We start from the raw sequence: 57,671 nt of genomic DNA on the forward strand, positions 1-57,671 counted from the left end.
TTTTTGAGCGGGTTTTGCTAAAAAAGTTAGCTGAAGGACAAACCCCACGGAAAGGGAAGTGGGCAGCCGGAGTGGTGGTCAAGCAAGCAGTAGCTATTATTCCATAATAGCTACTAGAGGAAGCGTAAATCTGAGCATTTAGTGATAAGGACTGAGCGAATTTTGCTCCGTTTTTCTTATGTAAAAAAATCTATTGCTGCGATCGAAGATAATGGTATATAAACTAACTCCGGAAATATACGTTGCTCCTTGAAAGCGCTTTGTAGCTGGATATCTGAATAAAGACGAAGGGAATAAGGAAAATCCCTTTATGTCCTAGTATAATCGCCCAATAGTTTTGCTGGGCAAATGCATATCCTATTTTCATAGACAATATGGAAGTGAGGGAAGTTCTATGAATGGAGATTGGAATATGCCTGCGGCGATGCCTCCTGAGCAACAATTTTATGTACAGGAAGATATTGAACGCAGACCACCATTTGGTCCTGGCCCAGGATTTAAAGGAGGCTATGGCAGACCACCATTTGGAGGTCCAGGATTTGGAGGTCCAGGATTTGGAGGTCCAGGATTTGGAGGCTCCGGATTCGGTGGCCCGTTTTTCGGTGGGTTCGGCGTTCCACTAATTGGTGGGTTAGCTGGCGGGCTTTTAGCAGGAACACTTGTGAATGCGTTCGATGATGGTGGCTACGGCTATTATCCACCCCCTTACCCACCGTATTATGGCGGGTATTAGCTAGATCAATGAAGAATAAAGATGAAATAGATAAATGGAAGATGCTTGATTCAAGGTCAGCTGTACTATACTCGTTGTCTGGTTGAATGAAAACCTCTTTATGATATATAAGCCATCACATGATGTATGTGGTGGCTTAGCTATTATTTGCTCCATTAACCGTTGACGGCTAATGAAGCGTTTGCTATCTTGAACAGGATTCATTGAAGGAAACAATATGCTGTGTATTTTATAAGGGAGGGCTCGGGTGATGAAGGTGCGATTAACAGATTACGATAAAAAATGGGTACAAATGTTTGAGCAGGAAGCGCGATTTCTTCGCGAGTTGCTAGGAAGTGAAATCACTACCTATAAAATGAAAAACCTTCCTACTGTTAGATTCGGAAGGTTTTTTTGTCATACACAATTTTAGTATAGCATGAAGAAATATAGTTTATTAGCCGATTTTGTTGAAGATCATTAAAAGCCTTATTAAACAAAAGCAACTAGTTAGGAAGAACTTTTATATTTAAAATTATTTCTTTACAGGTTCTAATTTCATCATAGCTCCAAAGTACTGTGAAGCAGTAGTAAACGAAATAAAAGCACAAAGTTCACTGATTTCTCCCTCAGTCATGCAATCCTGTAAAACGTTAAAAATTGAATTTGGTATATTCCCCCTTAGCTTTAAAAACACCTCCGTAAAAGCAACCGCAATAGAAGTTTTTTCATCAAACTTATCAGGATCAGGTTTACCTTTCACTTTACAATACTCACAACCATTACTTTGGGCTAACGTTCTCCTTATTTGCTCTTTTAATTCAGAAGAAAGCAATCCTCCTTTTTCTAATACTTTCCCTAAATGTGACCATCCTTTCATTACTTCTACATTGTGTCCTAAAAGTCGTTGAAATGGTGAGTCTCCGAAACTTGATTCCTTAATTCTTGCCATTTAAAATCCTCCTTTGCTATATTTAATTTTAGAAGATTTAATACAAAAATAACATTAAATTTGTAATGAGTAATCGATAAATTAATTAAACAATTAACGATATTAGGAGGATTTATTTAAAAATGAAAATTGATAATGTTGACAGAAAGATTTTAGATGAATTACATAAAAATAGTCGCTTATCTATGAGTGAACTTGGAAGAAGAGTTAACCTATCTTCTCCTTCTGTAACAGAACGGGTTAGACAAATGGAATCATTCGGTATTATTAAAAGCTATACATTAGAAATCGATTATGAGAAATTAGGTCTACCTATCCAATGTATAATTGAAGCAACAGTCAAAAATGGGGACTATACGTCGTTCAAAAACTTTATTCTAAAACTCCCAAACGTACATTTTTGTTATCGTATAGCTGGAAATGCTTGTTACATGCTTAAAATGCACTTTGAAAACTTATCAAAAGCGGAGAAATTCATAGAAGAAGTAAATCCGTACGCACAAACTGTAACACATTTTATTTTCTCACAAGTACCAACAGTTCCGCGTTCTGCGAACTAACATTAATATTCCTTTAGGGACTATTCAACTAACCCCTCTCTATAAAGAAAGAAGTATCTAGTGTGATTCCACAATCTGTCCCTTTTATGCTAATAGGCTCAAATCCTTATTCCGAAAGTACTGCAAATGTACACCTTACAAACTATGGATAGATGATTGGTAAGGAAGGTGTAAAATAGAAATAAAGTTATTTCACGTTAATATGCAAACATTATGTACCACAAATTCACCAAGTAAGTCTTAGTTATAGGGTTCATGTTATAAATCGCAAAGTAAAAGGTGAAAAAGTCGAAGTATCATGAAAGCCGTATACAGTAACCCTGTTCACTTAGCAGATAAGAAGCCAATATGCTAAAGATATGATAATTCTATGTTTCGCGCTCATCCAGAGGAAGTAGAACGGTATGGTAGTAAAAGGAGCGTTTATCAATCCGCTATGATGACACGAGGTTCTACAGCAAAGCAAAGAAGCCCTTTGTAATGAATTGGTATAAAAAGAACCAGCATATGTCAGATACCTAATGGAGCATGAGTGGAAGCACCCTTTCTGTGACAGCCACATTTACGAAAGGAGCCAAATCCGTTGGGGAAGAAGGAAAAGTGTTTGAATCAAAGAAAAAATAACTAGAAATGATGTTCATGAAACGAAGCTACTCGGAAATATCCTTCGCTTGCCGTGGGCGGCTGGTGAGCCCCTAATGCTGCGGGATCTCACCGATACCTCCCGTAAGACAGTGGGATGCTATTTACCACACTTGCTTTTTATTTCTAGCTTATCCGTCTTACCGGATGACCATTTTTGGCCTATTTCCATTCATATGGTGTTTCTTGATAGACGTAGTAATTAAGCCAGTTCGAGAACAGTAAATGTGCATGGGAGCGCCAGCGGTTTAATGGTTTTATTTCCGGATTATCGTTGGGAAAGTAATTTTTAGGAACAGCTGCATCGATGCCTTTATTTCGATCGCGATAATATTCGTCCGCAAGCGTAAGATCATCATATTCCAAATGACCAGTAACCATCACGTGTTTTTCATCCTTAGACAAGATAATAAATGGGTCATTGTCTAACGTCGATGACAGGAGTAGCAGCTTATCATTCTTTTCCACTTCCTCCGCTGATGTACCCGTATAACGGGAATGTGGTGCTAAGTATTCCTCATCAAATCCACGGACAAGCTCTACAGTAGAATTTGCCACTGTATGAGAGAGCACCCCTGTGCATTTAGCGGGTAGCTCAAATTTGCCGATACCATAATGATAATAAAGTGCTGCCTGGGCAGCCCAACAGATATGTAAGACAGAGGTAACATGTGTTTTCGACCATTCCATAATTTCAGAAAGCTCTTCCCAGTAATCAACCTGTTCAAAAGGCATGAGCTCCACAGGTGCACCAGTAATAATCATGCCATCAAATCGCTGGTTCTTGATATTGGCAAATGTATTATAAAATTGATTTAAATGGGACGGACTAACTGTCTTTGATTCATGTGTTGCTGTATGAAGGAATGTAACGGTAACCTGTAATGGCGAATTACCTAATAAACGCAGTAATTGTGTTTCCGTGCGTTCTTTTTCAGGCATTAGATTGACAATAACTATATTTAACGGACGAATATCTTGTGTCGTCGCCCGATCCGTATCCATTAAGAAGATGTTCTCTTCCTCTAACACATGACGTGCAGGTAATTGCTTAGGTACATTAATTGGCATGCTATTATCCCCCTTCCGATGATGCTATTTATTATAAAGTAAGATACGGATAAGTTCTATACCTCCTCTGAAAATCGTACAAAGTTTCAAAAGATATACGCAAATGATCACAATTCTCCACCTAAACATTTAAAATTGTGCCTTGCCAAGGTGGTTCATTTTAGAGGGTGTCTGATACGCGGATATATGTGAGTAATGTTAAGGTAGTTATAAAAGAACATTTGAATATGAATTAATTAAATTTATGGTCGTAAAATTAAAAATGTGTCTGATCAATAAGCTATTTAAATGAAATCAAATAATAGAGAAGATGGATATTATTATAAATCCAGTTGTAGTGGTTAAGTTTTTGGGGTATAGATTGTGCAAGTAAACGTAAAGAATTAATAACTAAAAAAATCTTAGAGATTTAGCAATTAAGATGAGACAAAAAAAGGCTTGCCAGTCCATTCAAAATCTCTACCGTTAATTAATCAAAATCATGTAAATATTGAAATGATCCTGGCAATGCCTGAAAATAATTTTATTTAAAAAATAAGACCTACATGTACATGCTGTAGCAAAAGTTGACTATTTAAGTGGTGTTAACATGCAGCGCCGCCTGCAAAAGCACTACACAATGATACACATACTGGATATCCTCCAGGTACGGCTATTAATGATAAGCAACCTAAGGAACAAGATCCTCCTGTTGACAGATTACAAAGAACTTTCCACCAATAGCTCCCTTTTTTAATTTTCATAGGTTCAATGGTATTATCGTCTTTCACTACTTCATTTTCAACAATTTTATTTTGTAATAATATTTCTCCAGTTTCACCATCATACTCAGTTACAGTCATACCATTTTCAGTTTTAATGTCTTCTATTGTAGATACAGAAAATAATTTATGTGTCTCTCTATCTAATAAAGCTATTATTCCAGTATCTTCAACTTTAGACTCTACTATTACAATATTTTTATTAAAATCTTCGCTTTCTTTTTCATTTAATTCAATACCAATAGCACTTGCTTTGTTTCCATCCTCATCTTCTCTAAGTAATTTCTGTGAAGAAAATAGATCTTTATATACTTCAGTTTCCTCAACTGCATTTAAATAGTTTTCAGCTTCAGTTGGAGATAAAATTTCTTTATTTACATCATTCTTATTAACAACTTCTTTACTTTTTGCACTGACAGAACTCACCGTGAAAGAAAGCGCTACCATACTAATCAACACTAAAACAAATAATCTCTTAAAAAAATCTTTTGATAGATCCATTATACATTCTCCTCCAAATTATATTTTAATTAATACTACTTTCTATTAACCTCCTTCAATTAATTTACAATATTTTCAAATTAATTATATCAAATCCAAAAATGGAAATCTAGCATATTTGTTAATTATTAATAGATTGTTCGCAAAAAAGTAAATACATCTTTACATTTAGTGAGCTATGTGTTAAAAATAATGTAAAGATGTATTTACGTTATGGAGGTGACAGTTATGCCTGTGAAGAATAACATTCGTCAGATCCGGAAAAAAAGGGGGATTAAGCAAATACAAATGGCTGAGGATTTAAAGGTTACCAGGCAAACATTTACAGCAATCGAAAAAAATAAATATAATCCCAGCCTGGAATTAGCATTAAAGATTGTGAAATATTTTGATATGCCAATAGAAGATATTTTCATTCTAGAGGAGGATAAATAATGAAAAGAAAATGGACATTAGTATATGGAGGAGTAGCCCTTTTAATAGGAACTTTGATTGCACAATTAGGAAAGTATGTAAGCGATGACAATTTTAATTTTTCAATTGCTCCATTTATAGGTGTAATTCCAATTGCATTAATTTTAATAGTAATAAATATTGTACAGGTTTATCGAAAGAATGATGAAACTCCTGATTTAGATGAACGAACAGTAAAAAATATATTAAAATTTCAGCTCTTTTCTTCCAATATTTTTCTAGGGCTATTATTTATTTCATTATCAGTAATCACATTTCTAGATATTACAAAAGTTTCTACATTTTATTTATGGTTAATTATACTAATATATATGTGTATAAGTGGTATAGGTACACTAATCGTAAAAAGACAATAAGGTATAATCATAACACTTCTTTTAAATAACTTTGGTAGGGAAATAATTATAAGGGGAAAAATTTAATGATTGAAGAGATTATCGATCCGTTAATATTTTTTCGTTTCTCTATCAAGGAAATGCAGCACCCAGATTATTAAGAAAAGATTTAATTTCTATGAAAAAACACTTAATAACTTAATGGGTATGTAAAAAATTTGGGGTAGGGCTGGTACTTCATGTGCCAGTCTAATACAAAATTATTTATTGCCCTAATAAAGAATAGGGTCTTTAGGAGCAATGAAACAGTTTAGGTAATAGTTATAATTTAGCTGTTAATTAGGAAGGAAGCTTAGAAAGTATTCCTTTCAAAGATGATTAGAGTGAATGTTTATTTTGAAAAACAGGGTATTGCTCATTAAGACAATACCCCTTCATAGATAAGTTTACTTATGCAGCGCTGTCCCAATTGGAGATATCCTCTTCCAACGGAACATTGTTTGCTCGAGCCTTCTTCGCAGCCTTAAAGAATAGGACAAGCAGGATTATCGTTCCAATAACACCACCGTACCAAGCAACGTTCATCGGTAAGCCGAAGCCAATTTGCTGGGATAGAATATAGGCGATTACCATAACAAGCATGAATGTACCTGGTATGAGTGAAACAAAGTAATTTTTCTTTGCGATATAAAGATACATCGCTCCTACAAATAGCGCGATCACAGCTGTGGCTTGGTTCGCCCAGCTAAAGTAACGCCATAAAATATTAAAGTCAATTTGCGTTAAGACAACCGAAATAGCAAACAGTGGTAAGGCAATCCATAAGCGGCTAGATAGCTTTTTCTGAGCGATCTTCAGATAATCTGCAATAATCATTCTTGCACTACGAAATGCAGTATCTCCGGACGTGATTGGCAAAACGATGACACCTAGGACAGCAAATGTCCCGCCGATTGCTCCTAGTAATACCGTTGAGGATTCACTTACAATCGCTCCTGGTCCGCCAGCTGCTAAGATATCACTTAGTCCTTGATAGCCATCAAACATGCTCATCGCTGCCGCTGCCCAAATCATTGCAATAATCCCTTCAGCAATCATCATACCATAGAAAATTTTACGTCCTTCTTTTTCCTTCTTCGTTGTACGCGAAATAATCGGTGTCTGCGTTGCATGAAATCCAGAAAGCGCACCGCAAGTAATGGTAAAAAATAATAAAGGAAAGATAGGTGCATGGTCTGGGTGGAAGTTTTGTAAGGACAGCTCAGGAATCGGTGCACCAGTGACTACTAATCCAACACCAACGCCAAGTGCACTTAGTAATAGCAGTGCGCCAAAATATGGATAGAGTCTGCCAATGATTTTATCTACTGGAAGTAGTGTAGCGACAATATAATAAACAAAAATAGCAGCAATAAAGATCCACACGGCAACACTACCTTCTGTAAGTAAGTGAAGCAGACTGGCTGGTGTTGAAACAAATACCGTACCTACTAATAACAGGAGCAGGACAGCGAATGCATTTACAATATGCTTCATGACCTTTCCTAAAAATTTACTAGCTAATTCCGGTAAATGCGCACCACGATTACGAATGGAAATCATCCCTGTTAAATAATCGTGTACCGCACCTGCAAAAATACAGCCAACAACAATCCAAATGAAGGCTGCTGGTCCATAGAGTGCTCCCATAATTGGTCCAAATACAGGGCCAGTACCAGCAATATTCAACAGCTGGATAAATGAATTTTTTGCGGTACTCATTGGAATATAATCTACCCCATCAGCGTTTACATAAGCAGGTGTTGCTCGCTCCTGTTTTACACCGAATAATTTTTCAATGAATTTACCATATGTGAAATAACCGATAATCAGTAGTGCAATTCCAGCTAAAAAAGTATACAACGCGCTCTCCCCCTATTTCTATAAATGAATGCGATTACATAAAGTATAAAAGAAACCTAAGAAAGAAAGGGGGAATGGAGAATAACACGTAGAAAAATCAGATTAACATGTTAGCTTGTTCTATTAAGATGTGAAATAGCTTACTAGATTTCTAAACGCTGTCTTAATGCTTTGGCATAATTCCTGCTTACGGATAACACTTCGTCATGTCCATCTACATGCAGGTGATAGGCACCATTGAACCATGGGGTTAACCGGCTAACATATTCTAAATTCACTAAGAAGCTTTTATGAATCCGGAAAAATCCGTATGCAAGCAGCCTGCTTTCTAATTCCTTTAATGGGATCTTCGTTTCATATTCGCCGGTCTTCGTAATCAGCTTTGTTAATTTATCCACCCGTGACATATAGAGAATTTCTTTTGGCTCCAGATAAAAGATCTCCCCATCCGCATCAACGGCTAGCTTACCCGTTGGTTTCGTTTTATCGGTCTGCTGGCTAGTAAATAATTTATTTTCAATTCGTTGAATTGTCTCCTGTAATTGCTCCTCATCATAGGGCTTCAGCAAATAATCCACAGCATCATGACGGAATGCCTCCGCTGCAAATTGTGGATAGGCAGTTGCAAACACAATTAACGGTGCATGCTTCAGCTTTCGAATGGCTTCTGCTGCCTTCATCCCATCCATCTTTGGCATTTCTACATCCAAGAAGATAACATCTAGCTGGTGCTGAAGGGCCTTTATCACAGCATCCTCGCCAGACGCAGCTTCATCAACGAGCTGAATAGAAGGAAAGCTGCTTAATAAATGCTTCAATTCATCTCTACTATATAATTCATCATCCACAATAAGTGTTTGAATTAACTGATCCATTGTTGCGACATCTCCTTATAGGGTATGGAAAACTGAATAGCAGTTCCTTGATTAATGCTACTGCTGATTTGCAGCGAAGCATCCTCGCCAAACATAATGCTTAATCTTCTATTTACATTGTACAGGGCCAAGCCACTGCCAGAGGCTGAATCAATAGGCGCTTGAATGACTTGCTCAGCCAGCTCTGTGCTCATTCCCTTGCCATTATCTGCTACATAAATGTAAATTCTATCTTGATTCCGGTTTATTTTTATTTTCAGCATGCAATCTGTTTCTTTATCCTTAAAGCCGTGCTTCATGGCGTTTTCAATTATTGGTTGTAGCGTAAGTGGCGGAATAAGCTGGTTAAGTACACAAGGATCGATTTCATAGCTAACCGTTAATTTATTTTTAAATCGTTCTTCTTTAATGGATAAATAAGCCTTCACATGAGCCAATTCCTGTTGTAAGGTGATCGTGCTTTGGGTCGTAGCTGATAGATTCTGCCTGAGAAAATGAGAGAGAGACATGAGCATTTTCCGGGCTTTACCTGGATCTAAGCGGATTAAGGAGATAGTCGTATTCAGCGTATTAAACAAGAAGTGTGGACGAATCTGTGCTTGAAGCGCTTTTATCTCTGCCTCTTTTGCCAGCTGATAGGCACGATCTACCTCTGCCGTTTCAAGTTGGTGACTAATCATCGAACTAAGTCCTTTAATCAGCTCTTTTGTTACGTTTGTAATCTCCTTTTCCGAGCGAAAATAGAACTTTAAGGTGCCAATTGTCTTTCCGCATTGTCTAAGTGGTGCAATAACTGCTGCGCCTAAGGGGCAATTCGTAACTGCACAATGAATCGACTCCTGATTGGCAATCAAGACCTTCCCCTGTTGGATGGCATCAAGCGTAATCTTTGTTTGGATCGGACTATTGGTACGGTGGTGATCATGTCCAAGCCCAACATGTGCTAATATTTCCGAACGATTCGTAATCGAAACAGCACTCGTTTGAATTTCCTGATGGATAATATGACAAACGGCTTCAGCCGCCGTTGGTGTTAATCCATGCTGTAGGTGAGAAATCGTCTGATCGGCAATACGAAGCGTCTTCTGCGCTTGGAGAGCGCTTACTTTTTCTTCCTCGCTTAATACATTTTTAATGACGAGCAGGAATAGTGCAGATCCAAGCCCATTTGCTAAAATCATGGGAATGCCAATAATGTTCACAAGTGCGCTTGCCTGTTCAAACGGCTGGGCAATCATTAAAATAATTAACATTTGCAGGGACTCCGCAAGCGCACCAATAATAAATACGGTTTGCAGTCTCACCCGTTTATGCTTTTTATAAAATAGACTAGCAAGGATACTAGCGATTATCGTGGCAAGACCACAGGCAATTGCCGTAAATCCGCCTAAGGTAAATCGATGTAATCCGGCAATGATCCCTGCGCCAATTCCAACCGTTGGACCGCCAAGCAGGCTTGCAATTACCACACCGATAACACGCGAGTTGGCAATTGCTTCATCAGCCGATAGGTCCGCTGCCCAACGGTGAAATTCCAAATTTTCTGTGCTGAGACTAACACCTGAATATGTACCGATAATGCCGAAGAAGCCGAAGAATAGAATGGCGGTAAATTGCTGTCTGCGATTCAGTTGATTTTGATAGAACATACTGCGGAAGAATCGGAACCTTGTTAAGATGAATGCGATCGTAACGAGAATCCCAATCCGTTCTATCATGGTTAATAATAATTCCCACACGGAAATACCCCCTCCTTACCGAGCGGATTTGGCTACATCTAGTATAGCAGTTTTCGTAGAATTGAACGAAAATTTAGGTAGAAGGGTCTAGTGAAAGAGGTGTTTTGCCTAACAAATTGCTTTTGAGATTTACAGTAAAGGGAAAATGAAGATAATGTATTTGGCAGGGAAGGTGGGAGAACGCGGCACTTCGTTAAAAGATTTTAGATTTTTTGGGAAATAATGGTTTGAACATCTTTAAATAATTCTAACCAGTATTATGAAGTGATAACAGATGAATAAAACTTGAAGGTCAAAGTCCAAGGCCTTAAGGATTTATTCTTTAATAGGCATATATATTACTTTTAAATCAATAGGTATAATGAAGAGGTGTAAAGGAAAGGTCAAGTGATCTAAAGTATAGAAAGACCTAAAGTCAATAATATAAACACTTGATCGAACAGTCGCAAGTTCTAACGCATTTAGCCTTATAAAAATATTGCTATACTTCATAACATGATTTCTGTTTACTCTCGGATGAAATAAAGGTGCGTTTGTCATATAATTACTCATAAGAAGTGTTATATTTGAATTTTTTGGTTGTTTTAGAGACTACATATTTTTCAAGAAGAATAAACTAGTTCAAAGAATGAGAGGGGTTAAGGTGGATAACAATCTAATACAACAGCTCTCAGACATAAAATCCGAATGTCAACGATTGGAGAAAGAAAATCAAAGACTGAAAGAAATATTGAAAAAACATAATATTCCCTTCGGTTGTGACCAAGAGAGTAGAAATGATAAAAATGAAGAGATTGTACGACGAATCCAATTATTTAAAAACTTGTTCAAGGGCAGAAACGATGTATATGCACATCGTTGGGAAATAAAAAATGGCAAATCTGGTTATTCTCCAGTATATAAAGAAATAGATTCTTCTGTCGTTTTCGAGAGACAAGGAGCTAATGATGATAATGACTATAATAAAACGGCCTATAAACCTTTAACAGATAAATCTATTTATAACCATCTTATTGGTAAAGAAATAGTGGGGATATATCCTCTTTTACATGATAATACATGTTGGTTTTTAGCACTGGATTTTGACAAAGGAAAATGGAAGGAAGAATCAAGAGCACTTGCTTCTACGTGCCATCAATACGATATTCCAGTAGCGATCGAACGTTCAAGGTCTGGAGAGGGCTGTCATATTTGGATTTTTTTCAATGAGAGAATTCCTGCTGCGAAATCCCGGGCACTGGGGAATTTCTTACTTACTGAAACGTTAAAAATCAAGCTTTGGTCTAAGTTATATTCCTTTGATCGAATGTTTCCGACGCAGGATAGTAGAAAAATGAAAGGCTTGGGGAATTTAATTGCGTTACCTTTGCAGAAAAAAGCGAGAGCAGAAAAGAATAGTGTTTTTATTGATAAGGATATGAATGTTATCCCTAATCAGTGGGAGTTTTTGCGAAATATAAAGAAACTTAGCATAACAAAATTGGAAGCTATTTTAATCAATAATGCTGTGGTACATAAAACGGAACAACATATGAACATAGAACCGAACCCGAAACACATTCATGCAGTATTGAAAAATGGAATTTATATACGTAAACAGGCACTTCCAGCTAAACTTTTGGATGAGATTATTCGTTTAGCTGTATTCTATAATCCAAACTATTACAAGGCGAGGGCAAAGCGGTTATCGACGCATGATATACCCATAAGCATTGATTGCTCCTGGCAAGACACGGAACATGTCATTATTCCAAGAGGGTGTATCAATTCTTTAAAAGATTTATTACAAAATAAATCGATTCAATTAACAATTACCAATCAGTGTTATCAGGGAAAAGCTATTTCATGTGAATTTCAAGGGGATTTGAGCTTCCAGCAAGCAGAGGCCGTCGACCAATTAATACATGTAGATAACGGTGTAATAGCAGCTACGACGGGCTTCGGAAAAACTGTTTTAGCAGCTTCCCTAATTGCCCAAAGAGGTATAAACACATTAATTATTGTTCATCGGAAACAATTAATCAATCAATGGAAAGAGAAGTTATTGGCTTTCTTAAAAATCAGCGAAAAAAGTATCGGCCAAATCGGTGGGGGGAAGAATAAGCCTTCGCATTGTGTAGATATTGCTACCATTCAAAGCTTAAATAGAAATGACGGTGTTAAAAATAGTTTGACGGAATATGGCCAAGTAATTGTCGATGAATGCCACCATATTTCTGCATTTAGCTTTGAAAAGGTATTACAGCATGTTATGGCCAATTATGTTTACGGACTAACAGCTACGCCATCAAGGAAAGACGGATTGCACCCGATCATGAACATGCAATGTGGTCCGATTGTGTACAAGGTTAGCGCTAAAAAACAAGCGAAGGTTCGCCCATTCCAACATATTTTAATCCCAAGGCATACGTCATTCAAAAGTGCTTTAGAAGATGATGAGAAGAAAATGGTGGAGCTTGGTACAGAATTAGTAAATCATCAAAAGAGAAATGGATTGATATTTAATGATGTCTTAAAAGAGCTAGATAATCATTCGACACCTATTATTTTAACGGAAAGAATCGAGCATATCCGTACATTGGAGCAAATGTTTAAAGGATTTGTGAAAAACATTATTATCTTGAACGGTAATTTATCCGCTAAGCAAAAGCAGCAGCAATTAAATGCTTTAAACGAAATATCGGATCAAGAAACACTTATTATTGCGACGGGTAAATATATTGGGGAAGGCTTTGATAATGATCGTTTGGATTGTTTATTTCTTGTTTATCCTATTTCCTGGGAAGGAACGTTACAGCAATACGTAGGGCGGCTCCATCGACTACACCAAAATAAAACCGAGGTAAAAGTCTATGACTATGTTGATCATCAAGAGCCATTTTTACAATCAATGTACAAAAAACGGCTTAAAGGATATCATTCGATTGGATACAGAACGAAAGAGAAAAGTGCAAATGATCCAGAGCAAATGGAATTGTTTTAGTTGTTGATTGTAATATTAATATCTGAGTTGGACGATTATGTGAAATATTTTATTGAAGCCCATGAGATCACTATTCGTTTTCGGTATAGCAAGTGTTCATTTTTCTTAAATTAGATTATTAATTTTAAAGGCAATTTATATAGCTTATTTTTCGTTTTTAATAAAAAATGTGGTGTAATGATAGACCACAACTCAATCCTATCCTATGATCAAAAAAACCCCAAAGGATAGAGAAAGAAAAGCTAGCTGTTGAGGCATAAATATTTCAACTAGCCTCTTTTATAGAAGAGGCATTAAAAATATCACTGATATCATCATTCGTTGAAGGGAATCCACTAATGAAGATGATCTGGACATGTTCGATTCAGTAATAAGACTATTTCTTTTGCGCAGTATCAAGGTAGAAGGGTCTAGTGAGAAGTGTTCATAAGGGGATATATAAGACCTAGCCAGTAGCTAGGTCTTATAAGCTAGTTTAAAAGATTACTTATCTTATCTGGGGGATTGTACGGGCTAGTTGAAAAAGATCCCGGCTAATCGTATGTCCCTTTTGAAATACCAAGTTATTCATCAACACGTAATTAGTAAACTTTATCTCCATTAAAGATGGAGTTCTTAACGACAACATAGTCTACATGGCGAATCGACTCCAGCTTGTTGCCACCTGCATAAGAAATCGATGATTGTAGATCCTGCTCCATTTCCTTTAGCGTATCTGTAAGGGAGCCTTTATGCTCCACAAGCATTTTCTTTCCCTCTACATTTTTCCTTTCCCCTTTTTGAAATTCAGAGGCAGAGCCGAAATATTCCTTCAGCACCTTACCGTCCTTTTCAATCGTTTCGCCAGGGGATTCCTCATGTCCTGCGAATAATGAACCGATCATTACCATGGTTGCACCAAAGCGAATGGATTTCGCGATATCACCGTGTGTCCGGATGCCACCGTCGGCAATAATAGGCTTGCTTGCTGCTTTTGCACACCAACGAAGTGCCGCCAATTGCCAGCCACCTGTACCAAAGCCTGTTTTTATTTTAGTAATACATACTTTCCCAGGGCCGATTCCCACTTTTGTCGCATCAGCACCAGCATTTTCTAATTCTCTAACCGCCTCAGGTGTTCCAACGTTTCCAGCAATGACAAAGCTTTGAGGTACATGTTGTTTAATATGCTTGATCATTTTAATAACTGCTTCTGAATGACCATGAGCGATATCAATGGTGATATATTCTGGTGTTAGCTGCTCATCAGCTAGTTGCTTCACAAATCCATACTCTTCTTCTTTTACACCAACGCTAATCGAAGCAATTAGGCCTCGCGCTTGCATATCTTTGATAAAGGCAATACGCTTCTCTGGTTCGAAGCGGTGCATGATATAGAAGTAATCATTTTCTGCTAAAAACAAAGCAATCTTTTCATCTATGATCGTCTGCATATTTGCAGGAACGACTGGTAATTTAAAGGTGTTTCCACCTAACGTAACAGTTGTATCACATTCTGCACGGCTATTCACCATACATTTTGCAGGAATTAGCTGAATATCTTCGTAATCAAATACATTTTCCATGATTTACACCCCAAAATCCGAATGATTTTATATAATATATTATGATTGTTCGTCTATTAGTAATGTACCTCATTTTGTAGCAAAAGTCAAAATATAAAATGTAAAGGCTTAACTAATCAATACATGTCACCGATTAACGATGAAAAGAAGTATGATAAGCGCTTAAACCATACACTGTGTAGAAGGTATTATCCTTCTCCTAACAGAGAGGGCAGTAAGCGAGGCACGGTAGGGAAAAGAAAAATTCTCCCCATTCGCTGCATCTATTTTATTGACATAATATCAGTCTGCTTGGTGTTCTTTTAAACACAATAAATACTCCCTTCATAGTAGTAAGAGAATTTTTATTTTCTCTGTCTACGATAAAGGGAGCATATCACAATGGTTCGGATTATTATGTGAATAGAATACTTTTGTCAGATTCATTTTAATCAGGTTGAAAGTCAATGGCTCTTCTTTTTTTTAATGGAGTCAACAATAATGTGAAAAGCCATAGCTAAACCAAAAGCAAAAAATATAACAATAACTATGTTTAATAATACACTCCAAACATTATAGCTAAGTAAATAAGAAAATAACATAAACATAGGAACTATAAATATTAAGTCTAATAATCCTATTCTATTAAAAACACTATTTAAATGATTCAATTACAACACCCACTTAGGAAAGTATTTTACAAGCCTGTCTTTACCTCCATACGTATCGACTGTTGTTTGAAATAAATATTTACAAACTGCTCCTCCAGCAAAACTTATTTGCGTATCAAATTCTTTATTTCTAGGAAGGTCACGTAAATCCCTCTCTACCTTGCAAATTCTTTTTTTGAAAAATGGGCGAAAACCACATGACAAGAGTCTAGTAAACAAAAATTTTCATATAAAATCGATTGTAATGAAAACTGCGAATTTACTAAAATGACTAGTAGAGCTGTAGCGTTTATTGAAGGTGCCATTCTCAATAATAATTAGATAAGGAAACATAATAAATTAAAATGCAGCAACTTGATGTGAGAATGATATAATGGAAGTATGACAATCAAGAAATGAGGGTGATGAGGATGGATTTGAAGCGAATTGCTGTATTCTGTGGGTCAAGCGCTGGTCAGGACAGTGTTTATATAGAAAACGCAAAGCAACTAGGTGAAGCGATGGCAGCAAACAATAAAACCTTGGTATATGGCGGTGCCCAGGTCGGTTGTATGGGAGCTGTGGCAAATGCTGTGTTAGATCAAGGTGGCCAAGCGATTGGCGTAATCCCCCAAAAGCTAATGGATGTAGAAATTGCCCATGAGCATTTAACAGAGCTTCATGTAGTAGAAACGATGCATGAGCGTAAGGCAAAAATGGCAGATTTAGCCGATGGTTTTGTAGCATTACCAGGTGGAGCGGGAACGTTAGAGGAATGGTTCGAGGTGTTTACATGGGCACAATTAGGATATCATGATAAGCCAATCGCTTTATTGAATGTCAACGGCTTTTACGATCCACTAATTCAAATGCTAGACCATACAATTGATGAAGGATTTATGAAAAAGGAATATCGCGATATGATTATTGTTGCCGAAGAGCCAGCAGCATTAATTGATAAAATGAATCGTTATGAAGCTAGCTATGTAGTGAAATGGTAGAAAGAGAGGAAGGGAGCTGTCCGAAGAGATAGCTTCCCTTTTTACACTATTGGAATACACTAACCTTGTTCCTGGAGGTTCCGTCCATTCGTTAGTATCATCTGAGGCTGCGCATGACTGTTTCTCATAAGGCTATCGTATAATACAGTTGCTTTATTTGCAGCTGCTTGATGAGACATGAGGTTATGCTACATAGGTTGCTCTATAATACTAGACATGTAGCTTTAATCGCTTTTTTGCTTTCCGTTCTTCTGCGCTTACAGGAATGTGATTCTTTGCCTTTGCTAGACCATAGATGGGCATATTTCCATATATCGATTCATAGTGCCCTTTTGGAACAACATATGTTTCATGATAGATACCAACAGCATTCGTAGCGCTCGCCTTTTGATTAAATGCCCGCCAAGCAGCCAAATGCTTCTGCCCCCTTGCATAGTTCAACAAATGCTCTGTCGACTGCCAATATTGGATCATCACCGTTGTTCGTAAGCCGAAGTAATTCTCCATCGCTAGAAACCCTAACTCCTCTTGATGTGTATACAGCTCCTTAATCATGCCAGGCATTGCGGTAAAAACAGGAAGCCATTTGTGAACAGCCAGCCGACGATTAATCCGCATGCCAATTAGAAAGACAACCATATCCTCATCATTTTCTGTCGTATAGCGACCGTGAAAGATCTGTTTCCCCATCTTAATCCTCCTCCTGATTGATTTGTCCCTTGGTTACCTCACACCACTCCATGGTGGCTTTCGTCATCCGCTTGCCATAATCCAACGTGTACAGCCAATAGTTTGCATCCGCGCTTTCTAGGTGGCTGCCTTTGATCATTTGTTCGATGGATTGATAGGTTTCATAACGCTCCAGTAATTTTTGCTTGTAGTCCTGTAGTAGCGCTAAGGTATGCTCTGTACGCTGGTGGCGACTGAAGAAAAGCTTCAAAATGACTTCATTTCGCTCGACAGGAATCTGCTGAAGCGGCTGCTCCAGCCATTCCTGTAACGTTTTTTTACCTTCTGCGGTTAAGGTGTATTCTTTGCGATCTGGCTTCCCATCCTGAGCTGTCGTCGTAACGGTTGCTAACCCATCGGCTACTAGCTTTTTTAAGGTTGGATAAATCTGTCCATAGCTAATTTTCCAAAAGTGATTTAAGCTCTGATCGATCAATTGCTTTATCTCATACCCCGTACGACAATCTGTCGTTAATATTCCAAGCAATGCATAGGTGGTGTGATTGTAGGTTTTATTCATATTTGTTCATTCCTATCTATATGATATGTGTCATTTAGATATATAATACAAGAAAGAATTCAAGAGGACAAGTTAATTTTTGGAAGATTTATGTAAACTGCGAGGAGAATTTGTTATAGTAAAGAAAAAACGATGGGGTGTTGGGGATGAAGGTTATGCTATCAGCTATATTGGAAATCGTCCGTGTGCTTGTGGTTATAGTTTTCTTTTTTGCGTTAATCGGAATAGTTGTGAATGGTGTTTTTGAAAATACGACCAACCTAGATGTTCAAGAACTAATCGAGGACAATGGATATTTGTTCTTCTTTCGACTTCTTCAAGGAGTAGGGGTATTAGGGGTCATCTATATTTTGTATCGCAATAAGTATCAATTCTCAGGTTGGTATAGAGGAAAACAAATGCAGCGTTTATCGAAGCGAACAACAAGGATGTTACTTTGCATTAGCCTTGTTTGTATATTCGCACTATATGTTGTTGTTTGGTTGGTGGTGTAGTTTTTAATTGGTGAGTTGAAGGAAATGGGTTGTATGGTATTATGCTGAAATAAGGGATAGAAAAATTCGAAAAAGGAAGTTACGTATTATGAAAATTACGATTGTATCGGTCGGAAAATTAAAGGAAAAATACTTGAAGCAAGGTATTGACGAATACATGAAACGGTTAAACGCTTACGCCAAAGTGTCGATAAAAGAAGTAGCGGATGAAAAAGCACCAGAAAATATGAGCGAAGCAGAAATGCTGGAGGTCAAGGAGAGGGAAGGCGAGCGCATCTTATCACAGCTTTCCGCAGACACCTATGTCATCACACTAGAGATCAATGGCAGGATGCTAAGCTCAGAACAGCTTGCCAAGAAAATGGACGAGCTAGCTACATACGGTAAAAGTAAAATTGCCTTTGTCATCGGTGGGTCTTTAGGAATCAGTGAGGGAGTACAAAAACGAAGCGACTTAGCATTGTCCTTTTCAAAAATGACATTTCCTCATCAATTGATGCGCTTGGTATTGTTGGAGCAGGTTTATCGTGGGTTTCGGATTAATAGAGGTGAACCGTATCATAAGTAAATGAGGTTTTTTTATAAGAATTTTCGAAAGCGGGGTATTTATATGTCAGGTTACGAACTAGTAAAGGATTCATCTGTTAGTGAACCATCTAGTTTTTGGAGTTTTGTTTCATAAGTTTTAGCAGAAACGTATATAGAGAAATAAGAGTCTGTTATATCAATACTCTTATTTCTCTGATAAATATCATATGGGGTACCGTCAGGAAAATGATCTTAGCGTTGTAAATCCGCATTTTCCTGACGGTACCCCTAAAAAAAGTTATGATTTTAAATCAGATATTAAATAAAAGTAAACAACTATTCCTAATGGTATACATAAGTAAACAATCGGAGTCACCATGTATATAGGAATCGTACCTAAATAAGTAGTGCAAATGACGATCAATATTGAGATCAAGTGTTTTTTTAAGAGTTTATAACACAAAAAGCCTAGTATTCCTCCAATGATTGATAGAAAGATAATTGATACAATTATTGTAATTGCCATAAAATTCTCCTTCCACTGTAATATTTTGTATAATATGATTAATACAAATAACATAAGGGGTGTTTTAATGGGGATAAAAACTAATTATTCATTTGTTTTACTTCTAGTATTCACCTTGTTTTTTGCTTTCCAAAACAACAATGTCTCCGCAGAATCTACTAAGATATCTTCAGAAGAAATATCCGAAATTACTAAGCATATGAAAAAAGACGGCATCTCAGATAGTGATATTGAAAAGGTTATCCAAAAGATAAAAGCTGGGGAAACTTTAGATTCAACTAAGGCAATGCAAAGTAACGAAAAAATGTTTTTCTCTAATCAAGATATTTTAGAGAGTGATAATAATGGATTAATTTCTACTTTAGAAAATAGCGAACCCGTCACTAAAATGATTAAATATGATGATGGTTCTTATACAAAACTCCAAGTAGATGTTCTTGATGATATAATAGATAATAACACTATTAACAGAAAAATAGGAAATTTAGCTTCTAACGGAGTTTACAAAACAATAAAAGTGTGTATGCACCCTTATTGAGGAGTAGGTATCTATTCTCTTCTCTTCAACAGCAAAGAAGCCTTTGTTAGTCTTATAATAGGCACTGCCATTAAAGAATGTTTTAATGGACAGTTGACCATTACCTTCCCAGTAAAACTGTTTACCTTTTGCATGCAAAACAAAATTGGTAGAATCATTTTTTGTCATAATACATTCTCCATAATAGATAACTTATTTTCTTAGTAATATTATATATACAATAATGGAATTTTAAGTATGTTCATATATATTACCAATGAATTTGGAGACTAGCTAGTGAATTCATACTTTTCTTCCAAAATCAGGTTCTGTTAACGTAATCCCTTATAAAAGACTACTATCTATAAATACAAGCTAATCATGTATCTAATTTTGTACGTCCAAGCTCATATTCGCATGTTCTCTTACTTTTCGTTTTCCTTGTTAAAGAAAAACTGCACACCCAAAAGAAATATCCAAGGAAAATTGGCACGAATTCGTGTCATCACAGTATCCAAACAGCTTTGGGGGCTGATATCAAATACGGTTATATTCAACGAGAAGACCGAAATTTGTAATTTGGTTCCTTGTTCTTCTTGTAATAACCTACCAGTTAGTTTAAGTGAATTACTTCACAATACAACAAATCTTCGCAATAACATTATGGAAATAATTCGTTTCACAGTATCAGTCTACTACACCATACAAGAGTTAATCTTACCCATAAGCAATGGACTGGATGATTGGCTAAAAAACCATAATTTATTTTCAGTTCTCAAAAATAAAGTATGGTTTCACCAGAAGGGTGGAGTGGTGTACAATTCTGTCATTCTTTGGTACACTTTTTGTCTTTTAGTGGTCTTTAGTATGTCAGAAGTGGGTCATTTCAATGGCTGTATCACCACATAACCCTATCAAACCCTATCATTCAAACAAATCCAACTGCTCTGCCTGCCCTAACCGATCAATAACAGCTGGCTCATGATCCTGAAAATAAGCATGATGCAGCCATTTATCTGTTGTCATGACTTTTTTGCTTTCATCCTTTGACGCGCGTAATCGACAGCTATAAATAATCGGGAAGTAATCCTGCAGAAACTTGCCTTCTGCATGAGCTGTTAACGCAATGATTTGGAAGCCTAACTGCTCGGCGATAAAAAAGACTGGACTTAGAACATGATCACTTGATGCTTTGCCAAATGGATTATCTAAAATAACAGCACGGTCGGTTAAGTTGGCTTTTTTCTTTTCTGCTACATATTTTAATATGCCTAAGAAGAGCGTCATGTTTTTACTCCACTTTTCTCCTCCTGACCAGACATTGCTTTGCTCCCAGGAATAAGAGCGTGTAGAAATTTGATTATCATTGGTTACTTTACGGCAATGCACCTTCATCACATCGCGATCCATGACAACCTTGAGTAATTGCTTGGATTCCAGCCATTTTTCTAAATCCACACGAATCTTATTCATATCCTGATGCCCTTGCTCATTGTGGTATTTCTCACCATCTAATTGGTTAATGATCCACTCAGTATGATCACGAATGCGTAACTTACCGTCTTCTGGCTCCCATTTTGGAATCGAAAAGCTATAGATTGGCTTCCAGTTATCTACTTTCACTCTCGTTTTCTTTGGGATTTGCTCGAGTTCTTCAACTAATGTTTGCAAATGGGTATGAATTTGATTGATAAAAAGTTGAAGCTCTTCATCACTTTTGCGAATATGCTCATTGGCATATTTAGTGATTCGTTGAATGCTTGCGAACATATTCTGTTTAAAGGTGACGACTTCCTGATAGTCACGCTTCTGTTCGATTCCTTGAATCGTCATTTGTTGTAATTTTTTATCGGTAATTTTTGTTCGACAAAAGATACGGAACTGATCCCTAGCAAGACGGACAAGCTCGCTTTCGTCATCGACTAGATGCTTCATTTCTTTTAGCTTATCTGTCGCTTGTTTGGCAAAACGGTTGCGCTGGTATTGAAAATCAGTTGCTTCTTGTTCCGTTAACGTAATACTCGCAATTCCTGGTGCGTTAAAGTGATACCCTTCTATAAAATTCTCCAATAGCCTCTCCGCTTCATCAAGACTAGCTAACTCCTTGTTCACACGCTTGAACTCTTGATCGAGATAAGCTTTTTGCTTTTTTAGCTCGGTTTGTTCTTGTTGTAACTGTTCGTTAACAACGGTTAAGTCTTGCTCAAATCGCACTACTTCGTCATCAGGGAATCGTTTATAAAAGTCTTTATATGCTTCATTTAGTAACTCTTGTTTGACATGTAAATCTCGTTCAGTCGTTTGATAGGTTGCTCTAATTTCGGTTAATTCGCTTTTTGCTGTCTGTAATTGTCCGTGTAATCGGTCAATATACTGGTCACCATCAGCTGGGAATACTTCTGTTTTATCAACGGATGGGAAAGCTTGTTCAATTTCGTCCATCCGTTCTGTAGTCGTCTCGATCCGCTGCTGTTCGGTTTCTTGTTTCGCTTCCCATTCACCGGTTTGACGTGTGATCTTTTCTTTCTGTAGCTGTAATTCTTTGCGTTTTGATTTCAGACTGGTGATCCTTTCATCTGTGAACGTTGCTGGTAATGTTGCTACTTCCTGATATTGCTCTTCACTGGTGATTACTTCTTGTTTCATCTCTAGATCACGAATACGGTCGTTTAACAGATCGACATCTTCTTGATAACGAGTCATCGATCGTTTCGTCTGCTTGATTTTCTGCGCTAGTTCCTGTTGTTGTTCTTGGTATGTGTCAACTTCCTGCTGATGCTGGGAGATTTCCTTTTGGAAGCTTACATATTGCTGGCCATCTCGCAGTTTTGATTCGATTCCGGTGCGCTCAGCCTCTGCTTCTTCTGCTCTGTTACGATATTTATCGATGGTTGCTTGATGATCCGTAATTTGTTTGTCTGTTTGCTCGATCTTGGCTGCTAGATTTTCCTGCTCTGTTTGCAGACTGTGTAACTGCTCTTGCCAGTCTTCTACCTGCTCAAAAGGATATTTCCTTAAAAACTGGCGGAATTGTGTCAACGCTTGCTCCCAGCTTTTCAGCTCGATCTCAACGTTTTCTCTTGTTGTTGTGATCTCGCCAGCATGACGTTTTAATTGCTGTTTCCACGCGATAAACGTTTCGGAGTCTATGTTGTCACGCCAATGATTCGGGACGATCCAGTTGCCTTTTTCGATATCCGTTATAGCGGTTGCTTCTTCTGTCGTCACCACCATCACCGGCAAGATAAAGCGATCGGAAACCTGTTCTAAACGCTTGATTAATCGGGGCTTTGCCTTTGTCGTTGTCACCAAAATACTCGGCCATAACGTCGCCTGCTTTAACAATGCCTGCTGCTCTTCTGGTAGCTGATTGAGATAATTCACACCTGTTTCCAGATAATCGAGTTGATTCTTCCATAGCTCGATTTGTTCGGAGAGGAATGGATCACTGAAGAAAGTCTCTTGCTCCCCGTAGTCATCAACATAGCGTAACGAAACCCGCTCCTTATCCAACCATTTCTTGCGCTCGATTCGTTGTTTTTCAATATAGTTTTCGAGCTGACCTTCGATCGATTGCTGCTGTAAGTGAATACCTGCAACATCCTGCCAAGCACTTCTTAATATCGCCAGAGACTCGACCAATTGTTGCTCTTCATCTGACATCGCCTGTAACTGCTGTTCGACACGCTGTATTTGTAAAGCTTGTTCTTGGAAATTCTTTTGTAAGTGATTTCTTTCTTGCTGCTTTTCGTCTACTTCACGCGCCAATCGTTTGCTTTCTGTTTTCAAGTGAACCAATTCATCATCTAACACTTGGTAACGAGCTTGCCATTTTGGTAATAGCTCTTCAATTGTTTCCTGTTCTGGATTCGCGAGCAGTGCTTGACGCAAGCGATTACTATCTTTTTCACGAGTTTCGATAAAAGATTGAAGCTTGTTTACCATGCTATTCCACTGTTGCTCCGTTTGCTCATGGTTGGTGAGTTGTTTCTCTAAGGTTTTGATTTGCTCTTGTAATGGGTTCTTTTCCCGTTGTAAGTCTTGTTGTTGCTTGTTAATGTCATCGATTTGAGCTTGATAGGCACCATGTAAGGCTTGCTCTACTTTTGTCAGCTGATCCTTTAACATCTCGATATCTGCTTCCTTTTCGAACGAAGCAATTTGATCTTGGATAAAGGATAAGGATTCATTTGCTGCTTGTTGTTGTTTGGCAAATTTGGCATACCTTAATGCTGCATAACGCCCTTCGATATCGGCTACTGTTGTTTTTTGCTCTTGTAAAAGCAGACTTGCGTTTTGGTAGTCCTTGTCGATTTGCTGTTTTTCTGCTTCTTTTGCGGCAATTGTACTGGAAGCGATTTTTACTTCGTGTTGATCAGTATCATCCTGCCAGCTCATTATTTTTGCTTCAATCGCTTCTTTTTCTGTTAAAAAGGTCTGTTTGTCTGCTTTGGTTTGTTCCCAGATTCCTTTGGTTCGTTGCTTCGCCTCGAGCAATTGTTGCTCTTTCGTATGAAGACGCTCAAAAGCAGTCGTATAGCCGACTAATTCATCCTGGATCTTCTGGTTTTCAGCAATCGTTTCTTTTAACTTTTGATAATTTTTAAAGCTTTCATACCGTTGCTCAAACAAATCAGCAAAAAGGATAGGATTATGACCAGCCATCGCGCTTTCTACGGTTGGAATTAGCAAGCGATCAAACAGCTGATTTGTCGTTTTACACGCTTCAAAGAAGGCTTCAACACCACCTTCTGAACTATTGATTTTGACAATGTTCTCCCACTCGCTGGCAATAATCTGATAGTTGTCTTCAATGTATTGGCGATACTCTTTAATCGTGGCAAAGGTATTCGCTGACAAAGATTTCTCCTTCATCATACTATAGTAATCTTGTATTTCCCCGCGCTCAGCAGGACGCTTACCACCTTGCACCTCACGGACGAAAGGGATCTCCTCAATCGCATGGGGATCACCATGCTGATATTCATAGACATAACGGAGCGAATCGACGCCATGCTTATTCATAAAAAGGGTGACAGCTGTCACGACGTAACGCCTTGGTTTGTCATTAATGATCCATTCGACCGCAATATGGGCAGGCGCGCTTTCTAATGTTAATGTTTTGCCGATTTTGCGACTAGCGAGCTCTGTGTGTGGTAGCATTGCCTGTAGTGCTGTTTGAATCAACACCGTTTTACCGCCACCATTTTCTAATAGAATTGCCCCATTGTAGCCATCAAATAAAAATAATTCATCATTATAACGTTTATTGCCTTCCTCATAGATGACATTGGCTAAGCGAATTTTACTAATCGTTGGCATCTGTATTCTCTCCCTCCATCTCATAGATGAATGTAAGGATTCCTTTGTTATATTCCACTTCCATAAAATAGCGCTGGATAATGGTTTGCGCTTTATCAGTTAAGGTTATTTCTTGATTTCCAAGGGCTTTGACTAAATCTTGATCAAGTAAAAAACGCTTCACAGTATCGATAAAGCTATAGCGACTAATCGTATTACCTGTTTGACGTTTGGCACTCTCTTTCACATCATTCATATCATTCCATTTATCGACTATTTGGCGCCAGTTATAGGAGAATTCACGCTCTTTTTCCTTTAAAACTTCTTCTTCTAAGGCCTGCAATTGCTCAATCCGTTCCTGAATCTGGTGCATCCACTCCTCGATCCGTAAGAAATCACGTGTCGGGCGTGCGCTTTGATAAGAATTATAGAAGCTACCAAACAAAATGATCGTCGTAAAATACAGTAAGTAAATATCTGCATTAGTAGCGCCAGAACGCAAATAATGGCGTTTAATCCAGTCATTACTAACATGAAAGCTCGACAATTTCGTCTCAGGAATTAAATATAAATGTTCACTCGTATTCACGATAACAGCATCTACTTCTTTTGCATATAAATCTAGTAAACTACGAATATCATCGTCGGCTCGATATAGCTGGACCGCTTCTTGATCTGTAACAGACGTACGCGCTAATTTCGTATAAATACGAAAGGCTTCGATTACCTTTTCCTCACTGTAATGCACTATGACTCCTCCAATCGGATCACCATCTCTTGAATGGAATAACGTTTATAACGATTTAAAATGGCTTTCTCTTCGGTAATAACTAAACGATTATCACCAAGGATGTACAATGCTTCGGTTAATAGCGATTTACCATCCTCGTCATGCTCCATATCACCACGCGTTATCGGTGAACGCTGATGTAAGATTAACCAAAATTCATAAAAAGACCTTGATGCGTACAGTTGGGCTTGATTGGTCTCGGTTAAATAGTCAAAAAAGGCAGATAGTCTGATTTCTCGCATCTTACTTAAAACAGATAATAATTCTTCCATTAGTTTTTTATATAGTTTTCTTAACGCTTTTGCTCTAGCATCGATTTCCTCATCACTTTCCGCTTCAGGCATTGTCGTCGTTTGATCTGCTTGTTGATCTTCGACAATAGTTTGATCAGCAAAAAGTGTTAGTGGTGACCAGGTTCGTTCTTCCTCTACTTTTAAGAACGGATGGAGCACACCTTTCATCGTTTCCAGTGGCAACGGCACCGAAATAATATGCGAGGTAATTTCATGATCGAAATTAAACGCTTCAATTCCCGTGTAATACAACGACTCTTGCGCTGTAATTAAGGTCGTATTTTTTAATGATAAGGTCTGTTCTAGTAGTCTCGAATGATCGTAGTGAACCGCCTCTAGCTCTCTAGTGATCGTCAAAATTAAATCATACGTTTTTTGTTCTTTGCGATGAATATCTTTCGCATAGAGCCTGTCCTTCGTTTCTTTCACAAATTGGCGCAACTCTTTAAATTCATCATCTTCACGCTGCAAACGACTGTAACTATCATTTAATAACTCTTTATAACGATCAAACGTTTCTTCTGAAACAATACTGCGTTGAATTTCCTGTTTGAGTGCTAGCATCCGCTCATCAATACTTTCTACTGCGACACGCATTTCATTGACTTGTCTTAATGCCCCATTGAACTCGCCGCGCTCTAATTGTTTACGAAGCATCAATTGATTAATCGATAATTGAAATTCACTATAGAACTCTTTTGTAGCAAAGACAAGTTCCAAGCCATCATCGTCTAACGTATAAAACTGTTCATTTGTCGTTGGATTAAAATTATTCGTTTTGAGAATCGAATATTCGAGCTGTTCGTCTTGACCTGTTTCCCAGTTATAGAAGGAATAGGTTCGCTTGACCCCTGTCCCTGGACGAAAATTATCGATCAGACTACTAGCAAGACGAGAATAATCACTTGCTTGTAACTGATACTGTTCTGCCGTCACTTCTTGAATAAAGACAGCTAACTGCTTGACCCCTGTTTTATAGTGACGCATCACTTTTTGTTCAAAGAAAAATAGTAACGTTAATAGTCCTAAACCCTTCATATCAATTAACTTACCATTCTCATCCTTTTCCCGTTTACGTTCTAAATCCGTTAAGGGATCAAATAACGCCAGACGACGAATCCGTTCCTGATAGCCTGCTGTAATCGTTGCTATATCATGTCGTTCCAATTTGATCCCTCCCATATTTGTTGTAATTCCTTTGTTCTTAATGTTTCTTGTGGGTAATAATAGCCTTCAGCGAGTAATCGCTTGATTTGACGCTGCTCTTGTTGATCGAACCACTGTAAAAAGGCATCCTCTGCTCCCTCACGCTTTCTTTGATATGCTTTACCTTGCGCAGGCTGTTTTGCCAAGCAAGCTCGGTAAAAAGGAAACGCTAAACGTAGTTCGATTTTGTTCGCCAAACTATGCCAGATCGATATCCCCTCACGGTCGATATCACCAAAATAAAAGAAGTGGTGGTCAGCAGTGATTGGATATTGCTGATTAAATTGCTCGATACTCTGTATGATCGTTTTGCCACTTCCATAAATCAAGGTGGCAAAGGCTGTTTGTTTGATGGCTGGCAATAGACCTTGATAGGTGGTTTTATTCTCAACAATTAAATGGAGTTGTTTGGGCTCTTGTACTTGATTGGGATTAATCGCATATTTTAATGGTTCTGATACAGGCATTATTTTCATTTTATCGAATAGGTGAACCCGTTCTAATAATTCTTTACCTTTTTTCTCAGTTATCCATTTCTCATCACCAGCAATCTCATAGCTTCTTTCTGGTGTTGGAATCGCTTCTGTAGGAAAACCATTTGTTCGTATATATTGATCTATTTGTCGTAAGTAGGGTAAATCCTTCTGCCACTGTTTCGGATCATGTTGATAGTAATAGTCAAGGTTTATTTCACGATGGAATTGAATACGGTACTGTTGTAAGAGGTGGTGATGCGCTTGTTTTAACTTCGCTTTTTGAATACGATAATGCAAGGCGACAGAAGGTTTTCTAGGTGAACGCCCTTTGCTTTTCACCATCGCTAAAATGCCCGCTTCTTCTAAAGCAAGCACTTCTTCAGCAAAAGCTTCATAGCTATCGAAAAAAGGTGATGATAATTCTTGTAGTTGATTAATATCGATTGTTTTCTTTGGATATAAAGCAAGTGCTTCTTTTAGTTCTTTCATATTTTTCATCCTATGTGTTGAGATATGTCTTATTTTATCATATCGGGGGCAGGGGATGGGGTGGGACAACTTATGAGTTTTATTACTGAAATAATAAGGTAATTGGTAAATAGTGTGGAAAAATCAGCACCATAAATATTTTCATACACCCATTTATAACCAGTTTGTGACCAATCTGGGAATTGATCAGCTAACAATTTTCCGAAAATAACTTCAACCTCTCGAATTTCTTTTTAACTTTACGATAGCCTTGAATAAGCAAAATCTTTGCTCTAAGGGCTTCAAAAAAGTAACCACGACAACAATGGTTCATTGTCTTAATTAAAAGATTCAAGGACTCTGTATAGGTGTTTATAATGGGAGAATTGAAATAGTTTAGTATCTCTTCTTCCCAATTATTCATTGGCTTAATTAGATCTTCAAAAATAGGTCATTAATTTTTTAGGAACATTTGAAAGCATGGCTTTATTTGAACAAGGCATATGGGTATACGGAAGAGAATTATTTGGAGGAAATCACTAAAACAGCGAAGCAAAACTATAAAAAGAAAGTCGAGCGAAAAGAAAAGGTGAAGAGTACTTTACTCCTCACCGACTGCAAAAGATGCAAAAAAGCCTGGAATGCAACCTTTGAGACATTTTAATATACGGGAAAGCCGTATGCCTTAATATGGCATGTACGGTTTGATAAGGGGGAAGATATGAGAGTGTTTTCCCTACTTTATTGTATAGGGATAATCTAAATTCATTTCTGCATTTGTTCAAGGACGCAGGGTTTCCTATGGCTTCTTTTTATTAAGGAAATAGGTCTTGCCATGATATCGGAACCGAAAGATATATTCAGGATAGGATGTATCGAATATAGTCATTTGCGGCTGTTTCCTAATACCACCAGCCCTGCAGAATATTTGCAAGTTGGCCAGGTGTGATATGAGTTGTTTCGACCTCATTAGTGAAAGGATAATTAACGAAACATTAGCTGATCCGCGTATGCAATAAACAAGCTATATCACTAAGATATTAAATTGCCTTTTGTGTAATTCATATACTGATTATCTTTGCCCATGATCCCCCTCTTTTCTGGAGATATGCAGGTACAAAAAAGATTCCGCAACTTGAAAAAAATGTGTACAATATGCAGGGGTATATGTGGACACATAAATAACATACCCATAGCTTAAGTTATTAATAAACGCTTATGAAATTAAGGAGTATAACATGAGAAAACGTGGTATCACCGTTAAATTATTCGCTGTGACAGCTTTATTCTTTTTGGTGTTTTATGCCATGATTATGATATTTCAGTTATTATTTTTTGATCGATTTTATCAGCATCATAAAACAAAAGAAGCAGCAAAGCACATACATCAGTTAGCAGAAGCTTATGAGAAAAATTCCTGGAGCGAAGAGGAACTGACAAAACAGACACTCTCTTACATGAGAGAGACCAAAAGTCCGTTGACGATTGTGGACGCAGAAGGTTTTCAGCTGGTGCAGGATCCGTTTAACATCATGCTGGAAACAGAAGACGGCAAAATTGTGGAAATATCGCTCTCCTTACTCGTCACAGATTACGGAAAACAGCTGCGCGCATTACATATCGCAAAAGGAGATACATTGATTGTGCAAGGAGAAGCAGATGCCACGGTTCCTTCCGTCATTTATCCATCTGTTATTACAAAGAATACGTCTAGTGTCGGTGAAGATCTGGTCGATAATGAAGTGACAATCGAAGGGGAAGTAAAAAGCATTTCGCTGCCTAAGGCTGGGATGTGGAATAGGGGGATCGGACTTCTCTATGATGCACTGGTGGAATGGTTCCCGCTTGAGAAGGCGCAGATAAAGCAGCTTTCTAAAGGGGAGAGCCTGCAGCTGGACTGGGTAGAGTCATGGAGTGGAAAACATAATTTAGTACTAATTGAGCCGTTTGAGAAAGATGGAGAAATGCAATTTATGTTCTCTGTCACATCACTTCAGGAAATTAGAGACACTAATGAATCACTTCAAGTATTTTATGTATATATAGGAATCGCAGGCTTTATACTCATCCTATTGCTGTCGCTATTCTACTCACGTCTTGTTAGCAGACCGCTGATTAAGCTGAATGAAATGGCAAAAAAAATGGTGCATCTGGACTTCTCATCAGCAAAGCCGATTAAGCAGAAGGATGAACTTGGAAGCCTTTCAAACAATATGCTGGTTATGGCACAAAATCTCGATGTCGCATTAAATGATTTGAAACAAGCGAATGGAAAGCTAAAGCAGGATATGGAAAAGCGCGAGCAGATGGAGAAGGAGCAGCGCGAGTTTTTTGAGCATGCATCACATGAATTAAAGACACCGCTCAGCATTGTCAAAAGCTTCGCAGAGGGGCTGCAGGATGGTGTCAGTCCGGATAAGCGAGATCACTATATTGAAGTAATTATTGAAGAGTCGGACAAGATGGAAGTGCTGATCAAGGATATGCTGGATTTGGCTAAGTTGGAAAACGGTGCAATCCGATTAAGAAAAACATCTTTTCTACTTAGTGAAATGATTGAGAGCTTGGCAAATAAACTATTTTGTATCGCGAAAGAGAAAAATGTCATAATTGAAATCATGCCGAAGAATGAACAGCCTGTTTTGGCGGATTATGAGTGGATGGAACGAGTAATGCAAAATCTCCTTATCAATGCTGTCCGGCACAGTGAGAGCGATTCTGTCATTTCGATTCGAATCGAATTAGATCAAGAAAACGGTGACAGTGTATTCTTAATTGAAAACAAAGGCAAGCAAATACCGGAAGAGCAGCTGGATGAGATCTGGAAACGTTTCTATCGGACCGAATCCTCTCGAAGCCGAATGACAGGCGGTACAGGATTGGGGCTAGCTATCGTCCAGCAAATTCTAGACCTGCATGCATTTCATTACGGAGCGGAAAACATGCCTGACGGTGTGCGTTTCTATGTTCGTTTCAAATAATGGGATAAATTACTTATTAGGACACATAAAAGACATATAACCTTGTTAATTTATGTATATAGAGTGGAAGGAAGATTCACGATGGGAAAGACAGTGTTGCTTGTCGAGGATGAAGTAAGAATCCGAGAAGTTGTAGCCGATTACTTCAAACAGGACGGCTGGGAAGTGTATGAAACGGATAATGGTAGCAGTGCTATCGATTGGTATGATGCGGTTTATCCGGATTTAGTCATTCTCGATATCATGATGCCGCAAATGGATGGATTTGCTGTTATCAGGCAGGTGCGAAAGAGATCTGGCGTACCAATCATTTTGCTGACAGCGAGATCTAGTGACGATGATAAAATTCATGGGTTTGAACTTGGAGCCGACGAGTATGTAACCAAGCCATTTAGTCCGAAAGTGCTAGTCGCACGTGCTAATTCTTTAATGAAACGCGCAACCGAACATTACCTGCCCACTGGTCATATGATCAGCTTCGGTCAAGCAATCGTTAATATGAAGTCCCATCAGCTTCAGCTTGAGGGCAAACAAGTAGAATTGACGCCAAAAGAATATGAATTATTGGTGTTCTTGCTTCACCATAAAAATAACGTCCTTTCACGTGAGGCAATTTTGAATCACGTATGGGGGTTGGACTTCGATGGTGATATTCGCGTTGTCGATACACATATTAAAAAGCTGAGAGCTAAGCTAAGCTGTGAATCACATCACATCAAGACTGTTATTGGAACCGGCTATAAATTTGAATAAAAGGAAGAGAAAAGATGAATAAACTCAAGCAGCTGTATGCGCACACTGGTGTCCGTTTTGCTTTGCATACTTGTTTTTATCTGGCAATTCTTGTCACCTTGTTTTTGATGTACGGCTTCCATACGGCCAATACAGGCAACTATATTTATAATGATTTCTAAATGGAGAAGATAATAACATGAAACTTTTAACACGTATTGCACAGCATGCGGCAAGCAACCCGGAACAGACGGCATTTCGTACAGAGGACCAGGTGCTGAACTACGAATTGCTTTGGGACAGGTCGAGCAGACTGGCAAGCTTCATACATGCCAGGCAGCTCGGGCGGCAGACGCCAATTGTTGTATATGGCCATATGGGAACCGATATACCGGTATCTTTCCTCGCCTGTGTGCAGGCTGGCCACCCTTATATACCGGTAGATGCATCCATTCCAATGGAACGGATGCGCTATATCATGGAAAAATCCGGTGCAGAATTAGTAATTAATACAACAGATAGCAGCCTGGAATTTGATAATATCGCTGTTTTACACGTGTCAGCACTGCAGCTGGAAACAGTAGAGCCTATTGGTGATCAATATTGGGTCCAGCCTGATGAAGTTTTTTATATCATTTATACATCCGGCAGTACGGGAAATCCAAAAGGTGTTCAAATAACCGCTGCAAATCTGCAGTCATTTACTAACTGGATGACAGGTGACTTTCCGTTAGAGCAAGGAAAAGTGTTCTTGAATCAGGCACCGTTTTCATTTGATTTGTCTGTCATGGACTTTTATCCAGCGTTGCAAAGTGGCGGTTCGGTTCATGCATTGGAGAAAGATGTAATCAATAAGCCAAAGCTTTTGTTTGAGAACTTGAGTCGCTCGGCATTGCAAATTTGGACATCGACGCCATCCTTCGTACAAATGTGTTTTCCGAATCCGGACTTTAATGAAAAAATGCTTCCTGAGCTTGAGGTATTCCTGTTCTGTGGTGAGGTACTGCCGTTAGCTGTAGCCAAAGAGCTGAAAAAACGTTTTCCGAGAGCGAGAATCTTTAATACATACGGACCTACAGAAGCAACGGTTGCTGTGACGTCTGTTGAAATTACGGAAGAATTGCTCGCGAAAGAGAAGGCATTGCCGGTTGGCTATCCAAAGCCCGATATGCGTATTCTCGTTGTGGACGAATCGGGAAATCTGTTACCTGAAGGTGAAAAAGGGGAGCTTATCCTTGCAGGGCCAAGTGTGTCAAAGGGCTATCTGGGTGAGCCGCTGCTGACAGAAAATGCATTCGGCATTATAAACGGAATGAACGCCTATCGTACTGGAGATGCCGGCTTTATTCAGGACGGCTTGGTGTATTGCCAAGGCAGACTGGATTATCAAATCAAGCTGCACGGCTACCGGATGGAGCTGGAAGAGATTGAATTCCACCTTAATCAATCTGATTATATTAAGGCTGCCATTGTTATCCCTCATGCGCCAAACGAGGAAATTGAATACTTGATTGCGGCAGTGGTACCAGCCGATCATGACTTTGAGAAGGAATACAAGCTGACAGCTGCTATTCGAAAAGATCTTGCTTTGCGCTTGCCGGCATATATGATCCCGCGGAAGTTCACGTATCATACTGCTATTCCAATGACGATGAATGGGAAAGTAGACCGTAAGAAAATGAAGAAAGAGGTATTCGCATGACCCCGTATAGTTCTTTCCTTTTCTTTATCATTCTAGGTATTTTGCTACTGCCGACGATGATTCTCGGCACAATGGGTAAGCGGCTGCGGTATTACAATGTGTTCGTCACCATTGTTGTATTGGCTATTATATTTTCAGGAGGGGACGCAGGCTTCTTCTCGTTAGTAGCCTTCACCATTCTTCAGGTTGTACTGGTCAAAGGCTATATTACTTATCGACAGACAAAGAATAGCAGCCTCGTATTCTATGTAATAAGTTTTCTATCGATCCTGCCTTTGATTTTATCCAAGGTTTTGCCGATTTTAGCAGTGGATAACTGGGCAAGCTTTCTGGGTATTTCCTATCTGACATTCCGAGCTGTTCAAATCATTATTGAAACAAGAGATGGATTGATTAAGGAGCAGCTCTCGATTTTTCAGCTTGTCAATTTTATGCTGTTTTATCCAACAATTTCATCAGGTCCGATTGATCGCTTCCGCCGATTTCAAAAGGATGAAGAAAAGCATTGGACACCGGAGGAGTACAAGGAACTGCTTTATAAAGGGATTAACAAAATCTTCCTTGGTTTTTTGTATAAATTTATAATCGGCTACAGCATCAATACGTACTTCATTATGAATCTAGAATATATAGCGGATTACAAGTTTATCTATCATCTGTTGTATATGTACAGCTATAGCTTGTACCTGTTCTTCGACTTTGCCGGCTATACGGCGTTTGCAGTCGGAGTCAGTTATATGATGGGAATCCGGTCACCGGAGAACTTTAATAAGCCATTCATCAGCCGCAACATCAAGGATTTCTGGAATCGATGGCATATGTCACTGTCGTTCTGGTTCCGTGACTATGTGTTCATGCGCTTCGTCTTTTTAATGAAGAAGAAAAAATGGATACAGAACAAAATGCTCGTCTCGAATCTAGGTTATATTCTGCTGTTCCTGCTAATGGGAGTATGGCATGGTTTAGCGATTCAGTACATCATTTATGGAGCATATCATGCCTCGATGATGGCCGGATTTAATTTCTTCGAGACCTGGAATAAAAAACATAAACGCTGGCCAACAGGAAGAGCGATGACAATTGTGTCTATCGTTATCACTTTCCATGTCGTTTGTTTCGGTTTTTATCTGTTTTCTGGCAGACCATTTCAATAAAAGGGGAATATGAATATGAATTTTAAAGAAAAAGTACTACAGGTTATTGCAGAAGTTTGTGAAGATGATGTTGTGAAAGAAGAGCATGATTTGGATATATTCGACGCAGGACTGATTGATTCATTTGCGACAGTAGAATTACTTGTTCAATTCGAGGAGCAGCTTGATATCAATGTACCGATTACGGAGTTCGATCGAGATACATGGAATACACCAAATGCTATCGTTGATCGTCTGAATGAGTTGAAATAATGAAGAAGAAGTATTTTTTTGGACCAATCATTCTTGCATTGGTCCTGTTTGCCGGGGTAGTACTCGTACCCGTATCATGGCTTGCTAAGTTAGTTCCGGAGGATCGTTTGGAGGAATCGGCTACCAGTCTGGAGTCAAATATGTTCCAAGGAACATATTTGCAAAGTGAAATGCTCAAACATTCGACGTATGTTCCAATCTATGGTTCTTCCGAATTGTCGCGCTGGGATCCATTCCATCCATCAAATTATTTCGAAATGAATGCCGCTGTCTTTACACCTTATTTAATAGGAAAAGGCGGGATGACCTCTATTATTCATGATTTAAACTTTGCCACGCATGCTGATCAATTGAAGAACAAGCAGATGGTCATCATCGTATCGCCGCAATGGTTTGTAAAGCATGGTACAGACGAGCAGCATTTTGCACCCAACTATTCCGCTCTGCAAGCCTACCAGCTTCCTTTTAATAAGGAAGTGGACGAGCAAGTGAAACGAAAATTGATGCAACGCCTGATAACGTATGATGCGGTTAAGAACGACACGATACTTTATCAGCTTTATGATGCTTATTTGAATGACAAAAAGGTTAAGTTTAATATTTTTTCAGTTTCTGCAAAGGCTTATATATCCTTACTTAAGAAAAAGGATCTGTATTTCACACTTCTGAAGGATAAACCAACTAATCGGCATCAGTCAAACGAAGTGAAGGACAAGACGTGGGAAGAACTGCAGGCACAAGCTGATGCTTATGGCGAGAAACGGACACAGCATTCCAAATTTTATATTGATGACAACGTGTATAAGTATAGGAAGCATTATATCAAGGGAATGAAAGGAAAGAATAAAGGACATTCCTATGCAGAATCACTTGAGTATGAAGATTTCCAGCTGATGCTTGATATTCTCAAGGAAGCTAATGCCGACCCTCTTTTTGTCATTATACCTGTGAATGGGGCGTATTATGACTACACAGGCTTCCCCGAAAAAGGACGGCAAGAATACTACACTCGTATAAAGAAGCAAATTAATGATAGTGGCTTTACTTACGCCGATTATTCCGACCATGAATACGACCCTCATTTTATGCGTGATACGATTCATATTGGCTGGAAAGGCTGGGTTTATTTAAATGAGGATATGCAGAAGTTCCTTGAATAGCACTAGGACGATTCACCTAATAGGTGGGTCGTTTTTGGTTTGCCCAGCATGGGCGGACTCTAAGGAGGGAAGTCTTCAGTACGACCTTGTAGCGGTACGTACTTAGTCAAAAGTAAGGGTGTCCATGGGTGACGTGGAATTTGCAGGAAGCTCGAGGCAAATCTCTGGTCTGACGAATAGAAAGCATATAGGAGGCAACGTATGAGACGATTTCGAGACAATCTAAACAAGCGAGCATATGTAGATCCATTAAAAACAAGGAGGATAAACGGTTGATGGTCAATTCAAAGGTCCCTTTAGGAATTCGTTGGTAAAGTGCCCTCATAGGACGAAATTAAAACCGCCCGTAAAAACAGGCGGCTAGTTACTTCAGTTCCCATAGTTGAGTTTTATACCATCCATGAGAAAGTATTGTATCTAGTATCTAAACTTATTGAAGCTCACTTAATTCTACCGTGCGATTTTCCTTCCAGGAAATTTTAGCAGCCTTTGCTAATAACTCAGCCTGTAATCCATCCTCGAATTTAGCTACAACTGGTTTATCTTCTAAAATAGATTGTGCAAAATCATGAATCTCAGCGATGTATCCTTCATTATAACGCTCAAGGAAGAAATACATTGGCTTATCTTCCGTAACAGAAGCATTTGTGCTTACTTTAACATTTGTCGGCTTCTGATTTTCAACTTGGACCATTCCGTTGTTGCCGAATACTTCGATCCGTTGATCATATCCATATACTGCTTGGCGACTGTTATCAATAACTCCCAGCGAATCATCTGCAAAGGTAAGTGTAATAATTGCCGTATCAACATCATCATTACGTGAAAAACAATCATTCACCAGAGAAGAAGCTTTTACTGTAATATTTTTAACATCCTGTCCAGATAAGTAGCGAATCATATCGAAATCGTGAATTGCCATATCGATAAATAATCCTCCGGAGCGTTTTATATATTCTTCTGGTGGAGCTTCTGGGTCACGAGAAGTGATTTTAATAACATGTGGTGTACCAATGTCACCATTGCGAACAACATCATGTGCTTTTTTGAAATGTGTATCGAAGCGACGGTTAAATCCTACTTGGAATTTTACGCCTGTTTGTTTAATCACTTGTAAGGTCTCTTTTGTTTTCTCGATATCAAAGCTGATTGGCTTTTCACAGAAAATATGTTTATGGTTCCTTGCAGCTTTTGTAATAAAATCAATATGTGTATCAGTGCTTGAGCAGATAAACACAGCATCAATTTCCGGATCATTCAGAATATCATCCGCATTCTCTGTGATAATAGGAACTGCTTTTAAATAATCTATATCGCTTAAGTGATTAGTGTCTACATCTGAAATAGCTTTTAGCTGATAATGCTCGGATAGAAGAATGTTTTTGGCATGCAGCTTTCCGATACGTCCGGCACCAATGATGCCTACAACTACTTTTGACATAAATTAATTCCCCCAAGTCGGTAACTGTCTATATGTAGAGGCAGTCATGTTATTTATGAAACGTTTATTTCTATTATAATGCTTTGTTGGAAGTACCAAATAAATGTATTTTCTCTGCTACTACCCTTTCAATGGCACTCATCCCTGTTTGCATGATTTCCGGGATATTATGTGAATCTGGATGTAGTTCCAAATATTTACGTACTGCTTTTGTCCAAGCTTGATTACATTCGGTATTTACATTGATTTTTGCATGACCATATTCAATTGCTTTAACAATTTGATGTGAAGGTATTCCAGATCCTCCATGCAGGGCTAATGGAATTATATTCAAATTTGTGGAAATCTCCTGCATTAAATCAAACGCCAATTTAGGCTCGCCTTGATATATGCCATGAACAGATCCAAGCGCTGCTGCAAGCAAGTCTACTCCAGTTTCTTCTACAAGCTGATAGCATTCCTTGGGATCTGCATACTTAATACCAGAAGTTATTCCGTCCTCTGTACCTCCTACAGAACCGATTTCTGCTTCAACAGATACATTCTGCTTTTTGGCGTAATCGACAACTTCTTTCGTGTTAGCAATGTTTTCTTCCAAGGGCAACTTTGAACCGTCGTACATTACCGAACTGTATCCTGCGTCAACTGCTTCTATACAGCGTTCTACAGATAGTCCGTGGTCGAGATGTAGAACAACAGGTACAGTGATTCCCATTTCTTCAACCATTTTTTTAGTTGTGGTAGCAATCAATTTAAATCCGCCAAGATAATCAACAATTCGATCCGTAGAAGCTAGAATAACGGGAGACTTTTCTCTTTCTGCTACACGTAGGGTTGCTTCTGCCCATTGGAAATTATTTATGTTAAACTGGCCAATAGCATAGTGATTTTTCTTTGCTTCAGGCATCAGTTCTTTTAATGATACAAGCGACATACTTTAACCTCAATTCTTGATAGACTATATCCAGATGTCCACTTCAGCATATGGACTTGACGTGAACATCCTCTTAACGATAGTTGTTACTTAGTTTAAAATGTTTTCATCAATGTACTTCCGAGCCATTATTGCATATTCAAGTGGATGAGCAATTTCCGGGTCTTGCTCAGCTTCAACAACAATCCAGCCACAGTAGTTATGTTCTTGTAGCTTATCAAAAACTTTTTTAAAGTCGATACCGCCATCACCTGGAACGGTAAACATTCCAGCAAGAAAAGCGGATTGGAATGATGTACCATTTCCTTTGTTAGTTTGCATGACATTGTCACGAATATCCTTAAAATGTACATGTTTAATTCGGTCAATATGTTTCTCTAATAATGGCATATATTCTTTATCAGAGGCATAAATATGACCAGTATCATAAAGTAAGTGAACCAAGGCTGGATTTGTGTTTTCCATTAAGCGGTCCACTTCTTCTAATGTTTGGACAACGGTTCCAAGGTGATGGTGATAGACAAGCTTTAAACCATAGCTATTTGCTATTTTACCAAGGACATGAAGGCCGTTCGTAAGCTGCTTCCATTCATCATCTGAAAATGTTGGCTTATTAGCAAAAACATTTTGTGCTAACCCTTGAATACTGTAGGTTTGCTCGGAAACGACAGCAACGGCTGCATTAACTTTTTTTAAATAGGTACAATGCTTATGAAAAGCTTCAGCTACTTTCTCGATACCATCTCGAACAATAAAGCTGGAAAACCATTGACCAGCGATTTTTAAGTTACGAAGTTCAATTTCTTTTTTTAATGTTTCTGCATCAGGAAAGAAGCCTCCAACCTCGGTACCTTCAAACCCTGCTACAACAATATCGCTTAAAAGGTGAGATAGTGTGTTAGCTTTACCAATTTCAGGTATATCATCATTACGCCATCCGATTGGGGCAATTCCCCATTGAATATCCTGTTTCCCCATAGATCATCACGTCCAACTTCGATTAATATTGTCTTGCATTATCGCGAACTTGCTGTGTTTTTGCGTAAGCTCTTTGTACGCTTTCTCTTTCTGAAACTTCAGCTACACCTACATTCCACCAACTGCCATCGTAACCATCTGTCATTGTTTTTGGCAGCACTTTTATTTCAATTAATGTAGATACACTTTGCCTTTTTGCGTCTTCCATAGCTGTAGTTAAATCTTCCAAATTATTTACAGAATAGGTTTTCAAACCATATCCCTCGCCAATTTTACTGTAATCAATATTCATGATTTCGTTATGCAAATTACGGAATTCTGTTCCTGTACTTCCATTTCCGTGATCCATTTGCAAATTATTGATACAGCCAAATCCAGAATTATTGAATAGCAAAAGGTTGATTTTTTTATCATATTGAAGTGCTGTCACAATTTCAGAATGAAGCATTAAGAAGCTACCATCTCCAACAACAGCATACGATTCCTTGTCAGGGTTCGCTAATTTAGCTCCTAAAGCTCCGGCAATTTCGTAACCCATACAAGAATAGCCATACTCTAAATGGAACGTATTCGTCACATTAGCATTCCAAAGACGCTGCATATCACCTGGAAGGGAGCCTGCTGAAGATACAACAATTGCGTCGTCATCGACTATATCGTTGATTTTAATCAATGCGGCTGTTTGTGTTAGTTCTGTTTTTAGAGCATCTGCATACGCATTTAAAATCTCTTGACTGAAATGCTCCGAAATTTCTGGTGTGAAATTATCTCGATTGAATTCGATTCCAGCTAAGCGATTGCGTTCCTTCTCCCACTCAAGTCTTAATGCATTCATTTCTTCAGCGTAGCTTGATTGATAGTCACCAATATGTTTGTTAATTAATTGCAGTGTTGCTTTGGCATCAGCTACAACTTGAAAACCATCAAATTTATATGCTTGTCCTCGATTTACATTGATATTTAAAAATGTTGTATTATCAAAGTCAAACAATGTTTTTGATGAAGTCGTGAAATCTGAATACCTCGTACCGATTCCGATAATTAAATCAGCATTCATTACCGCTTTATTCGCAGCAGAAGTACCTAAAATACCATTTCCACCAAGATTATTATTGTGAGTAAACGCAACGGTTGATTTTCCAGCGTGTGTTTCTACAATTGGAATATTCGCTTTTTCGGAAAGCTCTATTAATTCATCTCTCGCTTGTGAATACTTAGCACCGCCACCAACTAATAGAACTGGACGTTTACTTTGAGTAATGGAGGATATTGCTCCATCTAATTCCCGTTGCGTCGGCAATTTGCGATCTACATAGTGAACCCGTTTATTAAAAAAGCTAGTCGGATAATCATAAGCCATTGCTTCAATATCTTGAGGCAAACAAATGGTTACAGGTCCGGTTGTTGCTGGATTAGTTAATACTTCAAACGCTCGTAACAACGCGCTCATTAGTTGTTCTGGTCGATTAATACGGTCCCAATATTTTGAAACGGCTTTGAATGCTTCGTTGGTGGTTATATCTGTACTATGCTCATGCTCTAATTGCTGTAGAACAGGGTCTGGCTGTCTTGTTGCAAACGTATCTGCCGGTAAGAATAATACCGGGATATTATTTGCGAAAGCAGTTCCTGCTGCAGTTAACATATTCGCTGAACCTGGACCTGCGGATGCAGAAACGCCAAAAATCTTTTGGCGGAGATGCTGTTTGGAAAAAGCAACTGCTGCATGAGCCATCCCTTGTTCATTCTTTCCTTGATAGCTTTTTAGATGACCTGGATTATTTTCAAGAGCTTCTCCTAAACCTAAAACATTTCCATGTCCATAAATGTGGAAAATACCTTCAACAAAAGGTGTTTCAATACCATCTATAGAAATAAATTGTTGGTTTAAAAATTTTACTAGCGCTTGTGCAGTTGTTAGACGGATTCTTTTACTCATTTGTTCAACCTTCCTTTCTCTTGAAGTTTAAGAACGCTCGCGAATAAGCTGTTCAATTTCTTCTACAGTCGGCATTGCTTCGGAAGAGCTATGCTTGCTGACTACGATAGAAGCAGAAGCACTGCCAAATTTCAAAGCAGTTTCATAGTCTTTTCCTTTGATAAGCGCATAAAGGAATGCAGATGCATAGGAATCTCCGGCACCAAATGTTTTTAATACCTTTGTTTTGTATGCTTGACCGCGGTGAACTGTTCCATCTGGCTCGTATGCATAAGAACCATCAACACCATGCTTGATAACAACAAGCTCAGTATGATGCTGGAATAAGTGATGAACCGTTTTTTCGTTATCACCTGTAGAATTAAGCTTTTCCATTACATCGTATTCGTCACGTGTACCGATAACGACATCGGATTGCTCAGCAACAAGAGAATAGTAAATAGCTGTTTCTTCAGTTGATTTCCATGTATATGGTCGGTAGTCTAATTCAAATATGACTTTTACATCATTCTTTTTAGCGTATTGAATGGCTTGCAATACCGCTTCACGAGAAGGGCTTTGTGCAAGTGCAGTGCCAGAAACAAGAAGCATTTTTGCTTTTTTAATATAATCTTCATTTACTTCTGTAGAATCTAAATAAAGGTCTGCTACTTTATCACGATACATTAAGATGCTACATTCTTCTGGACTTAGAATTTCTGTAAACGTAAGTCCGGATTTATGTCCATCGGTATCAAAAACGATATTGGAAGTATCAATTCCTTTATCCTGCATATATTGCTTGATAAAGTTGCCATGCTGATCCTGTGAAATTTTTCCGATAAATCCAGCTTTCAGTCCTAATTTTGAGCTGCCGATAGCTATATTAGCAGGTGAACCGCCAACGTATTTTGTAAACGTCATTGTTTCTTCCATTGGACGGTTGTATTCGTTTGCATTTAAGTCAATAGCTGCACGGCCAATCGCGATAATATCGAATTCTCTATCCTGGTTAAATGTGAGTGACATGATTTTCGCTCCTTAAATTGTGAATTTTCATAGAGGAACCGTCCGCGTCCTATTTTATAAAAATAGAAAGAGGGAGGGACGATTCAAAATCTATTAATCCAGAAAAACTAAACTATGGCATGATTTCATTTTCATTCTGGTATAGCCATGTCCAGCTCCAAGCGCTTTCCGCTTTTGGTTTTTAATCTCTATCAATAATCCATTCGTGGTCTTTTTCGTTATGAAATTTCCAAATACGTTCTGGCCCCGCCATGACATTTAAATAGTAGGAAGCATAGCCATCTGGAACGCCGACTGGATGATAGCCTTTCGGAACAAGGACAACATTTGCGTTTTCTACAGCCATTGTTTCATCTAAAGAACGATCCTCTGTGTACACACGTTGGAAAACAAATCCTTGTGGAGGGTCCATCTCATGATAATAGCTTTCTTCCAAGAAGGACTCTTCCGGGAGATTATCCTGATCATGCTTATGCGGGGGATAGCTTGACCAGTTAGCTGTTTCTGTAAATACTTCTACAACAAGCAAGCTGTTTGCAGAAGGGTCAGAGTCTGGCAAAATGTTGTGTACCTGACGTTTGTTATGATACTTGCCTCGATGCTCTACCCCATTATCCTCAGCTTTAATCAGCTTTGTCGGCAGCTCTTTATCGGATGGGGCAAAGCATAGTGCTACACGAGCTTTTGTAACGGCTGTAATCGTAGCTGTTTTATTGTGGGAAATATAAACACTGTCCGTTGGTTTTCGTTCAAATACACTGTCACGCGTACCGATTTCCGAGAAGCTTTGATATCCATCTGTGACAGTGATTTTTCCTGTCAGTGCCACAACGCAAAGTTCTAAATTAGTCAGCTTTTCATCATAGCTAGTATGAGGTTCTAAATCAACAACTTTAAAACCGACATAATGAAGATCGGAATTTTTCTCTGTCACTTCATGAACAAGCGTCACGCCGTCTGCTAGTTTATTATTTTCAGGTTTTCTTAGTAAATGACTCATAACGGACTCCTTTCAATATGGGCTGAGGCCGGGGTAGTGGGATAACAAGCCCTAACCTCATGTTAATACTGGAAAGCTGGTATTCTCTTTTTATGAAAAATCAGGTTCAAGATAACGAGCTGTTACTACCTTCTTACGCGTATAGAAATCTACGCTGTCTTTGCCATTAGCATGCAATGTACCATAGAAGGAAGACTTCCATCCAGAGAATGGGAAGAATGCCATTGGAGCCGGCACACCTAAGTTGATTCCTAACATCCCTGCATCGATATTTTCACGGAAGTAGCGTACGGATAACGCGCTTGTAGTGAATAGGCAAGCACCGTTAGCGAATTCAGATTGGTTAGCGAATTCAACAGCTTCTTTCAAGTTTTTCACACGTACAATAGATAGTACGGGAGCAAAAATTTCATCTTTCCAGATGGACATATCTTGAGTTACCCCGTCAAAAATAGTTGGTCCAACAAAGTAACCGTCTTCTAATTGTTCATCGCGGCCGTCACGAATTAATGTAGCTCCTTCTTCAATACCTTTTTCGATGTAGCCAAGTGTACGTTGTTTTGCTTCATCGCGAATAACTGGTCCTAAGAAGATGCCTTCATCCAGGCCATTACCCATTTTAATGTTGTCAGCAGCTTCTTTTAATTTAGCGATAAATTCATCTGCAACAGAATCTTCTACTGTTACAACGGCGCAAGCCATGCAACGCTCTCCAGCTGAACCGAATGCTGCGCTAATTACTTCTTTAGTTGCTAAGTCTAAGTCAGCATCTGCTAGTACAGTAGAGTGGTTTTTCGCACCAGTTAATGCCTGAACGCGTTTTAAGTTTTCACTTCCGCGTTTGTATACATATTCTCCAACAGGCTTAGAACCTACGAAGGATACTGCTTTCACAGCAGGGTGATCTAAAATACCATTAACCACATCATGTGCACCATTAACAATGCTGAATACACCCTTCGGAAGACCAGCTTCATCTAATAATTCTGCAAGTCTAGCTGCAAGAATAGGTGTCTTTTCAGATGGTTTTAAGATGAAGGAGTTACCTAAAGCGATTGCCATTGGGAACATCCAGCATGGAACCATCATTGGGAAGTTAAATGGAGCAATCCCGCCGACAACCCCTACAGGATAACGATAGTTTGTAGCTTCTACATCTGTTGCGATTGTTGCAAGTGAATCACCCATCATTAGGGTTGGCGCACCAGCAGCAAATTCTACGTTTTCAATACCACGTCCAACTTCACCTAATGCTTCACTAACGCTCTTTCCGTTTTCTTGTGTAATTAATTTAGCTAATTCTTCTTTATGTTCCTCTAATAGGTTTTGATATTTAAATAAGATACGAGCGCGTTTTGCTACAGATACCTTTTTCCATTTATCTTGAGCTGCCTGAGCGGATTGTACGGCATCTTCGAAATCTACAGAAGTAGAGATTGGTACCTGAGCTAATACCTCTTTTGTAGCTGGATTATAAACATTTTCATAGTTATCAGTTTTACTTTCGACCCACTCACCGTTAATAAAGTTTCTAAGTTTTTTAGACATTTGATATCCTCCTCTTTATTCTTACAACTTCTAATACTAGCAATCTGAAAGATAGATAGCGCCTTCATAAATCTCTAGAGATCACCTGTTAAGAATTGGGCTTTTCCAAAGCCAAAGCTCCATTCTCCAGCTCCGTTTGTAACAAACGTTATCATTACATCCTTCGAATCAATCTGGCACTCAGACTTTAATTTGTCAGTCAAAATCCGATAAAAGTCTTGCTTCATTTTATCGGTTCTTTGCGTGCTGATTACAGTAAACAAAAGTACATTACTACTTCTACTAAATCCTAATCCAGTATCTTCTAGTATCATTTCATATGGTTCATGTTGAGTAACGATTTGATAGCGATCTCCCTCAGGAACTTGAAACGTTTTCAATAAAACATGATGCGTTACATCCATAATCTGTTTGATTTCTTCAGGCTTTTTACCTTTTATTAAATCAATTTTTACTAAAGGCATTTCTTTACTCCTTTATTCGGATTTGCAGTCACTAGCTCAACTTTATTATTCGTACAATATTCGACATACTTGTTATTTGGTAATCGATCAGTAATGAGATAATCCAATTGATTTAAGTCGCAATAAGTAGTGAGGGCGACTTTATCAAATTTTTGGTGATCAACTAATAAAAACTTCTGATCAATTTGTTTAGCAATATAGGATTTTAACTCTGTTTCCTCAGGAATTGAACTTGTAATACCATTTTTAATAGAAATGGCAGTTGCAGCTAAAAAAGCTTTGTTGATATTGTATTTTTTAATAATTTCCTGTGCCTGAAGGGTTGTGAAAGATTGAGATCTTCGATCGAGCAATCCTCCGAGACTATAAACGGTAAGATTCTCAAAAGGAATCGTTCTCAGAATAATGTCAATATTATTAGTGACAATTGTAATCGTTTTTTCTTGAATATGTTCTATCATTTCCAATACCGTTGTACCTGTGTCTATAAAAATAATGTCACCTTCTTGAACATATGTAGCAGCTTGTTGTGCAATTCGTTGCTTTCCTGCTAGATTTGTTTCTTTCCGGTAGGTGAAGGAAGTTAAAGGTTTTGTTACTTCATTATTTTGTGATTTTTCTTGTACAGGATTTTTTACAGCTGCACCACCGTGGACTTTTATGATTTTTCCAGATTTTATTAATTCTTGTACATCATTACGAATTGTATTTTTAGAAACAGCGAACTTATCAACGAGTTCATCGTAGGAAGCTTGTTGCTTATGGGTAATATATTCTTCCAATTTAGCGATGCGCTTAGATTTGATGTTGATCACCTCTTTTCTTGTCTAAGATTATAGCACATAAAATACAAAAAGTTAACAACAATATTACCAAAACTTTATATAAAGTTAGATAAATTATGTGTATAAGTTTTAAGTTTGGTTGTCTATGGGTATAGTAGTTTTCGTGCATTTGATTCATTAAATATGACTTGGAACTCTCGGATTATATAATGTAGAATAAGACTATCTTTATAAATGTAAACGGATTTGTAATAAGAAGAAATAAGTTTAAAGTAGGATTGCTGACTTAGTAGGTAGTAATAGAAGTAAATGGTGAAGACTATGATTAAAAGCTTATTGGAAAGGAAGTAAATACCAGGGGGATTGAATTACGATGTTTTATTCATTGGTGAAAATGATTTGATTTGTGCATAAATTATTAAAAAGTTAATATATAGTTAACATGAATATGATTGCACGAACTTATCTTAGCATTGTGGAAGATGAAAGAATAAAGAAGGGAGCACTTAGTATGTTAAAAGCACAACGAGTAAATGCCATACTCGAATTTGTGAAAGAGAAAGAGTCCGTATCACTTGATGAGTTAGTGGAACGATTTGATGTATCAAAAAATACAATTAGGCGAGATATACAAGAACTTGTTGATGGAGAAAAACTAGTGAAGGTATACGGTGGAGTTTCAATAGCAAAACCTTTAACAGTTCCTTATCAAGATCGTAAAATAAAGCAATTTAATGAAAAACAACAACTTGCTAAATTAGCAGCAGAATTTGTTGAAGAGGGAGATATTATTTTTATTGATTCTGGTACAACTACTGTAGAGATGCTAGAATTTATTAAACATAAAAATATTACCATTGTAACCAATAATTTAGATTTCACATTGGATGCCAGTGCATATCCGAATTTACATATTTATTCAACTGGTGGTGTTTTCGAACGATCTACAAGGTCATATGTTGGAACAGAAAGTGCAGAAGTAATTCAAAAGTATAATTTTAATAAAGCTTTTATGGCTTCCACCGGTATTTCTTTAGATAAGGGGATAACAAACTCTTCGCCTTTAGAGACACAAGTAAAAGCAAAGGTGATTCAGAAAAGTGAGCAAGTATTTATACTTGTTGACCATACAAAATTTGATAAATATGCATTAACTACCTATTGTGATTTTAGTGAAATTGATTATTTAATAACAAATCAAGAACCACCGATAGAATACATTAAACACAGTGAGCATAATCAATATAGCGTTTTATACCCCAGTCATATTAGTGTATAGTGAAATGTTGACTTAGCTTAAGATAACAAATTAGTAAGCTCTTACAATAAATATCACGTTTTGTATGCTTAAGATCTGTGTGAATAAAAATAATAAATTACAGGAGTGATGATAATTTTGGATAAAGTAATTGTAGTCTGTGAAGCTGGAATAACTACGAGTTTATTAGTAAAAAAATTAGAGGATCTTGCTAAGGAAAAGGGGGAGGATTATGATATTCAATCCAAAAGTATGGAAGAAGGGTTAGACTATCTGAAACAGAATAAAGTTGATGTTGTATTATTGGGTCCACAAGTTCATCATGTAGCTGATAAATACATCGAATCGACAGATGCTAAAGTGGTTAAAATCTCTGTAAGTGACTATAATACAATGAATGTCTACAGCATTTATGAGCAAATGAGTGAGTTATAAGGATGTTAATTGATGTGCAAGTATTCATGCCTTTAATTATGGAAGCTTCACAAGTAAAGACATTCGCTTATAATGCATTGGAGTTTGCAAAGGGAAGAGATATCACAGGATATGAAGAGGCGATTTCTTATGCAAAAAAGCATTTGATAAATGCACATAATAAACAAACGGAGTTACTTCAGTTAAATTCTAGAGAGCAGCAAGCTGATATCAATGTTTTTTTAATACATGCGATGGATCATGTGACAAATGCTCAAATAATTTGTGATATGGCACAAGAATTAGCAGAGCTTCACTTGAAAATGGCAGAAAAAGTATAAAGCTTATGATGTAGAAGAGGCTGAGATAAAAGAATGAAGAAACAGTAAAAACGAACGATAATTATTCAAAATTAATTATCGTTCGTTTTTTTGATTATAATCATTCATTTAGCACCTGAAATAGGCGAGACTCCTGCGGGAACAGCACGAGTCCGAAGATCCACTTGGTAAAGGTTTTTTCTTTACCAAGTTAGCTGAGGCCGTGCCCCGCGGAAAGCGAGTATATTTTCACGGTGCGGCGTGATAACATGATTATTCGTGTTTTGAGTAAAGAAGTTGTGTTTTATCTCAGGTTCTTTTATGGAAGGTAATTTGTATAGTATGAAAGTAATTCTACTATAATTCAATTATATCACAAAAAATAACAAATAATTGACCAATATTTAACTAATACTTGACTAATTATTACATGTTGTACTAATATATAACAAAGATATAACTAATAATAACATTTAACTAAAATTATTATAGGAGGAAATAAAATGGAAACGCTTAAAATAGGTGTAGCTGGATTGGGAAGGTTGGGTTTAATTCATGCAGAAAATATATATAACATGAAAGGAATAGAATTAACAGCAATCTCTAATCTAGATGAGAAAATAAACAAAAAAGTGAAAGAGAAATATAAGGTTCCTTATACTTACACAAGCTATGAGGATATGCTGGAAAATCCAGAATTAGATGCAGTTTGTATTGTAACCCCGTCTGGATTCCATACAGAACATATAAGATTAGCATTAGCAAAAAATTTACATATATTTTGTGAGAAGCCAATTGGTTTAGATGTAGAAGATATTAAAAATACGATTAAAGTTATTGAGAAACATGATCGTATTTTTCATTTAGGGTTTATGAGAAGGTATGACGAAGACTATTTATACGCTAAAGAATTGATAGATAATGGAGGAATTGGAGATATCTCACTAATTCGTTCATATAGTATTGACCCAATTCAAGAATTAGATAGTTTTGTAAACTTTGCAAAAAAGAGTCCTAGTGGTGGGTTATTTCTAGATATGAGTGTTCATGATATTGATGTAATTAGATGGTTAACTAATTCGGAAATTTCAACCGTTTGGGCTACCGGTAATAATAAAGCTGCTCCTGAATTGAGTGAAGTGAATGAGTTAGATATGGGAACGGTGACTATGAAATTAGAGAATAATGTAACCGCTTTACTTGTGGCGGGTCGTACCGCTTCACATGGGTACCATGTAGAGACAGAAATCATTGGGACTAAGGGAATGATTCGAGTTGCCGCAGCACCTGAAAAGAATAAAGTGACAGTATTTAACGAGCATGGTACAGTTCGCCCGTCCTCACAACATTTTCCTGAGCGATTTGCACGAGCATATGAGAATGAAATAAAAGATTTTGTACGTTGTATTCGTGAAAATAAGCCACCGGAAGTAACAAGTCTTGATGGATTACGAGGAACAGAAGTGGCTTTAGCCTGTCAAAAATCGTTCAATGAAAATAAATTAGTAGACGTTAAATATTAAGAAATATCTGAATAAATCATTTGTTAGGGGGGAAAGAGTTGAATCTATTTAGTATTTTTAGTTTTGTGTTAGTATTGGCGTTCATTTACTTATATGCTTATTATCGCAGTAGAAGCATAGATAAAAAAGATTCAGAGGGGTATTTTCTAGGTGGTCGTTCTCTCGTCGGAACAACTGTTGGTATGACTATTATTATGACAAATCTTTCTACTGAACAATTAGTAGGTCAAAATGGTCAAAGTTATGTAGCTGGTATGGAAGTTATGGCATGGGAGGTAACAGCTTCTGTAGCCATTGTTATGCTAGCTTGGGTTTTCTTGCCGAAATATTTTAAATATGGTGTAAATACGATTTCAGATTTTATTGAGATTCGCTATGATACGTTTACAAAAAGAATAGTTTCCATCCTCTTTATAGTTACTTATGTAGTAAGTTTTATGCCAGTTGTATTATATTCCGGTGCATTAATTTTTAATGATTTGTTTGGGATTGAAGAGCATCTTGGTGTTAGTAACATAACTGCAGTTGTCATTATTTCTACAGTTATTGGCTTGGTAGGTGTTACGTATCTGTTTGTAGGGGGACTTTCACTTATAGCACATAGTGATACGCTGTATGGAATTGGTCTCCTTCTTGGCGGATTGACAATTGCAGTTTTAGCAGTTATTGCTTTAGGGGAAAATAGCTTTTTCCGTGGTTTAGATATATTTTTAAATAGTTCCCCTGAAAAACTAAATGCATGGGGAGCTCTAGATTCATCTATCGTACCATGGCCAACTTTATTTTTAGGAATGCTATTTAATAATTTGTATTTCTGGTGTACAAACCAAATGATTGTGCAAAAAGCACTTGCAGCTAAAAACTTAAAGGAAGCACAAAAAGGGGCAATGTTCGTTGGTTTCTTTAAAATTACAGGCATGTTATTCTTAGTTATTCCTGGTATTTTAGCTTACAATATGTTTGGTGAAGGAATGCAAATGGACCTTGCTTATCCTGCATTAGTAGCAGAAGTGTTACCTAATTGGGCTGCCGGATTTTTTGGGGCAGTAATATTTGGAGCGATTATTAGCTCTTTTGTAGGGGCACTAAATGCTACTGTTACTTTATTCAGTTTAGACTTCTACAAGCCGGTTATTAATAAGCAGGCAACAAACCATCAAATAGCAAAAGCAGGAAGAATTCTAACGGTTGTAATTGGGATAATAGTTGTTTTGATAGCACCTTTTATTTCACTTTTCCCACAGGGATTATATGCAGTAATCCAAGAGTTCAATGGATTATACAGTATGCCACTTTTAGCTATCATTCTAGTTGGTTTCTTTTCTAGAAAAACATCTGCTACTGGGGCGAAAGTTGCATTAATATTTCACATTATTGTTTATGCGCTTTCAAAGGTAGTGATTCCTGATGTACATTATTTATATGTCTGGAGCGTTTTGTTCCTATTAGACTTAGGTATCCTATATTTCTATAGCCAGTTGAAGCCGGATCAAGAGGACTTTCAATTTGATAAATATAAAAACAAAGTTGATATTACTCCTTGGAAACATTCTAAGTGGGTAGGTATTTTAATACTGGTTATTGTAGTAGCATCTTATATTGTTTTTTCTCCACTTGTATTAGCGAATTAAATATCTAGAAAGCAAACATTTTTTATGGATATAATGTTTGCTTTCTATTTTTGTCAAAGCTTCGCGTTTTTCTAGCTATTCTACCTAGTTTCTTTCTGTTCTAATGGAGCTTATTTTATCTTCCTTGAACAGATCGCTCTATACAATGGTTTAAGAGAAAGCTATTTTAGAAGAAAGCATTCGTGTTTGTTTGGATCAAGGAAGGTTTTAATAGGAAGCCTAGTGAGGAATGGAAAGTGATACCTACCTTCATTTGTTCTTTATTAACTCAGTAGTTCCGGTGGATTAGAATATGCTGACTCTGAATTGTCCCCTAATAATCCAAGGTAAAGAACAATTGGATTTATTTAAAATACTATATCTATAAAAGAAACCAAAATGTAATACTAACGTTTGGTTTCTTTTATTTTAAATCTAGATGCTATGGAAAACGATGACTAAATGGTCTTTCTAATAAAGATTAGCTTAACCCTACCATTACCCTCGATCACTCACCGTATCACCAACCATTGCTCCTTCTTCATCCTTCTTCTTACTTGTTATAGAAAAAGCAGCAAACAGTAAGGATACAATCACAAGTGCGCCACCGAAGTAAGCTGCATTGGTAACTGTTCCAGTTTGATTTAATACGAGTCCCCCAGATGCGGATCCGATAGAAATGCCGATTTGCAGTGCTGAGTTATTGAAGCTTTGCTGAATGTCGGATGTTTCCGGATCTGTATCAATCAAATAGCTTTGTTGTGGTGGAGATAGACTCCAGCTCAGTGCTCCCCAAATCATCATCACGGGGATGAATAGAACAAGGGAGAAGGTCGTTAATGGTAATAAGAATAGCATCGCAGCAAAGGTCGTGATTACGAAAATGATACTTTTCTGCGGACCAACCGAATCAGATAGGTACCCTCCAAATGCTCCTCCGCTTACTGCTGCAATACCAAATAATAGATAACAAATACTTATCCAATACGCATTCATATGGAGCTCAGTCTCTAAAAATGGTGTGAAGTATGCATACAGCGTATAATGCCCTGCTAGCATAAATACCGTTGCCAAATGGGCACTTCCAATCTTCAAGCTAGCAACAGCTTTTAACTGTTGTTTGAGCGGAACTGCTTTTCCACCTGGAATTTGTTCTAAGAAGATAGAAATAAGCACAAACGAAATAATAGATAAGATGGCAATGCCAAGGAAAATCACACGCCATCCGAAGTTATGGGAAATGAGTATTCCTAATGGCACACCCATGACAAGGGATGAACTAATCCCCATATAGATAAGTCCAAGCGCCTTTGCTCGGTGTTCTGGTGCAACAATCTTGGCAGCAATCGTTAACGATAGTACTACAATCAGTGCTGTACTCATCGCACTTAAAACCCTTGCAATCATCATAAATGTAAAATCAGGGCTGAAATACGTCATGATATTACTGATGAAAAAGATACCTAAGGAAATAAGGTATACTTTTTTACGCTCCAATTTACTTGTTAGAACAAGTAATACTGGACCAAAAACTGCATAAATAAGTGCGAAAACGGTAATAAACTGTCCAGCAGAGCTAAGAGAGGTATTTAAATCCTCTGCAATCGTAGGAAGTATTCCACCAACGATCAGTTCAACAAGTCCAACCGCAACAGTGGATAATGCTAATATAAAAACTTTTATATTCATATTCTGTTTTTCGTCCTTTCTCATAGATAGTTACTTAGGAAACAAAAAAATCCTGATCACAAAAAATGATAGACTCATTTTCTGTAATCAGGATTTTATGGTTCCTGGTAGAGACCCCCAAGCCATATTCTTGAGGTTATACAGTGTACGATTTATTTTTAGTGAACACTTGAATAGTTTACTAGGAGTTAGAGAAGTTTTCAAGTGTAAGATTATTCTAGTATAATTTTAATTAGTATGGATGGAAAAGAAAATTAAGCGCATAGAACGCGTTTAAATTGTCTAATCAACGTGACGATAATATAAGCGGCAAATAAAATAATTAGAGAAATGTATACATAACGTAACGAACGATACAAGTAATTCTACAATTACATCGATTTGGTTAGTATAGTGAAAGGGCTGATTAGAATGTTCTATCCTTTAGAATTACAAAATAATACGTTGAATATTCCAAATTCTGAGGTTGAGAAAACTACATTTAAAGATATAGGTTTAAGAGAAGCTCAATTAGAGGAATTTTTAGCTTCTAATCTAGAATTGTTAGTAGAAGATGATGAAAATTTATTATTAGTCGGACAACAAGTTCGTGATATAAGTAGTGGACGCACAGATTTAATAGCTGTTGATGAAAATGGAAATCTTGTGTTAATCGAAATAAAACGTGATCTGGATGACATTAAATCTCGAAAAGAGCCTTTTGAGTTTCAGGCGATCAGATACGCAGCAACTCTTGCAAAGATAAATAATGTGGAAACGCTGGTAAATAAAATTTATGCACCATACATTGAGAAAAAAAGAGAGATCTCACAACAAGGACTAACTGCCGTAGAACAGGCTCAGCGTAATTTGAATACATTCTTGGAAAGTAACGAATCAAAAGGAATATTTAACAAAAAGCAGAGAATCATTTTAGTAGCTTCACAGTTTGATGATCAAACTTTATCTGCGTGTGCATGGTTGAGTAACAATCATGTTGATATCTCTTGTTTTACAATTGAACCACTCAAATTTGCAGATCAACTTTTTATTGATTTTACTAAGATATTGCCAGTACAGAGGAATGAAGATTTCTATGTAGATTTGGCAGAATCTAATAGTAGTATTAAAAGGGATAATTCAAATCGAATAAGTAAAAAAAGATATCTGCCTAGAATGAAGGAACTATTTGAGTGGGAGATACTATCACCAAATCAAAAAGTATCTATTAAAAATCAAGATAATTCAGATGCAACTGTAGTAGATGAAAAAACGGTTTCATTTAATGAGAGTATAATGTCGTATAATCAATGGGGAAAAGTTGTAACAGGCTGGAGTGCAATGAGTGTATATGAATGGATTATTCCAGAAGGACAAATAAAAACGCTTCATGAACTTCGTTTAGAAAGAATAGATAACAAACAGAGGGATTAGTAAAATTCTAAGATAAGGATAGTAAGCGTTTTTTTACTCCAACAACGCTTCTTACCTGTAAATATGAAAATAAGCATTGGGAGGTTAATATCAATGCTTATTTTTTTCCTCTTATTTACCACGGTAAACCGTATCACAAATAGTGGTAAAACAAAGGGTGGAAATTGTGATTCATAAGGAGTGGCTAAATGAATTGTAAATTACAAGGAAGGGCCTATTTGCATAGAGCCCCTTTATTAATTATGATGTCTTTTGGTCGTTAATTGCTATTGATATAATAATGTGCCAATCAGAAAATTTTTCGAGTAACATGAAGGCATCAAATAAGTATAGAAACGGAAAGGTAATTTTTATTCTTAATACCCAATTATGCTATCTTTATTTCTTAGGTTTTATGTTGTCGATTAAACTAGTTATATTTTTAATCGCCCCAAAATGCATTCCTTCATGATATAGGCAAAAACTAATTAACTCTCCGACTGATCTTAATTCAAGTCCAGTAGATGTAGTATATGGTTGCTCAATTTTTTCATCCATTCGGCCATATAATAAAGAATCAACTTTGCTTATTTGTTCACTTAATAAATGGGTCAATTCATCCTTTTTTGGAGTATTTATTCGCCATTCCTTAGGTGAAGTCCCGGGAGCAAATAGTTGATCAAAATTGTCTGGGAGTCTTGAATTTTCACCAATGAGATGGAAACAAAATTTATCCATTACAGTGTACATGTGTCCTAAATTCCATTTAATATTATTATTTAGCCCCAAAGGTATAATTTCTAATTTACTTTCATTTATATCTTTAATGTAATTAATTGTGCTCTTTCGCGCAAAATGTAACTGTTTTATAGGATAACTATTCATTAAATAACTTCCCTTCCTTTAATTTTACTGTGCTTTAATAGTTTTGGTTTGCAAATAGACATTATCTTTTTCCATAAAAAATGTAATTACTGCACCGATTGCTAATATTAAGCCACCCATTCCAAATGCATAAGAGTAATCTCCACTTATTGCTCGAAGGTACCCACCAAGGAATACACCTAATGCAGCAAATATTTGGTGAAGAAGCCAACTAAACCCTAGAATACTTCCCATTGCATTTTTACCAAATCGATCACCAATAATCCCCGTAACTAGTGGAATGATTGGCATTGATGAAACTCCATAAACAATTGAAAATACATATAACTGCCATATCCCTGGTGATATTGCTAGCCAAATAAATGCTATCAGGCGAATAATATAAAGCATAATCAACAAATTTTTCTTTCCAAAATTACGAGTTAATTGTCCTGTTACAAACATTGAAACTGCACTCGCAAAAGCAGCAATACCAAGTAATTGCCCCCCAAGTGAGGTATCCCCCCCTAGATCAACTGCGAAATTTGGAAGATGCATGGTTACTAAGTATAGTGTAAAACCACAAGAAGCAAATCCTAGGCTTGCAATCCAAAACTGTCCACTTCTTAATGCCTCTGACAATTTTGCACTCTGAGGTGGTGAAAATATTGCCGTAGAATCTCCATCTGGCAATTGACCAACATCTTCTGGATTATTTTTAACTGCAAATAAAACTAAAGGAACGACTACAACCAGAATAATCATTCCAAGTACCACAAATGCAGAGCGGAAACCAGTGTTAGCAATTAGATAACCAGTTAAAGGTAATAGTAAAAGTTGACCAATGTTCATTCCCATTGAACTTCTTGAAAGCATTTTAGCCCGTTTCTTCACAAACCATCTTGATACTAATACTGAGTTGGCCATAGAACCACAGCCTGCAAAACCAATTGCGGTAAAAACCCCATAATAAATAAAGAATTGCCATACTTCAGTGATTGTTGCAGATAGCAAAAATGCAATTCCCATTAACGCTGCACTACTAGCAATTACTGACTTAGGACCAAACCTATCAATCCATTTCCCCATAATCGGTTGGAAAATCCCCCAAGTTATCATATTGAGAGACACTGCTAAACTAAGTGTTGTTAAGTCCCATCCGTAGGTGTTATTCAGTGGAGCAAAAAATTGCCCTGCTGTCAGGTTTAGACCAAATGCTCCCATAAGTGTGATAAATGTAATCAGAATTACTCGATTACCCATAAAAGAATGTTGCAAAAAATCTCCTCCTATAAATGTATTAACCATTAAATTTATATTTTAATGGTTAATACAATATACAATTATAATTAACCTGTCAAGTATGCTACAATAGGTTAATATTAAAATAATTATAGAAATGAGGGATTATAATGGTTAGTGAAAGTAACTTCCCACTAATTTCTGGTTATCTATCTTTGGATTTGGTAAATACAGAAGTGGTTCGGAATGGAACCCGATATGATTTGTTGACAAAATCAGAAGATGTAATTAATTGGGTGAATACTTTACTAGAGGAGAATATTCTTCTAACTAAACAAATTTCAGATAATGTACAAGAGTGGTCTAGTCAGGTCTTACCAATCTTAAGAGAGATTCGCTCATTTTTGCGTAAGGGATATGAAAGTTTAGCCGATGGAGAAGATCTTTCTGAAGGGTGGATTAATTATCTGGAAACAGTTATTGAAAAGGCACCATTCACTTATAAGGTAGAAAATAATGAGTTAATACCTGTCCCCATTGGACAACCATCTAATGTTTTAATTTCGCTAGTAGCACTGGATGCTATTAAACTTTATACAAGCAATAAATTATCCTCTATACATCGTTGTGCGAATCCAAGTTGCGTTTTATTGTTTATCGATACTCGTGGAAGGCGAAAATGGTGTTCAATGAGAATATGCGGAAATCGTGAAAAAGTTACTCGCTTTCAA

At 37.5% G+C, this 57,671-nt stretch carries 51 protein-coding genes, 1 pseudogene and 1 riboswitch (1 of these 53 running past the window's edge); of the genes and pseudogenes, 24 read left to right on the plus strand and 28 right to left on the minus strand.

Translation table 11 applies throughout. The annotated features are described in order from the left end of the window. Window positions 1-394 precede the first annotated feature (394 nt). A complete protein-coding gene (locus RVS70_RS01620) occupies window positions 395-733 on the plus strand; it encodes a hypothetical protein (protein WP_414617163.1) in 339 nt (112 codons plus the stop codon). A 250-nt stretch (window positions 734-983) separates the two neighbouring features. Further along, a complete protein-coding gene (locus tag RVS70_RS01625) occupies window positions 984-1,145 on the plus strand; it encodes a GrpB family protein (protein ID WP_161629279.1) in 162 nt (53 codons plus the stop codon). 102 nt (window positions 1,146-1,247) lie between these two features. On the opposite strand, the gene RVS70_RS01630 is transcribed toward RVS70_RS01625, so the two are convergent. Next, window positions 1,248-1,664: a carboxymuconolactone decarboxylase family protein gene (locus RVS70_RS01630; RefSeq protein WP_205389332.1), complete on the minus strand. Its 417-nt coding sequence runs from the start codon at window positions 1,662-1,664 to the stop codon at window positions 1,248-1,250. Between the two features lie 122 nt (window positions 1,665-1,786). Here RVS70_RS01630 and RVS70_RS01635 point away from each other — a divergent pair, with 122 nt between their 5' ends. After that, entirely contained in the window at window positions 1,787-2,224 is a 438-nt protein-coding gene (locus RVS70_RS01635) for an Lrp/AsnC family transcriptional regulator (protein ID WP_026681916.1), read from the plus strand. 804 nt (window positions 2,225-3,028) lie between these two features. Here RVS70_RS01635 and metA read toward each other — a convergent pair. Further along, the gene (gene metA / locus RVS70_RS01640; RefSeq protein ID WP_026681917.1) at window positions 3,029-3,937 is read right to left on the minus strand and encodes a homoserine O-acetyltransferase MetA; all 909 of its coding nucleotides are present in this window, start codon (window positions 3,935-3,937) and stop codon (window positions 3,029-3,031) included. A 584-nt stretch (window positions 3,938-4,521) separates the two neighbouring features. After that, on the minus strand, window positions 4,522-5,199 hold the full coding sequence (locus RVS70_RS01645) for a hypothetical protein (RefSeq protein WP_321132418.1): 678 nt from the start codon (window positions 5,197-5,199) through the stop codon (window positions 4,522-4,524). Between the two features lie 228 nt (window positions 5,200-5,427). On the opposite strand from RVS70_RS01645, the gene RVS70_RS01650 reads away from it, so the two are divergent. Together RVS70_RS01650 and RVS70_RS01655 are read left to right on the plus strand one after the other, a co-directional pair. Beyond that, window positions 5,428-5,634 carry a helix-turn-helix transcriptional regulator gene (locus RVS70_RS01650; protein WP_321132419.1) on the plus strand — a complete coding sequence of 69 codons (207 nt, stop codon included), beginning with the start codon at window positions 5,428-5,430 and terminating at the stop codon, window positions 5,632-5,634. After that, window positions 5,634-6,029 carry a hypothetical protein gene (locus RVS70_RS01655; RefSeq protein ID WP_321132420.1) on the plus strand — a complete coding sequence of 132 codons (396 nt, stop codon included), beginning with the start codon at window positions 5,634-5,636 and terminating at the stop codon, window positions 6,027-6,029. Before RVS70_RS01650 ends, RVS70_RS01655 begins: the two co-directional genes overlap by 1 nt. A 429-nt stretch (window positions 6,030-6,458) precedes the next feature. On the opposite strand, the gene RVS70_RS01660 is transcribed toward RVS70_RS01655, so the two are convergent. The 3 genes from RVS70_RS01660 to RVS70_RS01670 form a co-directional block, all read right to left on the minus strand. After that, entirely contained in the window at window positions 6,459-7,910 is a 1,452-nt protein-coding gene (locus RVS70_RS01660) for a carbon starvation protein A (RefSeq protein ID WP_321132421.1), read from the minus strand. Window positions 7,911-8,053: 143 nt separating this feature from the next. Continuing rightward, window positions 8,054-8,785 carry a LytR/AlgR family response regulator transcription factor gene (locus tag RVS70_RS01665; RefSeq protein ID WP_121604170.1) on the minus strand — a complete coding sequence of 244 codons (732 nt, stop codon included), beginning with the start codon at window positions 8,783-8,785 and terminating at the stop codon, window positions 8,054-8,056. After that, the gene (locus tag RVS70_RS01670; protein ID WP_321132422.1) at window positions 8,773-10,524 is read right to left on the minus strand and encodes a sensor histidine kinase; all 1,752 of its coding nucleotides are present in this window, start codon (window positions 10,522-10,524) and stop codon (window positions 8,773-8,775) included. Before RVS70_RS01670 ends, RVS70_RS01665 begins: the two co-directional genes overlap by 13 nt. A 643-nt stretch (window positions 10,525-11,167) precedes the next feature. Here RVS70_RS01670 and RVS70_RS01675 point away from each other — a divergent pair. Continuing rightward, complete coding sequence (locus RVS70_RS01675; RefSeq protein ID WP_321132423.1) at window positions 11,168-13,507, plus strand: TOTE conflict system archaeo-eukaryotic primase domain-containing protein; 2,340 nt, start codon at window positions 11,168-11,170, stop codon at window positions 13,505-13,507. A gap of 581 nt (window positions 13,508-14,088) precedes the next feature. Here RVS70_RS01675 and guaC read toward each other — a convergent pair. Together guaC and RVS70_RS01685 are read right to left on the minus strand one after the other, a co-directional pair. Beyond that, entirely contained in the window at window positions 14,089-15,072 is a 984-nt protein-coding gene (gene guaC, locus RVS70_RS01680) for a GMP reductase (protein WP_321132424.1), read from the minus strand. A gap of 443 nt (window positions 15,073-15,515) precedes the next feature. Beyond that, the gene (locus RVS70_RS01685) at window positions 15,516-15,722 is read right to left on the minus strand and encodes a DUF6007 family protein (RefSeq protein ID WP_321132425.1); all 207 of its coding nucleotides are present in this window, start codon (window positions 15,720-15,722) and stop codon (window positions 15,516-15,518) included. 416 nt (window positions 15,723-16,138) lie between these two features. On the opposite strand from RVS70_RS01685, the gene RVS70_RS01690 reads away from it, so the two are divergent. Beyond that, a complete protein-coding gene (locus tag RVS70_RS01690) occupies window positions 16,139-16,702 on the plus strand; it encodes a TIGR00730 family Rossman fold protein (protein WP_026681924.1) in 564 nt (187 codons plus the stop codon). A 210-nt stretch (window positions 16,703-16,912) separates the two neighbouring features. Here RVS70_RS01690 and RVS70_RS01695 read toward each other — a convergent pair whose 3' ends face one another. Both RVS70_RS01695 and RVS70_RS01700 read right to left on the minus strand, forming a co-directional pair. Further along, window positions 16,913-17,392 (minus strand): DUF4188 domain-containing protein, encoded by a 480-nt coding sequence (locus tag RVS70_RS01695; RefSeq protein WP_121604166.1) that lies wholly within the window; start codon window positions 17,390-17,392, stop codon window positions 16,913-16,915. 1 nt (window position 17,393) lies between these two features. After that, on the minus strand, window positions 17,394-17,951 hold the full coding sequence (locus RVS70_RS01700) for a PadR family transcriptional regulator (protein WP_121604165.1): 558 nt from the start codon (window positions 17,949-17,951) through the stop codon (window positions 17,394-17,396). A 146-nt stretch (window positions 17,952-18,097) separates the two neighbouring features. Between RVS70_RS01700 and RVS70_RS01705 the strand changes: the two genes are divergently transcribed. The 3 genes from RVS70_RS01705 (at window position 18,098) to RVS70_RS01715 (ending at window position 20,037) form a co-directional block, all read left to right on the plus strand. Continuing rightward, entirely contained in the window at window positions 18,098-18,445 is a 348-nt protein-coding gene (locus RVS70_RS01705) for a hypothetical protein (protein WP_121604164.1), read from the plus strand. 88 nt (window positions 18,446-18,533) lie between these two features. Continuing rightward, the gene (gene rlmH, locus RVS70_RS01710) at window positions 18,534-19,013 is read left to right on the plus strand and encodes a 23S rRNA (pseudouridine(1915)-N(3))-methyltransferase RlmH (protein WP_121604163.1); all 480 of its coding nucleotides are present in this window, start codon (window positions 18,534-18,536) and stop codon (window positions 19,011-19,013) included. Between the two features lie 553 nt (window positions 19,014-19,566). Then, complete coding sequence (locus RVS70_RS01715) at window positions 19,567-20,037, plus strand: hypothetical protein (protein WP_121604162.1); 471 nt, start codon at window positions 19,567-19,569, stop codon at window positions 20,035-20,037. On the opposite strand, the pseudogene RVS70_RS01720 reads toward RVS70_RS01715, so the two are convergent. From RVS70_RS01720 to RVS70_RS01745, 6 genes and pseudogenes are all read right to left on the minus strand, one after another. Then, a pseudogene (locus RVS70_RS01720) lies at window positions 20,015-20,205 on the minus strand (AraC family transcriptional regulator); the annotation flags it as partial. The gene RVS70_RS01715 and the pseudogene RVS70_RS01720 sit on opposite strands and share 23 nt — an antisense overlap. Window positions 20,206-20,940: 735 nt before the next feature. After that, window positions 20,941-25,338 carry a hypothetical protein gene (locus RVS70_RS01725; protein WP_321132426.1) on the minus strand — a complete coding sequence of 1,466 codons (4,398 nt, stop codon included), beginning with the start codon at window positions 25,336-25,338 and terminating at the stop codon, window positions 20,941-20,943. After that, entirely contained in the window at window positions 25,325-26,065 is a 741-nt protein-coding gene (locus RVS70_RS01730; RefSeq protein WP_281949862.1) for a DUF6063 family protein, read from the minus strand. The genes RVS70_RS01725 and RVS70_RS01730 overlap by 14 nt, the downstream gene beginning before the upstream one ends. After that, window positions 26,065-27,567, minus strand: a complete 1,503-nt coding sequence (locus tag RVS70_RS01735; RefSeq protein ID WP_321132427.1) for a replicative DNA helicase — start codon at window positions 27,565-27,567, stop codon at window positions 26,065-26,067. Before RVS70_RS01735 ends, RVS70_RS01730 begins: the two co-directional genes overlap by 1 nt. Continuing rightward, window positions 27,549-28,571 (minus strand): Wadjet anti-phage system protein JetD domain-containing protein, encoded by a 1,023-nt coding sequence (locus RVS70_RS01740; RefSeq protein ID WP_205389320.1) that lies wholly within the window; start codon window positions 28,569-28,571, stop codon window positions 27,549-27,551. The genes RVS70_RS01735 and RVS70_RS01740 overlap by 19 nt, the downstream gene beginning before the upstream one ends. Before the next feature lie 190 nt (window positions 28,572-28,761). Beyond that, the gene (locus tag RVS70_RS01745; protein ID WP_321132428.1) at window positions 28,762-28,974 is read right to left on the minus strand and encodes a transposase; all 213 of its coding nucleotides are present in this window, start codon (window positions 28,972-28,974) and stop codon (window positions 28,762-28,764) included. Between the two features lie 814 nt (window positions 28,975-29,788). Between RVS70_RS01745 and RVS70_RS01750 the strand changes: the two genes are divergently transcribed. The 7 genes from RVS70_RS01750 to dltD all read left to right on the plus strand — a co-directional run bounded on the left by RVS70_RS01750 (window position 29,789) and on the right by dltD (window position 36,531). Then, a complete protein-coding gene (locus tag RVS70_RS01750) occupies window positions 29,789-31,531 on the plus strand; it encodes a HAMP domain-containing sensor histidine kinase (protein WP_321132429.1) in 1,743 nt (580 codons plus the stop codon). 81 nt (window positions 31,532-31,612) lie between these two features. Beyond that, window positions 31,613-32,284 carry a response regulator transcription factor gene (locus RVS70_RS01755; protein WP_321132430.1) on the plus strand — a complete coding sequence of 224 codons (672 nt, stop codon included), beginning with the start codon at window positions 31,613-31,615 and terminating at the stop codon, window positions 32,282-32,284. A gap of 14 nt (window positions 32,285-32,298) precedes the next feature. Then, a complete protein-coding gene (locus RVS70_RS01760; protein WP_080668743.1) occupies window positions 32,299-32,445 on the plus strand; it encodes a teichoic acid D-Ala incorporation-associated protein DltX in 147 nt (48 codons plus the stop codon). A gap of 17 nt (window positions 32,446-32,462) precedes the next feature. Next, window positions 32,463-33,965 (plus strand): D-alanine--poly(phosphoribitol) ligase subunit DltA, encoded by a 1,503-nt coding sequence (dltA, locus tag RVS70_RS01765; protein ID WP_321132431.1) that lies wholly within the window; start codon window positions 32,463-32,465, stop codon window positions 33,963-33,965. Continuing rightward, entirely contained in the window at window positions 33,962-35,119 is a 1,158-nt protein-coding gene (gene dltB / locus RVS70_RS01770; protein WP_321132432.1) for a D-alanyl-lipoteichoic acid biosynthesis protein DltB, read from the plus strand. Before dltA ends, dltB begins: the two co-directional genes overlap by 4 nt. A 15-nt stretch (window positions 35,120-35,134) precedes the next feature. Then, window positions 35,135-35,371, plus strand: a complete 237-nt coding sequence (dltC, locus tag RVS70_RS01775) for a D-alanine--poly(phosphoribitol) ligase subunit DltC (protein ID WP_026682562.1) — start codon at window positions 35,135-35,137, stop codon at window positions 35,369-35,371. Continuing rightward, the gene (dltD, locus tag RVS70_RS01780) at window positions 35,371-36,531 is read left to right on the plus strand and encodes a D-alanyl-lipoteichoic acid biosynthesis protein DltD (protein ID WP_121604155.1); all 1,161 of its coding nucleotides are present in this window, start codon (window positions 35,371-35,373) and stop codon (window positions 36,529-36,531) included. The genes dltC and dltD overlap by 1 nt, the downstream gene beginning before the upstream one ends. A gap of 430 nt (window positions 36,532-36,961) precedes the next feature. On the opposite strand, the gene iolG is transcribed toward dltD, so the two are convergent. From iolG to RVS70_RS01825, 9 genes are all read right to left on the minus strand, one after another. Then, window positions 36,962-37,972: an inositol 2-dehydrogenase gene (iolG, locus tag RVS70_RS01785; RefSeq protein ID WP_321132433.1), complete on the minus strand. Its 1,011-nt coding sequence runs from the start codon at window positions 37,970-37,972 to the stop codon at window positions 36,962-36,964. Between the two features lie 73 nt (window positions 37,973-38,045). Then, window positions 38,046-38,906 carry a class II fructose-1,6-bisphosphate aldolase gene (gene fba, locus RVS70_RS01790; RefSeq protein WP_321132434.1) on the minus strand — a complete coding sequence of 287 codons (861 nt, stop codon included), beginning with the start codon at window positions 38,904-38,906 and terminating at the stop codon, window positions 38,046-38,048. A 90-nt stretch (window positions 38,907-38,996) separates the two neighbouring features. After that, window positions 38,997-39,884, minus strand: a complete 888-nt coding sequence (gene iolE, locus RVS70_RS01795) for a myo-inosose-2 dehydratase (protein ID WP_321132435.1) — start codon at window positions 39,882-39,884, stop codon at window positions 38,997-38,999. Between the two features lie 22 nt (window positions 39,885-39,906). Beyond that, window positions 39,907-41,823 (minus strand): 3D-(3,5/4)-trihydroxycyclohexane-1,2-dione acylhydrolase (decyclizing), encoded by a 1,917-nt coding sequence (gene iolD, locus RVS70_RS01800; protein ID WP_321132436.1) that lies wholly within the window; start codon window positions 41,821-41,823, stop codon window positions 39,907-39,909. Between the two features lie 27 nt (window positions 41,824-41,850). Beyond that, window positions 41,851-42,831 carry a 5-dehydro-2-deoxygluconokinase gene (iolC, locus tag RVS70_RS01805; RefSeq protein ID WP_321132437.1) on the minus strand — a complete coding sequence of 327 codons (981 nt, stop codon included), beginning with the start codon at window positions 42,829-42,831 and terminating at the stop codon, window positions 41,851-41,853. 181 nt (window positions 42,832-43,012) lie between these two features. Then, the gene (gene iolB / locus RVS70_RS01810) at window positions 43,013-43,831 is read right to left on the minus strand and encodes a 5-deoxy-glucuronate isomerase (protein ID WP_026682281.1); all 819 of its coding nucleotides are present in this window, start codon (window positions 43,829-43,831) and stop codon (window positions 43,013-43,015) included. A 90-nt stretch (window positions 43,832-43,921) separates the two neighbouring features. Beyond that, window positions 43,922-45,379, minus strand: coding sequence for a CoA-acylating methylmalonate-semialdehyde dehydrogenase (locus RVS70_RS01815; RefSeq protein WP_281949869.1), 1,458 nt, complete (start codon window positions 45,377-45,379; stop codon window positions 43,922-43,924). 74 nt (window positions 45,380-45,453) lie between these two features. Next, window positions 45,454-45,843 (minus strand): tautomerase family protein, encoded by a 390-nt coding sequence (locus tag RVS70_RS01820; RefSeq protein WP_026682279.1) that lies wholly within the window; start codon window positions 45,841-45,843, stop codon window positions 45,454-45,456. Continuing rightward, window positions 45,834-46,658: a DeoR/GlpR family DNA-binding transcription regulator gene (locus tag RVS70_RS01825; protein WP_228088937.1), complete on the minus strand. Its 825-nt coding sequence runs from the start codon at window positions 46,656-46,658 to the stop codon at window positions 45,834-45,836. The genes RVS70_RS01820 and RVS70_RS01825 overlap by 10 nt, the downstream gene beginning before the upstream one ends. A gap of 481 nt (window positions 46,659-47,139) precedes the next feature. Between RVS70_RS01825 and RVS70_RS01830 the strand changes: the two genes are divergently transcribed. From RVS70_RS01830 to RVS70_RS01850, 5 genes are all read left to right on the plus strand, one after another. After that, entirely contained in the window at window positions 47,140-47,907 is a 768-nt protein-coding gene (locus tag RVS70_RS01830) for a DeoR/GlpR family DNA-binding transcription regulator (protein ID WP_281949870.1), read from the plus strand. Between the two features lie 117 nt (window positions 47,908-48,024). Then, window positions 48,025-48,321, plus strand: a complete 297-nt coding sequence (locus RVS70_RS01835; protein WP_051388394.1) for a PTS sugar transporter subunit IIB — start codon at window positions 48,025-48,027, stop codon at window positions 48,319-48,321. Window positions 48,322-48,335: 14 nt separating this feature from the next. Beyond that, window positions 48,336-48,641 (plus strand): PTS lactose/cellobiose transporter subunit IIA, encoded by a 306-nt coding sequence (locus tag RVS70_RS01840; RefSeq protein ID WP_281949871.1) that lies wholly within the window; start codon window positions 48,336-48,338, stop codon window positions 48,639-48,641. A gap of 482 nt (window positions 48,642-49,123) precedes the next feature. Further along, window positions 49,124-50,143: a Gfo/Idh/MocA family oxidoreductase gene (locus RVS70_RS01845; RefSeq protein WP_321132438.1), complete on the plus strand. Its 1,020-nt coding sequence runs from the start codon at window positions 49,124-49,126 to the stop codon at window positions 50,141-50,143. Window positions 50,144-50,181: 38 nt separating this feature from the next. Beyond that, the gene (locus RVS70_RS01850; RefSeq protein WP_321132439.1) at window positions 50,182-51,774 is read left to right on the plus strand and encodes a solute:sodium symporter family transporter; all 1,593 of its coding nucleotides are present in this window, start codon (window positions 50,182-50,184) and stop codon (window positions 51,772-51,774) included. Window positions 51,775-52,251: 477 nt separating this feature from the next. On the opposite strand, the gene RVS70_RS01855 is transcribed toward RVS70_RS01850, so the two are convergent. After that, entirely contained in the window at window positions 52,252-53,442 is a 1,191-nt protein-coding gene (locus RVS70_RS01855; RefSeq protein ID WP_321132440.1) for an MFS transporter, read from the minus strand. A gap of 64 nt (window positions 53,443-53,506) precedes the next feature. Then, window positions 53,507-53,606: riboswitch (purine riboswitch) on the minus strand. 247 nt (window positions 53,607-53,853) lie between these two features. On the opposite strand from RVS70_RS01855, the gene RVS70_RS01860 reads away from it, so the two are divergent. Further along, on the plus strand, window positions 53,854-54,855 hold the full coding sequence (locus tag RVS70_RS01860) for a hypothetical protein (protein WP_321132441.1): 1,002 nt from the start codon (window positions 53,854-53,856) through the stop codon (window positions 54,853-54,855). A gap of 378 nt (window positions 54,856-55,233) precedes the next feature. Here RVS70_RS01860 and RVS70_RS01865 read toward each other — a convergent pair whose 3' ends face one another. Both RVS70_RS01865 and RVS70_RS01870 read right to left on the minus strand, forming a co-directional pair. Beyond that, on the minus strand, window positions 55,234-55,719 hold the full coding sequence (locus tag RVS70_RS01865) for a DinB family protein (protein ID WP_321132442.1): 486 nt from the start codon (window positions 55,717-55,719) through the stop codon (window positions 55,234-55,236). 24 nt (window positions 55,720-55,743) lie between these two features. Beyond that, a complete protein-coding gene (locus RVS70_RS01870; protein WP_321132443.1) occupies window positions 55,744-56,976 on the minus strand; it encodes an MFS transporter in 1,233 nt (410 codons plus the stop codon). A gap of 134 nt (window positions 56,977-57,110) precedes the next feature. Here RVS70_RS01870 and RVS70_RS01875 point away from each other — a divergent pair, with 134 nt between their 5' ends. Further along, a protein-coding gene (locus RVS70_RS01875) for a CGNR zinc finger domain-containing protein (RefSeq protein ID WP_026682376.1) crosses the window boundary here: on the plus strand, window positions 57,111-57,671 show its 5' portion. 21 nt of this gene lie beyond the right edge of the window; 561 of the gene's 582 nt are visible here — the first part of the coding sequence; the start codon lies at window positions 57,111-57,113; its stop codon lies off the right edge, out of view.

It is taken from the genome of Virgibacillus sp. M23 (assembly GCF_034190895.1).
In the GTDB taxonomy this organism is placed as follows: domain Bacteria; phylum Bacillota; class Bacilli; order Bacillales; family Amphibacillaceae; genus Virgibacillus; species Virgibacillus salarius.

Bases quoted from the DNA above. Each gene is read 5' to 3' on its own strand.
- RVS70_RS01715 (WP_121604162.1), top strand. From the start codon at position 19,567: ATGGGGATAAAAACTAATTATTCATTTGTTTTACTTCTAGTATTCACC.
- fba (WP_321132434.1), bottom strand. From the start codon at position 38,906: ATGTCGCTTGTATCATTAAAAGAACTGATGCCTGAAGCAAAGAAAAAT.
- RVS70_RS01865 (WP_321132442.1), bottom strand. From the start codon at position 55,719: ATGAATAGTTATCCTATAAAACAGTTACATTTTGCGCGAAAGAGCACA.
- RVS70_RS01665 (WP_121604170.1), bottom strand. From the start codon at position 8,785: ATGGATCAGTTAATTCAAACACTTATTGTGGATGATGAATTATATAGT.
- dltA (WP_321132431.1), top strand. From the start codon at position 32,463: ATGAAACTTTTAACACGTATTGCACAGCATGCGGCAAGCAACCCGGAA.
- RVS70_RS01630 (WP_205389332.1), bottom strand. From the start codon at position 1,664: ATGGCAAGAATTAAGGAATCAAGTTTCGGAGACTCACCATTTCAACGA.
- iolG (WP_321132433.1), bottom strand. From the start codon at position 37,972: ATGTCAAAAGTAGTTGTAGGCATCATTGGTGCCGGACGTATCGGAAAG.
- RVS70_RS01635 (WP_026681916.1), top strand. From the start codon at position 1,787: ATGAAAATTGATAATGTTGACAGAAAGATTTTAGATGAATTACATAAA.
- RVS70_RS01725 (WP_321132426.1), bottom strand. From the start codon at position 25,338: ATGCCAACGATTAGTAAAATTCGCTTAGCCAATGTCATCTATGAGGAA.
- RVS70_RS01620 (WP_414617163.1), top strand. From the start codon at position 395: ATGAATGGAGATTGGAATATGCCTGCGGCGATGCCTCCTGAGCAACAA.
- RVS70_RS01700 (WP_121604165.1), bottom strand. From the start codon at position 17,951: ATGAATAAAACCTACAATCACACCACCTATGCATTGCTTGGAATATTA.
- RVS70_RS01650 (WP_321132419.1), top strand. From the start codon at position 5,428: ATGCCTGTGAAGAATAACATTCGTCAGATCCGGAAAAAAAGGGGGATT.
- iolB (WP_026682281.1), bottom strand. From the start codon at position 43,831: ATGAGTCATTTACTAAGAAAACCTGAAAATAATAAACTAGCAGACGGC.
- RVS70_RS01815 (WP_281949869.1), bottom strand. From the start codon at position 45,379: ATGTCTAAAAAACTTAGAAACTTTATTAACGGTGAGTGGGTCGAAAGT.
- RVS70_RS01625 (WP_161629279.1), top strand. From the start codon at position 984: ATGAAGGTGCGATTAACAGATTACGATAAAAAATGGGTACAAATGTTT.
- RVS70_RS01855 (WP_321132440.1), bottom strand. From the start codon at position 53,442: ATGAATATAAAAGTTTTTATATTAGCATTATCCACTGTTGCGGTTGGA.
- RVS70_RS01760 (WP_080668743.1), top strand. From the start codon at position 32,299: ATGAATAAACTCAAGCAGCTGTATGCGCACACTGGTGTCCGTTTTGCT.
- metA (WP_026681917.1), bottom strand. From the start codon at position 3,937: ATGCCAATTAATGTACCTAAGCAATTACCTGCACGTCATGTGTTAGAG.
- iolE (WP_321132435.1), bottom strand. From the start codon at position 39,884: ATGGGGAAACAGGATATTCAATGGGGAATTGCCCCAATCGGATGGCGT.
- RVS70_RS01755 (WP_321132430.1), top strand. From the start codon at position 31,613: ATGGGAAAGACAGTGTTGCTTGTCGAGGATGAAGTAAGAATCCGAGAA.
- iolC (WP_321132437.1), bottom strand. From the start codon at position 42,831: ATGTCACTCACATTTAACCAGGATAGAGAATTCGATATTATCGCGATT.
- dltD (WP_121604155.1), top strand. From the start codon at position 35,371: ATGAAGAAGAAGTATTTTTTTGGACCAATCATTCTTGCATTGGTCCTG.
- RVS70_RS01750 (WP_321132429.1), top strand. From the start codon at position 29,789: ATGAGAAAACGTGGTATCACCGTTAAATTATTCGCTGTGACAGCTTTA.
- RVS70_RS01655 (WP_321132420.1), top strand. From the start codon at position 5,634: ATGAAAAGAAAATGGACATTAGTATATGGAGGAGTAGCCCTTTTAATA.
- iolD (WP_321132436.1), bottom strand. From the start codon at position 41,823: ATGAGTAAAAGAATCCGTCTAACAACTGCACAAGCGCTAGTAAAATTT.
- RVS70_RS01830 (WP_281949870.1), top strand. From the start codon at position 47,140: ATGTTAAAAGCACAACGAGTAAATGCCATACTCGAATTTGTGAAAGAG.
- dltB (WP_321132432.1), top strand. From the start codon at position 33,962: ATGACCCCGTATAGTTCTTTCCTTTTCTTTATCATTCTAGGTATTTTG.
- dltC (WP_026682562.1), top strand. From the start codon at position 35,135: ATGAATTTTAAAGAAAAAGTACTACAGGTTATTGCAGAAGTTTGTGAA.
- RVS70_RS01820 (WP_026682279.1), bottom strand. From the start codon at position 45,843: ATGCCTTTAGTAAAAATTGATTTAATAAAAGGTAAAAAGCCTGAAGAA.
- RVS70_RS01740 (WP_205389320.1), bottom strand. From the start codon at position 28,571: ATGAAAGAACTAAAAGAAGCACTTGCTTTATATCCAAAGAAAACAATC.
- RVS70_RS01860 (WP_321132441.1), top strand. From the start codon at position 53,854: ATGTTCTATCCTTTAGAATTACAAAATAATACGTTGAATATTCCAAAT.
- rlmH (WP_121604163.1), top strand. From the start codon at position 18,534: ATGAAAATTACGATTGTATCGGTCGGAAAATTAAAGGAAAAATACTTG.
- RVS70_RS01695 (WP_121604166.1), bottom strand. From the start codon at position 17,392: ATGGGGAAACAGATCTTTCACGGTCGCTATACGACAGAAAATGATGAG.
- guaC (WP_321132424.1), bottom strand. From the start codon at position 15,072: ATGGAAAATGTATTTGATTACGAAGATATTCAGCTAATTCCTGCAAAA.
- RVS70_RS01745 (WP_321132428.1), bottom strand. From the start codon at position 28,974: ATGAATAATTGGGAAGAAGAGATACTAAACTATTTCAATTCTCCCATT.
- RVS70_RS01645 (WP_321132418.1), bottom strand. From the start codon at position 5,199: ATGGATCTATCAAAAGATTTTTTTAAGAGATTATTTGTTTTAGTGTTG.
- RVS70_RS01845 (WP_321132438.1), top strand. From the start codon at position 49,124: ATGGAAACGCTTAAAATAGGTGTAGCTGGATTGGGAAGGTTGGGTTTA.
- RVS70_RS01705 (WP_121604164.1), top strand. From the start codon at position 18,098: ATGAAGGTTATGCTATCAGCTATATTGGAAATCGTCCGTGTGCTTGTG.